The following is a 57671-nucleotide window of genomic DNA, read 5'->3' as shown; positions in this document are numbered from 1 at the left end:
CAGTGGAGCCGCCCGTAGCCAATTTGGTATGATTCCCTTAAATTTTTTGTCTGAAAATCAAAAAGCAGGTTATTTTCAGACAGGAATCTGGTCAGAAATGGCCTATGAGGAGGCTTGCCGCCTAAGCAATGCGTATAGCGTATGTTCTGCTGATAAAAACTATAGTCGGATACCAGAACGATCCGCCTGGGAGATTTTGCCGGATACTCGTTATTTGTATTATACGCCTAATGAAACAGTCAACGGACTTCGATTCTCTCAACCGCCGATTATAAATAATATTCCTTTAATCGCTGACATGACTTCTTGCCTGCTTAGCGAGCCTATTAATATTAATGACTATGCACTGATCTTTGCAGGTGCACAGAAAAATATTGCCAATGCCGGTTTGACGCTGGTTATTGTGCGAGACGATTTAATTAAAGAGATAGGCAATAACGCCATTCCGCGAATGCTTGACTATAGAACATACACCACGACCCGTTCAATGTATGCCACTCCCCCTACATTCAACTGCTATCTGGCACTTAAAATGTTCCAATGGATTAAAAGCCAGGGAGGAGTTGAGGCTTTGTACCAATTGAATTGCACTAAATCCAGATTATTGTACGAGTTTATTGATGCCTCTGATTTTTATGGCTGTAAGATAAGGAAAGAAGATCGGGCTTTGGTTAATGTGTGTTTTACTCTGAAAAAGCCTCAGCTTGAAGAAGAATTTCTTGAAAAAGCCCGCAACCAGGGCTTGCTCGCTTTGGCGGGGCACCGTACAGTGGGTGGCTTAAGAGCCAGCATTTACAATTCCATGCCGCTTGCCGCAGTGGATAAGCTGATTGATTTTATGGCAGCCTTTGCCAAGGAACATGAAAATGAATGCTAGTTATGATTTTGTGAGTGTGCCGGTCAAAACGATTTCCGGTGAAATTTCTGTTCCAGGTGACAAGTCGATTTCTCACCGCGCAATTATTCTTGGTTCAATTGCAAAAGGCACAACCAGTATTCAAAACTTTCTGCAGGGGGAGGATTGCCTGGCTACTTTGCAGGCCTTTCGCAGCATGGGAATCGAGATCGAAGGGCCTTTTAACAAGCAGGTTATTATTCATGGCAAGGGTAAATATGGCCTGAGTGCTCCCAAGCAGGTTATTGACTGTGGAAATTCGGGAACCAGCATGCGTTTATTAGCGGGTTTACTGGCTGCCCAGTCATTTAGCAGCATTCTGACAGGGGATGAAAGTTTGCTACGACGTCCTATGGAGAGAGTAAGCCGGCCTTTAACTCAAATGGGCGCTGATATCAGTACCGAACATGGGAAACCCCCAATTACAATCAACGGTCACCAGCAGCTGAAAGGAATCCATTATGTGATGCCGGAGGCCAGTGCTCAAGTTAAATCCTGTCTGCTTTTAGCCGGCATGTACGCAAAAGACGAAACAACGGTTACCGAGCCCGGATTTACCCGGGATCATACAGAGCGCATGCTGACCACTTTTTCATATCCGATTCAGAAATGTGGCCACCATATTACGATTAATTCCGAGAGTGAATGTATTGGGACTGATATTATCGTGCCAGGCGACATTTCCTCAGCCGCATTTTTCATTGTCGCCGCTACTTTAATTCCTGGTTCTGAAGTGCTCATCCGAAATGTAGGCATTAACCCAACGCGTACTGGAATTATTCAGATTCTTGGCCAAATGGGGGCTTCTATTGAGCAAAGCAATAAACGTCTTTTTGGCGAGGAACTAGTGGCTGATTTATATATCCGTCATGCTCCTCTTGAAGGTATTGATATTCCGGTGGAGTTAGTTCCACTGGCAATTGATGAATTCCCGGTAATTTTTATTGCTGCTGCCTGTGCTTCCGGCCAAACCCGTTTACATGGGGCAAAAGAATTACGTAGTAAAGAAAGTGACCGCATTGGAGCGATGGTTGAAGGACTTAGCAGGCTTGGAATAACGGCTCAGGCATTTGAAGACGGCGTATTTATAAAGGGTGGTAACCTGCAGGGAGGCGAGATAAAAAGTTATGGGGATCATCGAATAGCAATGGCTTTTGCTATTGCGGGTACGGTGGCAAAAGAACAGATTGTAATCAAAGATTGCAATAACGTAGCCACTTCATTCCCTGATTTTATCAGGACTGCGCAAGCCTTACAGTTAAATATCCGAGAGGTACATAATGACGCGTGAGAAAAAAGCTCCTGTAATAACTATTGATGGACCTAGCGGAACAGGTAAAGGAACCATATGTCATATGGTGGCAAAACATTTGAACTGGCATGTGCTGGATAGTGGAGCAATCTACCGAGTCCTGGCTTACGCAGTTCGATTAAGAGGCATCCCTTTTTCAGACGCAGCCGCGATTGTTAATTTAGCCAATCAGCTGAATGTCAAATTTGAAATGGATGCTGAAGAGCAGCAAGTCATTCTTGATGGAGTGAATGTTTACGAGAATATTCGCAGCGAGCAATGTGGACAAGATGCTTCAGTTATTGCTGCAGTGCCGGAAATACGCGCGGCCTTACTTGAGCGGCAGCGTGCATTTGCCACGGTTCCTGGCCTGGTAACCGATGGTCGTGATATGGGAACAGTAGTCTTTCCAGAGGCTATACTTAAAATATTTCTTTTTGCTTCAGCAGAGGAAAGAGCAAAGCGGCGCTACAATCAGTTGAAAGATGGCGGAATTGATGTTAGCCTCGCGCAGGTGATCGATGAGTTGGCTCAGCGTGATGATCGTGATGCAAAACGGGTTCATGCACCACTAAAACCGGCATCGGATGCGATTTTAGTCGACACCACTGGATTAACGATTGTACAAGTCTTTAATAATGTTTTAAAATTGATAAATGGGCATTCGTTCTTCCGCTAGATCGGGACACTATTTCACAACCTGATCGAATAAGAAGGGATTATTTGCATATTTGCAAAAAGCTGCTTATGCTTAGTCCAGTGTTTGTAGATACTTACAAACAGTTTTGTATGGGGGGAAGCGTAATTCGGAATTACACTTTCATTTTTTTACTAAAGAGTTTATTAACATGTCTGAAAGTTTCAAAGAATTATTTGAACAAAGTATCGCTGGTGCGCAATTTTACCCTGGCGCAATTATCACTGCAAAAGTTATCGGTATCGACGACGATTTTGTCACATTAAATGCTGGCTTAAAATCCGAGGGTATTGTCGCTGTTGAAGAGTTCCACGATAAAAATGGTCAGTTGGAAATTAACATCGGTGATACGGTCGAAGTAGCTCTCGATTCAGTGGAAGACGGCTATGGCGAAACTCTGTTATCAAGAGAAAAGGCCAAACGTCAGGAAGCCTGGCGCAAGCTGTCGAAATGTCACGAAAACAATGAAACCGTTACTGGTTTAATTTCGGGCAAAGTCAAGGGTGGTTTCACTGTTGAGATTGGTACAATCCGCGCATTTTTACCAGGATCTTTGGTTGATGTCAGACCTGTTCGCGATCCTTCTTACCTGGAAGGCAAAGAATTAGAATTTAAAGTGATTAAAATGGACCTGAAGCGCAATAATATTGTCGTTTCACGTCGCGCTGTTGTAGAAGAAGAAAGCAGCGCTGATCGTCAGGCCTTGCTTGAGTCACTGCATGATGGTCAAATTCTTAACGGTATCGTTAAAAACCTTACTGACTACGGTGCATTCATTGATTTGGGCGGTATTGATGGTCTTCTGCATATCACTGATATCTCCTGGAAGCGAGTTAAGCATCCAGCCGAGTTACTGACTGTAGGCCAGGATGTCAAAGTTAAAGTATTAAGCTTTGATAGCGAACGTAATCGCGTATCTTTAGGCATGAAACAGTTAGGTAATGATCCCTGGGTTGACCTGGTTGATCGTTATCCTGTCGGCAAAAAACTGCAAGGTAAAGTTACCAACATTACTGACTACGGTTGTTTCGTTGAAATCGAAGAGGGCGTTGAAGGTCTGGTTCACATGTCTGAAATGGATTGGACTAACAAAAACGTTCACCCAAGCAAAGTTGTTTCAATGGGCGATTTAGTTGATGTGATGGTACTGGAGATCGACGAAGAAAGACGTCGTATTTCTCTGGGTATGAAACAATGTGTCGGCAATCCCTGGCATCAATTCTCTCAAAGCCATAGCAAGGGTCAGAAAGTCAGCGGAAAAATCCGTTCTATTACTGACTTCGGAATCTTCATTGGTCTGGATGGCGATATTGATGGATTGGTTCACCTGTCTGACATTTCCTGGACTATTCCTGGTGAAGAAGCCGTTAAACAATTCAAGAAAGGTCAAGAGCTGGAAGCCGTTATTTTAGCCATTGACGCAGAAAGAGAGCGTATTTCTCTGGGCCTGAAGCAACTTGAAAGCGATAACTTCTCAAGCTTTGTTGATGAGTTTACCAAAGGAAGCGTTGTCAAAGGACGCGTTACTGCTGTTGATGCTAAAAATGTGACTCTTGAATTGGCTCCGGAAATCTATGGTACTATTCGCGCGAATGAGTTATCTGAAGATCGTGTAGATGATGCCAGCCATTTCTGCAAAGAAGGTGATGAAATTGAAGCAAAAATTATCAATGTTGATAAGAAAAATCGCAGCATTGCCCTTTCTGTTAAAGCCAAAGATGCTCAGGAACAAGCTGAAGCCATCAAGAAATACTCCAGAAGTGGAGAAGTTGCTTCGACAACTCTTGGTGATCTGCTTAAAGAAAAAATGGCAACCAAAGATTAATTCTTGATGCCAGTAAAAAAGCGTAGTTTAACTACGCTTTTTTTTTATTTATACGATTCTTAATCAGGTTTGATATGTTTCATGCTAAGACTTGATTGTCCTCCTGCGAGGGATGATAATACTTCGTAAATTTATGCATCGTTTGCATAGGAAGGTAAATAAAAATGCGTTTACTTATGTTTTTTGTTTATTTAATTCTTATAATTGTAGGTGTGACATTTGCAGCTCTAAACGCGAGTTCCGTGCCCATCAATTTATACGTAAAGACCTTTACCATGCCAATAGCCGTATTAATGGCAATAATGTTAGCCTTGGGGCTTGTCATTGGTTTTTTCCTTGCACTAGGCAAGTATTGGCGCCTGAAAGTTGAATTTTCAAAAATGCGCAATCAACTCAGGCTCACTGAAAAGGAAATCAAAAATCTGCGAGATATTCCTCTAAAAGATCAACACTAGGTAAGTGTCAGCAGTCTAATAAGTGATTTATGCGTCCGTAAACTATCGAACAAAGTAAGCCCTCCAAATCAGAGTAAATCAAGTCTTGTGGAGGGCAATCTTATGGATAAAGGTGATGGACAGGTTGCTATTTGGGAGCTGGTGCTGTTTTTTCTGGTGCTGTGGGTTCAGCCATCTTCGTTTGTTTTACAACGGGTCTATCGACCTTCCAAAACAGGAATAGCATACACCGCTCTAATTTACTTCGAGGAGATTCACCAGACTCCTTTAGTTCTTTAATACTCTCGTGCGAAATTTGTTCCTTATTAAGGTCTACTCTGAGTTGCTCGAGTTGATCTTGGCCGTTGGCGTTTGCTCTTTCTGGAAGTTTTAGCCAATATCGCGTCACAAAATCAGGTGCTGGAATTGTATTGTTACCTCTGATTATATTAACCTCACTCCCGGTAACGCTAATTGTAACTGAATTATCAACTGAAGAGCGCGGACTATTATTTGTACTCAAGTTTGCCACTGCCTCATCTAACATTCGACGAATAGCATCAAAGTTTGAAATACCGCTTCGACGAGCACGTCGTTTTCCAATTTGCTTAATTATTATCATTTAAACCTCTAAATTGATAATGATGTGCTAGACTAGTTCACATTTAAAAGGTTAATACACAATGAGCTTAATGTGGTATTAGCGAATAAGGCACCAATTCATCCGCTATAGTTGCATTTTAGTCAGGAGGCTATTAAGGGTTGGTGCTACTTTTTCTGACGTGGATTCGGCTGTGGGTTCAGCGGCGGTCGGTTGTTTTACAACTGGTTTTTCCATCTTCCAGAGTGTATACAGCATAAACTGCTCTATTTTGCTTCGAGGAAACTTACCATCTTCCTTTAGTCCTTCAATACTCATAGGCGTAATGTTTGCCTGATTCAACTCATTGCACGCTTGCTCTCGTGGCGAAATGCGATTTTCCGTTGCTCTTTGTATAATTTTTTCCTCAAATCGTTTGATAAGCGAAGGTTCTGGCTTGAGTTGAGTACTATTGTTACTCGGGTTTTCGATATCCATATTTGAAGATTGACTACTTTGAGCGCTAGGAGTGATAGGAGACTCTGGTAGGTGTTCACTATTGTTTGTACTAAAATTAGTCATATCGACAATTGAGCCTTGACTACTCAATTTTTTAATTCGCCTGGGTCGTCGTGGCATTTTAGCTCCTTAACCAAAAAATAGGTATTATATCTCCATGATTGCCAATAAAAAAGGCATAATGAGCGTTTTGTGGTGTTACTGAGCAGAGGGGAGCAATAGAAATAAGGAAGTAACAGCAGTTCGATCGCTAAATTTGCCTTTTAAGAAGGTTTTTTAATTGGGCTGAATTTGATAGTCTATTGCCATTGTTCTGAACAACGTATTTTGAATGCAGCACTTGTCTTTAAATCCCGGACTTAGTGAATTAATGGAGTGTGTTAATGATTAACTTATGGCCATTGTTATTGCCTGCTGCTGCCTGGTCTGGTTGGTGGGTTGCAAGCCGTAATTATTCAGGTAAGAAATCCGAACCAAACAATAAACTATCAAGGGAATATGTCGTTGGATTGAATTATCTGCTTAACGAACAGCCTGATAAAGCAGTTGATGTATTCATTAAGCTATTGGAAATTGATAGTGAAACGGTTGAAACCCATCTGGCTTTGGGCAGTCTTTTCCGCCGTCGAGGCGAAGTTGACAGGGCCATCAGAATTCATCAGAACCTGATTGCGAGACCACAGTTAAGTCTTGCCGATCGAAAACAGGCCTTACTCGCACTTGGCCAGGACTATATGAGCGCTGGCGTGTTTGACCGTGCGGAACGTATTTTTCTCGAAGTCGTGGAGCTGGGAGGCAGCAAGGAAATCTGTAGTTTACAAGGTTTGCTTGCTATTTATCAGCAGGAGAAGGCATGGGAAAATGCCCTGGATACTATCAAGAAGCTTGAAGTATCCACTGGACAAAGCTTGCATGGTCAGGCGGCCCATTATTATTGCGAAATTGCAGCGCAGGCGCTTAAAGATAATGCCATTGAAAAAGCGCAGAATGCCGCCAGGCAGGCACTGGCCATTGATAAAATGTCTGTACGCGCCAGCTTGTTGCAAGCCTCTCTTGATATGAAACATGGGCGATACAAGCAGGCAATTCGATCGTTAAAACGTGTACCGCAGCAGGATCCTGAGTTTATTACTGAAATTATTGAGCCGCTAGTCATCTGCCACAAAGAATTGGGAATTATGGACGAATGCGTGGAATTCCTTCAGCAAACGCTGGAGAATCATCCTCGGGCTTCGACTATTTTCGTTATTGCCGAGTACCTGCGTAATACAAAGGAAATGGATTCTGCAGTGGATTTTGTAGCCGAAAAACTGGGCAGCTATCCCTCAATCAGAGGTATAAATCGATTAATTTTTTGGCATCTTGAAACAGCGCATGGTAAAGTACGCGACAAATTACAAATGTTATACGATATTACAAGCAAATTTCTGGACAATAAGCCCGTGTATCGTTGCGGTCATTGTGGTTTTGGAGGCAAGCATCTTCACTGGCATTGCCCAAGTTGCAAACAGTGGGGTAGAATGAAGCCTGTGCATGGTTTAGAGGGTGATTAAGGCGAGTTTTGGAATTCCGTCAGACCCTGATACGAACAAAAATTACTGAGAACATTATGCAATTTATTGATTTAAAAAAGCAATATCAACTCATTGAAGCGGATATTTTAAAAGGTATACACGCGGTGTTAAATCATGGACAGTACATAATGGGGCCAGAGATAGCCCAGCTTGAAAAAAAATTAGCAGAGTTCGCCGGCGTCAAGCATGTGATAGTGAATGCCAGTGGTACTGACGCCTTGCTTATGGCATTAATGGCTATTGAAATTGAGCCGGGTGACGAAGTGATCACCAGCCCCTTTAGTTTTTTTGCCACTGCAGAAGTGATTACACTCTGTCAGGCCAAGCCTGTTTTTGTTGATATTGACCCTCTGACCTACAATATCGATCCGCAAAAAATCGAAGCAGCGATTACCTCACGTACCAAGGCGATTATGCCTGTCAGTCTGTATGGCCAATGTGCGGATTTAACAGCGATTAATGCAATCGCCAGACGCCATGGTTTAGCGGTAATCGAGGATGCTGCACAAAGTTTTGGTGCGACTCATCATGAACGCTATTCCTGTGCTCTTTCGACCATTGGATGCACCAGCTTTTTCCCATCCAAGCCCTTGGGCGGCTATGGTGATTCAGGTGCCTGTTTCACCGATGATGATATTCTGGCTGAGCGCCTGATTGAAATTCGCAATCATGGACAAAATACTCGTTATAACCATCGTCGTATTGGAATTAATGGCAGAATGGATACGATTCAGGCGGCAATTTTAATTGAAAAAATGAAGCTTTTCCCCAATGAGATTCGACTGAGACAGCAGGTGGCCAGCCGATATATTTCCCTGCTATCCGAGCATGTTAAAACGCCTCAGGTATCCTTGGAAAACACCAGTGTTTATGCCCAATTCACTATTGAAGTCGATAACCGTGATGAGTTTCAACAGGCGATGCAAAAACAAGGCATCCCCACTGCAGTGCATTATCCTATCGCAATGCATCAGCAGCCTGCATTGTCCTTTTTAAATTATAAAACAGGGGATTTCCCTATTTCTGAAAGGGCAAGTGGACGTGTGGTGAGCTTACCTATGCATCCCTATCTGACATCCAAAGAGCAGGAAACAGTCGCTGAGTCAGTGAAGCTTGCATTGGAGCAGGTTTCAGAGGTGATGGCTTAAAATGTCAGCTCAACTAATTGTCGCACTGGATTTTGATAGCAGGCAGGATGCCTTGAATCTGGTAGAGCAGCTCGACCCAGGCCAATGTGCAGTTAAGGTGGGCAGTGAAATGTTTACCTTATTTGGCACCGAATTGGTGAGTACTCTGGTCGATAAGGGATATAAAGTTTTTCTTGATTTAAAGTTTCATGATATTCCCAATACAGTGGCTCAGGCCTGCCGTGCAGCTGCCCAGCTCGGGGTATGGATGATTAATGTTCATGCCAGTGGTGGAAGTCAGATGATGCAAGCGGCTAGAGAGGCTTTGGAAGGGGGCAGGAACAGACCTTTATTAATTGCCGTGACTGTACTAACCAGTATGAATGATGAGCGCTTTTCGACTTTGGGCATTCCGGAGTCGATAAATAGCCATGTTCAGCGTCTCGCCGGCATGGCTAGTGAGTCCGGTGTCGATGGTGTTGTCTGTTCGGCTTTCGAGGTTCCTGAGATAAAGAAACTTTGTGGAAAATCTTTTCTTACGGTAACCCCCGGTGTTCGACTGGATTTGAACTCTCGCGATGATCAAAGCCGGGTAGTCACTCCCCTCGAGGCAAGCAGGCTAGGGAGCGATTTTTTAGTGGTTGGGCGCCCTATAACCAGAGCAGTGAATCCCGCGCGAGTAGTTGAAGCAATTATGCAGGAAATCGGCTAGTCTATCAAAAAATTAACCTTGATACACCTGCTGTATCAAGGTATATCTTCCGTTTTGTGCGAATGTTCAGTAATACTGGTCGTTTAGCTATTCATTTCTGACAAAAAGTATGCTAGTTATAAATTAGATAAGCAGCTTAGCAACTGGGCAGGATCTATAGAACCTGGAATTTACAGATATCAAAGCTCATCTTAAGTAAAGGATTACTCTATGGACAGAGACCAGGTATTGAAGGAATTGATTTCTCAAAACAGTGTCTTTCACCCCAATATCCAATTATTAAAAAAGTTTGTTTTGATTGCATACTATGGATGGCTTCGTATTAATGGGCAATCACCTGATAACAAGTTTTCTCTAGCTGATTACTTGTTCGATGAAGAGAAAATAATAATTGATTACAATGGGTTAAGCGACAAATCACGCAAAAAATTCAATCATTGGTTTTGGAAATCCCATGCGAACAATGCCCATAGAGCTTTTTTAAGCGACGCCGCCACTACCGATTACCGAGGCTATACTGCAGAGGTGGGTTTAAGTTGGTGGGGTAGAATTATCAATTGGATATTTTATCGAAAAAAATCATACCAATGGCCTTTATCCCCTGTGGAACTCACTTTTGATTATCAGCTTAATGGTTTGGAAATTTGCAAGGGGCAATACGGTTTACTAGTTGGATTAAACCAATTTTGCACCACAAAACAAATCAACAAATACCATCAGCCAGGCGATCAGCAGGAAGAGCCCCTATTAAATACCAAGCGTCTCCGATTAACGGATGATATGGTGGAAAGTCTCTCCTCTTTAGATATTGAAAATCAGGAATACGATTCTATTCTAAATTCACCGCATCCTTTTTCAGTCCATGTCCGAGATCCTAAGAAGCGTATGAAAGCCATGTTTGAATACCGAAAGGTGGAGCGCTTTATTACTTCTCCTGCCTGGTATCAGCGATTATGGCAACGACTGGTAAACAGCTATACGGAAAAAAAAGAGTCTGTAAAGCCTGAAAAAAAGCGATCCAAACCCAATACGTTCCATCCTGTATTAAAAAAGGACAAAGCAGAAGTATTCCAGCATCCGGATACAGGAGAAATATTAATCATTGAAAAACGCCCTGAAATTGACACGATGGTCTTTTGCGGGGGAGGGGCGAAAATTTTTGCGCATGTCGGCGCTTATAAAGCGTTCCAGGATAGTGGAATCCAGCCCAGTAAATTCGCGGGTAGTTCTGCCGGTGCCATTATGGCGATTTTGTGTTATCTCGGATATTCATGGTCAGAGATCCTCACTTTCTTTCAGCAGTTCAAGGAAGAAAACATTGTCCATTATAATATTGACAGCTCGGGTATTTCGGATACGGATGCCTTAAAAGCGGCACTGGATTTCATGATTATAAAAAAGGTGGATCAGATTTTATACGATTATGAGCTGACTGCAGGGAAAGAAAAAGCTAAAGTTCTGCGCAATCAGGTTTTTGAACGCGGGGTTATCAGTTTTGAGTCCTTAAAGCGCTTGAAGGAAGGATATCCTTCTTGCTGTCTGGGTGAAGAGCTGATTGTAACGGCAACGAATAAAGAAAAAAGAAAAACAGTTTACTTTTCCTATGAACATTCGCCACACAAAGAAGTCAGTAAAGCGGGGGCGATGTCCTCCAGTTTTCCTATAGTTTTTAAGCCTACATTGTTGCCCGATGGCAATACTTATAATGATGGCGGGATTTTAAGTAATCTGCCGACAGAAGCCTTTAGCGATGATAAAACTACTTTTTTAAAATCAGAGCATGAGAATTGTCTGAAACTGGTTGCTTTTCAATTTGATAATGGGCCTGAGCGAAGGATTTTGAATCGGTTTGTCCATCGTATTTATAGAGAAAATTTTTTATGGAACTGGGTATATGGTTTGCTCACCGGGGTACGGGACCCTGTCAGCGGATGGGAACAGGACCGTTTGAAATTGTTGCATTATAGTGGTCAAACTGTACTGATTCCTATTGGGAATGTGAGTGCGACCCAATTTGATATCTCTGCGGAAGATCAGGATAAATTATTCAAGAAAGGCTATAAGGCTGCTAAACGATATATCGATACCCGCTATCAATTTTCTGAAAACGGCGCTGAAAATGCAGAATATTTACATGTTAAATTTTCCGGTATAGAGGAAGCCATTTACTACAGCTGTTTCAGGGGAAATCGTGATTGGTTTGAAGAGTTGGCAAAACTGGGCTTAAGGCAGTGTATGAGTGATAAGAAAATTGAGCAACTAAGGGAAATGTATTTCACAACTGCTGAAAGAGAAAAAAAAGATCCAGTAAAAACAACAAAAAATTCAGGCGGTCTATTCGATAGCCAACTACCTAAGGTAGTTGAGAAAAAGACAGTGAAAACCAACATGCGAATTTTCCAGTCGATTTATCCTATTTTTCTGGATATTCCTTATGGATGGATAAAGAAAAGCAGTGATTTGAGTTTATATAAAGACGGAAGGCATGCGAATTCAGCTCATTCCCCATTACGCGCCTTGCATAGTTTAAATTTGATTAAGGGAGAAACACATATTTTATTTCGTATTTTTGTTGAATTACTAAAAAATAAAACTGAAAAAAATATAAACGAATTATGCCGCCAGTTTAAAATACTTGAGCAGTCTTTATTACATAAAAATGAATTGAATCAGGTTGCCTTATTTGGGCAATGGGATTTGCTGCCTCATCAGGTAAATCGTATTCTTAAACTTTGTGAAAATAAAGCCTGGGCGGCTTTGGCCATGCTTTGTGAATCTCTGAAAAATGGAGAAGAACCCTTGCAGGAGATCGTTCGAGAGGGTGAGCTTCAGGAAATGGATTCCACTAAAGATTATTGGCAGATTAATTCCCCAAAGGAGCCCACACCAACGGATCATTGGTACGAGCATGCTTGCAGTTATACTATCAGTGCCTAGCTCTGCGTAACCTACAATAGAAAGCCCCTTAATTTAAGCAGCTAAACGAACTTATGGTTTTGTAATCGTCCATTTGAGTATTGTAGTCAGATTGTATTAAAATGGCGCATTGCAATTTGTGGTGTATTTCATGATTACAGTAAAACAGCTTAAAGATTTTCTGACAACCTTCAAAGATACACCAATAGAATTACCTCCAGGGCTTGATGCAGAAACAATTAAAGCGATACAGGATGAATCTCGGTACAGCTTCTCCTTCTTTTGCCGGTTTATTGCTGGCGATGAAAACTCTGTTTTGTCCACAAGTGTTGTTCTGGAAATAAGACGTTATTTAGGCCTTCGCTGGAAAATGCTTAAAACAGAAGCGATTGCTTATACTCGTTTCCCTTTTTTACCCATCAATCAATTTTGCCTAAAGGTAGCAGAAGGAATTGCTGGTCCAGGAGAGGCCGTGTGTCAAATATTAATGCCGGGACTTATTGGTTTAAACAGGGCCTGTTTTTCTCTCAAATCTGAAACTGAAGACAATGGTCATTTTGAGGTTGAAAACTTTATAGTCAATCAAAACTATACCAAGTTAATCCCCATCCAGGAAGTATTTGAAACGGCCTCACTGGACAGTAATCACGTATTACTGGACTTTCAGCCCGAAGAAACGACGCTGTCCTACGAGTTTGGCGGACAGGATTTTCTTAATCTGGCGAATGTGGCAGGGGATGCGAGCAGGGCCTTTATCCAGGCTTTAAAGCAAAATCATATTCAGCGCTATGATAATAATTCATTAGGCTTTGCGATAAAAAAGTTGGCGACTGAACTTAAAAAAGCTTCGGTATCGGATGCCGGTTCAGAAGAAATGGTCAACAATAAGGTCCTGGGCGATGCGGTAGAATCTTTTTACACCCTTTGGAAACAGCTACCAGCTGAGTTAAGTATGCCGCAGGAACAAGGTACTGCACCAGATGAAATATGTTTTGTGAAAGACATTAAACTTGAGACCTATGGGTACGATTTACCATTGGAAAGTTATTTTCTAACGCTTTTTTTCCATATGCAGCTCGCTATAACTGAGGAAGAGGGCAGGCGTGTTCTGGCAGAGGACGTTTTCCCTTGTGCCGATCAGCTTTCTAATATTTTGTCCGAGTTTCTAAACCAATATCCTGCGCTATATCATATTTTAATCCAAAATAACCGAGATGAGCCCGTAGAAAAGTTGCCGTCAATGGCAGATTTACTGCCTGCTGTGCTTGAAGTATTGTGCCAACGCCCCCCTGTATTCGATGGTGAGGGCAATCTTGATTCACAGTTCATGCAGCTGCTCATAGAAAGCAATTGCGGTGTTCCCGCTCGTCCTGAAGGATTAGTATTTATAGCAGAGCGAATAAAAAGTTATAGTTGTTTGATGCGCCTGAAAAATACTCCTGCGCTACTGTCATCAGTCACTCCCCTCATTCATGATCGTCTTGCGGCCTTCCCGTATGAATCCAGTTTACATAGTCTTTTCTCTTTCGTTCCTGAAGCGCAACAACAAGTAATTATCGAAGCGCATGTTAAGAAGCTGATTCAGGAATATAATACCCTGGAAAAATACAATCTGTTAAAGTCGCGTTTAAAGAGCGCGCCATCTAATTTTCTGAAGCAACAATATGCTGAAATTCTAGCGCCAGATGTCCACACGGTAGATGATTTTTGTGCCTTAACAAATAAGGTCGATAGCTCGATACTGGACCTGATCTTTGAAAAACTACAAAATAAATATACCGCATTGCTTGGTTCTTATGAAAATACGCTTAAAGTTTTACCACTTCTTACAGAGACAGGTGGGCAGCGAAAGACGATTATTAATTTCGTCAGCCCCCATTTGTATGAATGGATAACGCCCGATAACTTCTATTCCTTTGCCGCTTGGGTTGAATGTTCGGATTTAATCGCAAACCCGATAAAAGACAATATAGACTCATTTGACACCTGGAAAAATGAATATATCCGCTGGCAGAATTGCTATCCAATACAGGCAATTCTACAAGAGCAGTTGTTCACTCAGTTTTCCACAGGAGTGGATAATAGTACCACACTGCTAGGTGTCGTGAAAGAGACTCTTCGCCGCGAGCGCTTGACTATAATCACGAAATATAAAGCGTTGATTGACTCAAAAGAGCTATTTACACAATTTGCAGAGCTAATTCCAGAAAAAGACAAAGAACGCTATCTGGATTTAATTCCCTGGGAACGCTTTATAGGATCTGTAAGTGAGCTTACAGATCTTAAGACTCTTTTTAGCTGGGAAACAATTCAAAAACTGATTCCTTTCCGGCTTACAGCGGCCCAACTAAATTGTACTGAAGAAGAGTTTTCCGCCTTGTTGCCCCACTACTCTCCGGAAGAGAAGGCGTTGCTTGATAAATTCGATTGTAGCTATGCTATTGATGAACTCAAGGGCTATCTCGAACAGATAGGTTTTGGCAGTTTCTCTCTTTTTGTGTCGTTCGGGAGCCGACTTTCGGAAGAAAAACGGAAAACCGCAATACAGTTGATTGAAACGATGGAGTCTGAGCGGCTGACTTCACTCGAAAAAATTAAAGCGTTGCAAACAGCCTTAAGCGAGCTTGAGCATCGATTCAATTCTTCGAGGGGGCGATTAGAACAGATTATCTCAGGAATTTTAAAAGGAAAGCCGTCTCCCGCTTATTCAAGCAATGCCGCTGCAATGTTCTGGCGTTATGAACACATCCCTGAGCATGAAGAGCGACTCAATCCATTGCGTAACGGTAACTAAATTGCCAATGTACCTTCTTTATTTGTAATGAGATGCTTTTTAGTTTTATCTAATAATTGAGTTGGATTTTTTGTTTTGCTCATAATCCAGATAGCATTAGAAGGAAGGCTTATAACTCCACTTCCTGGTAATCACAGATTATCTTCCTGTCTATGATAATTTGCCTAAAAAAAGTATGTTTTGATATTATATAAACAAATTTTTCAACCATACTCACTATGTCACTTTTTAATCAAATTAATACACTTCTAATGAGTTACCAACCAAGATCCGCCATTGAACTTACTCATATTGATACAATCACAGTGGAGCGAATGCTGTGGGACAAAGCTATTATTATTCAAAGTCTGAAAAACCTGGCGGGAAAATCAGATCTGGAAATAAAAGCCTGCCTGCGAGAGCTGTTGGCTCGGAGAGCCAACTACACCCAGAGAGAGCCATTTAATTATTTTTGCTATCCGGGTTACCCTTTAAATGAATTATGTGTCGAAATTGCCCACTTGATTGCTGAAAAAGATGAAGCAGTTTGCAGTGTATTACTTGGAAGAAGCGAAGATTTGCTGTGTTGGCCCGTTTATTCCCTCAAGGATGAAACAGAGGAAAAAATTAATGGGGAAAGCCGCTTTAATCCAAGGCATTTTTTCTTAAATGCCAATGGTCAATTAATGCCTGTTCGTGAGATTTATGAACGAAGTGTATCGCATCCAGAAAAATTATTCTCCAAAGATCCAGCAGTTCAATTTCCTGGTATAAGTAAGCGGGATGTTAAGGTTTTATACCGCATTGCTGGTAATGAAGGCAATAATTATTTAAAGCAGGCTGAAATCTATTTCTACCAGGATAATTCATTGGCAGCAAAACTTAGGGAGCTAGCCCGCGAGTTGTATGCGTCTTCCTTGTTTGGAAATGGCACAGAAGGCTTAGCCGATCAGAATATGGCTAAAAAAGCTGCAATAAAATTCTATCACTATTGGAAAACCCTGCCGCCCAACCCCGAAATTGATAATCTCAGTATTAAGACGGCTTATTTAGAAGATGCCACATTAAAAGACTCTCTGCTGGCAGTGATGATGCGTTTTGTTGACCCCGAGCAATTTACTGAAGCTGAGCGTCAGCAGTTTAATGCTTTAAATCCATTTGGAGGGCCCAAAATCACGCCTTGTGCATTCGAGATTTCTCAGGCTTTGAATTTGTTTGTAGACCGTTATCCGATATTAAAGACTGTTATTTTAATGGGAGAAGAACAGCAAACAGACAATTTACAATCACTCATGGAGAGCGCTTTAACATCCTTAAGTAGCCGACACTTATATGTAGATAATAAGATTAACTGCCCCAGTGCAATGAAGCGCTTATATTCAAGAGAAATGATCGCCAATCCATTACTGAGCATGGAAGAAAAAAGTAGTATGGCAGCGGAATTAGTAACTGATTTTGAAACATTATTCGATATGGTCTTTCCTTATCGGGAAACAAGGAAACAGGAAGAAACTACTGAAAAACTGTATGAAGAATTCTTGAATTCAGTATCTGTAAAACTGAAATCTGTTCCTGTAGATAAATATAGTTATGAAACAATTGCCCGACTATTGAATAACTATACGGAAAGCGAGCAGATAGAGATTTTGAAATTTCTTGCCCCAAGATGGAAAGAGGTTTGCACAAGCTCCTTGTCGATAAATACATTAGAAAGGCATCTGAGAGGTACAAGTGCTAAGATATTTCGAGTACTTCTTGCTGAAAGCTTACTGGGTTCTTGCAGGACATTGAGCGAAGGGTTAGCGATTTTTCATCAATATGATGGTGCCACATCGTTTCTATCGTCCTTCATTTCACTATTGATAAAAAAGTTCCCCAGCCAGTTTTCAAAAGTTGAGGCTATCAATGAATTAACTGTTCAGGAAAATATTCAATTTTTGAAGCATTTTTTGAATTTGGTAATTAAAAACCCAGCAGACTGGTTTGTGAATGAAGAAGAGTTTTCACAGTTCATTGATAAAATAAATACTGCACTGGGTGAAAATGAATTGTCAGCCCTAGTTTCAAACCATCAATTTAATCAATCGGAATTAGATTTTATTTTGTATTCAATTAGCATTAAAGCAAGTTATTCCTCTACATTCCCATTTTCTCTTAGTGCTCATAATGTTTTAAGAGAGTGGATATTACAGTTTAAGTCACTCACAGGGTTTTTAAAGCAATTTTCTGCCAGGCAAAGTGCTCTCAGAGACTGGCTGGTTCATGATTGTTCAATCGATGATCTTGTAAGCGATAAAAGTGATTTACTAGCGAGTATCGAAATTCTATCAGATCAGGAGAGTATATCGAGATTATTTAGATTCTGGACAATGAAGGAGCTATTACTCAATATTACCGCCACAGAATTGAAAAACCTTGACCTGAGGGTTGACGCAGAAAATCATCTTTTTAACCTCTGGCTTGAGCCTCGAATTCGTGGTGCAAAAACCATTGACGAAGTAGCTGGTTTTCTACAAGAGATGCCCTTGGCAACGCGGCCCGTAAAAACCTGGGTCAGGCATCTTCCTGAGAGCTTGGTAAATCAGCAAGACTCGTTTATTCGCATGGCAACTGAGTTTGAAAGTGCAAAGGAAATGCTCGATTATCATGGGCGCCATATTAATTGCTTTAGCTGGTTAATTCTAAGTCTTGAAATGGTTAAGCCTGCAGAACGGGTTTCATTACTTGGCCATTTATTGGGTAATTTAAAAAAAGGTTATTTAATTGATAATGAGGAAAAGTATGCTCGATTATCGGCCTTAATCCCTGATTTGCCCAGTAAAATTTCAGCTCAATTAGAGGAAACTATTCATGCTGTTTCTAAAATGGATGAGCCCATTGATATCCATTCCATTTTGAAAGAAATACTCGAGCAAATAAAGGACTTTGAACTTCGCGACAAAGCTATATTCACACCTAAGTTCTTCAGTTTTATAAGCCGGAATAGATCAATGCATAGTTCTAAGAATGTGACTTTAATATCGGAAATTACCCAGCTGTCAATGAATCCTTCAACGTCACAGCAAAGCGTTATCAGCTATTTTGAAGCCCTCCTGCAAAAGCCTGGCATGATGAAATATCATGATTGGGTATTAAGATCTGTACTTCCCCGGCTCAATCCTGTTAAGTATTTGATTTCCGAATTGATGTATCTTGCGGACAAAAACAGTAATTCAGGATTTCACAAAAGAGGTTTTAATCAGATGTTTAGGGACCAGTCTGATAGGTCTTTTTTTGCCCACGAGCTTAGAGGGTTTCAAAATAAAGCATCCTGCAAACTTTCTGGCATAATTAGCGACTTGCAAACACTTTTGGAAGCAAGTAAACGTCGATTTAATTGCTTTGCAATGTTGCAAGAGGCCGAAAGTATTTTACAACGTTATAAATCGCATGAATTTCCTAGTCTGACTAATCTGGCTAATGCAGAAAGCTACCGACCATCTATTACGAAAGTAATTTGACCAGTTCCGAATAGATGTCGAAATTTACTCATTAATCTGGCACAATTCACATGAATCACCGCATTAATTGATCGATGAATAAAGAATTACAGCAATATTATTTACAGCAGATGGGTATTGAGCTTTGGCAGGAGCGTTCAGAAGAGAAGGTAAAAGCGCCGGACTCTAATGATTTGAATGCTCTTTGTCAGGAAGTGGCTTCCTGCCAGCAATGTGCATTGCATAAAACCAGAAAACAAACCGTTTTTGCACGGGGTAATTCAAAAGCCCGATTAATGGTAATCGGAGAAGCACCTGGCTATCATGAGGATCAGCAGGGAAAGCCTTTTGTGGGCCGAGCGGGGGGATTACTCGACCAAATGCTTAGAAGCATAGGCTTTTCAGAGGACGATGTTTATATTGCCAATGTATTGAAATGTCGCCCGCCTGATAATCGTGACCCGAATGGTGATGAGATTGTCCGCTGCAGCCAGTATTTGACAAGGCAGATTGCGATAATTAAACCAGTTGCCTTACTGGCCGTGGGGCGCTTTGCAGGACAGTTTTTATTAAAAGAGGCTCTCTCAATGGCGCAAATGCGCTCAAGCGTGCATCATTATGAAGGCACTCCTTGTATCGTCAGCTATCATCCTGCCTACTTATTAAGAAAACCCATGGATAAAAAGAAGGCCTATAAGGATCTTTTGCAATTGAAAACACTTCTGAACTGATTATCACATACTAGATGTAATGATATGGACCCATTCTCCTATCAAACGGCTTCGTAATGAGCCAAGATTAAGTTGATATCCACGAGATATCTTAATCAACAAGGAGACGGGTCCATGAAAGAGATTACCCTATTAGGAATAGATTTGGCAAAGAATGTTTTTCAATTGAAAGGATTAGATAAACATCATAAGGAGGTTTTTAAGAAGAGATTGAGTCGAAGCAAACTGGAGTCATTTGTGCGAGGCTTGCCAAGTTGTACGATCATGATGGAATCGTGTGGAGGCTCAAATCACTGGGGCAGAGTGTTTGGCACGATGGGTCACGAAGTAAAATTAATAAGCCCGCAACATGTCACGCCCTATGTAGGGAATCATAAGAATGATGACAAGGATACCGATGGGATATTGGAGTGCGGAACAAGACCCCGCACCAAGTTTGTCACTGTAAAAACGCTAGAGCAACAAGATATGCAAAGCATATTACGTATTCGAGAACGATTAGTAGGTAATCGAGTAAGTTTGAGTAATCAGATAAGAGGCTTACTACTGGAGTACGGCATAGTAATACCCCAGGGTTTTTCTCATTTGAAGAAACATATTAGCCAACTTCTTGATGCAAATAGCAACGAGCTGAGTGAAGAATTAAAAGAAGGGATTAGCGATTGTTATGAAGAGTTTAAAGAGTTGAGTAAACGCATAGCCTATTATGATAGGAAAATAGAGACTATCAGCAATAAGCATGAGTATTGTCGCTTACTTCGCACGATACCTGGAGTTGGTCCGATAAGCGCCCTGGCACTTTATGCGGCAGTTGGTAATGGAAGCCAATTTAAAAATGGGCGGATGATGGCTGCGCATATAGGATTAGTCCCCAAGCAATCGTCCAGTGGGGAAAAACATCGGCTTTTAGGTATTATCAAAAAAGGCCATGCTGATTTAAAGAAACTACTTATTCATGGAGCCAGAGCGGTTGTTTATCATGCAGGTAAAAAAACAGATTGGCGAAGCGAATGGATCACTGCTCTATCTTCCAAGAAGCATACGAATGTGGTGACTACTGCTGTAGCGAATAGAACAGCTCGAATTGCATGGGCGGTATTGCAATCATGTAAACCGTATCAGGCAAAAAATGATGAATTAGTAGAAGGTAGCGCGTGTTACCCACAGCCTTATCATGCTCTCCGCAAGAATGAGGGGCTCCTAGCATGATAAAACTATGGATAACACGCGCGCTGATTAGAAATAGAAAGAGTACGTAGTACCAAGCAAGGCGATTAATCGACTATGTAAACAGGTAAGAACCGGCTTTCTCAAAACCTGACCAACCTGCCGACTATAAAAAGTCGTTTTGTAGATAGGAGAGAAAGCGCTGATTTTCATAGAGGCCAGAGTCAATAGACTCATTAACAGGTCGAATATATAGATGCAATCTTACTTCTATTTATTTGTTGATTATAATTTTGCTTGTAAAAACGAATGGGTCCATATATAGGTTGGGTGCTTGGTCTTATGGCAATATTTGTTAGACGTTTTAAGTTTTCCAACTAATTTTATTTACCGCACCAATTCTATGCTCGATTGCTAAGCAAAATAAGAATCTTGTTGTTTGTAACACTTCGTTATTTTTTTCTAATATTTGCCTCATCATAAACTTCATTGTTATTCCGTTTGCCAACTGCAATAACAGTTATAATCAATTTATTATCATTAACTTGATACACTAATCTATAACCTGATTGCCGTAATTTTATTTTATAACAATCTTTTAATGTCCCACTCAGCATAGCTGAAATAACGTGCGGATTTTCTAGACGTCGTTTTAATATTTTCTTAAATTGATCTCGAAGCCCTTTTGCTAATTTCTTCCATTCTTTCAGTGCAATAGGGTGAAAATGAAGCTCATAACTCATCAATGTCAACCTTAATTGACTCAAAGGGGGAAGATAAACGTTGCTCAACTACTTTGTATAATTCACTTTCATCGATCAGAGCCATTAATCGCTCAAATGTTTCTACCGGGATTAGATAAGCTGCTGCTGTATTATGATTCAAGATAGCTATAGGTTTGCCATGAGAATCATTAATAAGTTTGGTGGGATTCTTTTTTAATTCACTAATACTTGCTACCTGTGTTGCGAATAATGTTTGCATGGCATGACCTTAATTAAAACCTTTAATATGACCAAATTATAGGTCATAAAATAAATGTTGTCAAAAATGATTTAAAAACCCTTATCGTGAGATTTACGTATTTGGGTACGACATTGCTATACACTGTATGCCTAACCTGGATCACGCACTTACAAACTAACCTGATTATTCCTTTAGCCCTACCTACACAAGTTAACTGAAAGTTACCATTGATTCTCTTATCGGAGTTATAATCGAATTATTATCTGCATGGCCCATGTAAAAAGGCTGCTAAAGTGAATATCCATTCAAAACCTTCAAGGAAGTCAAGTCGTCCACTTTATAGCGGGTTTACGCTCATTGAAAGCCTGATTTGCCTGGCACTCATCCTGATTTCATTCTCTATAATCTCCCCCTTACTAAAAAATAATGATCAGCAGATCCGCTTAAATGTCTGTCAAAATCAGCTGATTCAGGCGCTTCATTTTGCCAGAAATCAGGCCTTTCTTTCAGGAAAACCGATGATATTACAGGCTGATCCCGCCAGTGATGACTGGACAAGAGGAATGGTTTTGCTTACTGATACCCCTGATCATCGATATGAAACCAGCTTATTACAACACCAATGGAGCTGGAATTGCCGGAATGTCCTGATTAAATGGCAGGGGTTTCTTTCAGACAAGTTTCTGGTTTTTGCAGCCAATCCTACTCAGGCGGCATCGAGCGGGCGATTCAGGCTCTTTGCCGGGGACAGCTATTCCGATGTGATCATTAATCGGTTGGGACGAATTAGAAGCTTGTCACGGCCTTAGTCGTATATCTCAGCTGTATGATATAATTATCAGAGGGAAATTCACTAACAATCAGCATGAAAAGGATAGTTGAAAAAGGATTTACACTGACCGAATTGATAGTCACTCTTTGCATTGCAGCCATTTTCATCACAGTGGCGGTGCCTGGGTATTATGCTTTAATCCAAAATAATAAGGTAGTTGCCATGGTGAATCGATTGTCAGCCAGTTTGAATTTTGCTCGAATGGAAGCTATTAAGCGCGGAGTGCGAGTATCGGTGTGCTCTGCAGGAAATGCCGCTTTAACCACCTGCGGTTCTGCAAGCCAATGGGCACAAGGATGGATTGTATTTGTGGATGCCAATAACAACAATCTCATCGATAGCAATAATGATTTGGTTAAAGTCAGCGAGGCATTGCCCTCAGGAACAAGGGTTAACGCCGATGCCAATATAGTCAGTTACAATAGTATGGGCTTTGCATCCAGCGGAGCCATGAATTTAAGCGTTACCGCAACGGGCTGTAAGGGTAACAACACCCGCTCTTTGAATATATCCGCCAGCGGACGTCTCAGCATCAGCCGAATTGCCTGTCAGTAACTTGTGTTTCTTATGATATACTAGCCCCAAATTTTGAATGAGACGATTCTCCATGCAAACGCTATTACCGCCAGCCGAGTGGGCTACATGGCTGACTCATAAAGCGGCATTGACTGAAAAATTAAGACAAGAGACGGGCGATGCGCGTCTGGAATTAATTCAGCAGGGCATGACAAAATGCAATTGGTGGGATCGATTTTTCCTGGGCATCTCGGAAGAAAGTGTAATTCATCGGGATGTAATGATGTTTTCAGGGAATCAATGCTGCTGGTTTGCACGTTCTGTAATACCAGAGTCCACTTTTGAGCAGAATAACTCTTTCTTTAATCGATTACAAAAGGAATCACTGGGTCAGATCGTTTTTAACAGTCCAAATGTCGAGCGAGTATCATTAAGTCATTATTCTATCGATAACCATTTTCAGGAATTTTATTGGATTAAAGAAGAGCTAATACGAAACGCTTCTCAATTGTGGGTACGTTATTCACGATTTATTATCAACGGTCATTTTCCATTTTATCTGATAGAAATTTTACTGCCTGATTTGTCGAGGATTAAAAAATGAATTGGCATGCCTACTATCGATTAGGGCGTTTTGATAAACCCATTGGAATTATCTTATTGTGGAGTCCTTCTGCCTGGGGATTATGGTTTGCCAATAAGGGCCATCCTTCACTGATTTTATTTCTGCAGTTTTTAGCCGGCACTATTTTAATGCGGGCAGCGGGTTGCGTCATCAATGATATTGCTGATCGAAAAATCGATTGTCATGTTCGGCGCACACAACATCGGCCTTTGACCTCAGGGGAGATCCCGCTTAAAAACGCCTTGGTCTATCTGTTCTTTCTGCTGTTTTCTGCCCTGATGATCCTGATTCAACTACCGCTAGCCTGCACTTATTATGCCTTGTTCGCACTATTAATCACCATTGCGTATCCTTTTTGCAAACGCTTTATTCAGGCCCCGCAGGTGGTGTTGGGGTTGGCTTTTTCCATGGGTATTCCAATGGCCTATGCTGCCTCTGATATTCCTTTGGATTCCATCGCAATAAGCTTGCTGCTCATCAATTTTCTATGGACAGTCGCTTATGATACAGAATATGCAATGGCTGATCGTGAAGATGATTTAAAAATTGGAGTTAAATCGAGTGCTATCCTGTTTGCAGATAATGACCGATTAATCATTGGCTTATTGCAGGGAGTCGTTCACGCCTTTTGGCTCTATTTACTGCTCAGTGTCCAGTTGTTTAATGGTGTGCTGGCATTGTGCTGGATAGCTGCAGGGGCCAATTTGTTTTATCAGCAATATTTAATCAGTAACCGAGAGCCTGCTGCCTGTTTCAGAGCCTTCATTAGCAATGCCTGGTACGGTCTTATTTTATGGCTCGGAATGGTTATGAGTTTTTGAACTCAGACTTTTACCAACTCATCCAGCAAACTGCTTGCTCCAATTCTAAACCAGGAAGGAGCAATTTCTTTTTTGAGTAATAGCGTTGCCATTTCAGCATAGAGAAATGCATCCTCTGTTTTGCGAACACCGCCCGAGGCTTTAAACCCGACTGAAGTACCTGATTCCTGAATAGCTTTGAGAAGTGTGTAGGCGGATAAAGGTGTTGCGCCGATGGCAATTTTGCCAGTCGAAGTTTTCAGGAAATTACAGCCGAGATCAATAAGTTCGCGAGCCAGGATATACAATGAGTCTGGCTCTGTAAACTGACCGGTTTCCACAATCACTTTGAATAAAACATTTCGATGCTGACATAAGGATAGAGCTTGCCGACAGCGTTCAAGTGCTTGCTGTTTGTATCCTTTCAGATACAGCGAATAGGGAAAAACATAATCTATTTCATCAACTGGATAAGCCGATAGAGTGTCTTCCAGCTGTGAGATCACCAATGCCGCTGGCAAATCGCCACTGGGAAAGTTAAGCACGGTCGCTCTCTTACATGAATCCAGGGGTTCCAGGAAAGCTAAATGTTGTGGATAAATGCAAAGAGCAGCCACTTTATACTGATTCGCTTTGAATTGCAGCTCTCGAATCTGTTGTTCAGAGGCCTTCTCATCCAGCAGTGTTAAATCAATGCAGGATACAATAGACTGGCGGGACTGCTCTGTTTTAATATCCTGCTTTTCCAGAGAAAAGTTTACGAATCCGGTTTCTATATTCATGCCAGACTAGCAATAAATTCTTTAACCAGACTATTTAAACGCTTGGCTGCCTGATTAGCCATTTCCACTACCGAATCATGACTATGACTGCAGCTTGCAAGCCCTGTGGCATGGTTGGTAATTGTGGCAATAACTGCTACTTTCATCCCGCAATGATTAGCGACCAGTACTTCAGGCACCGTTGACATGCCTACCGCATCCGCACCTAAAATACGAAATGCGCGAATTTCAGCAGCTGTTTCGTAATTAGGGCCAATCACTGAAATGTAGACGCCTTGATGAAGCTTTATTTGAGTCTGCTCTGCAATTTGCAGAAACTTCTGACGCATTGCCAGATCATAGGCGTTATCCAGCGGAAAGAAGCGTGGGCCGAATTCTTCTTCATTAGGACCTACCAAGGGGTTGCCTGGCTGAAAGTTGATGTGATCTGTAATCAGCATTAATTCACCGGGACCTACCTCTTCACGTAAAGAGCCAGAAGCGTTTGTGGCAAGAAAATACTCACACCCCAATAACTTCAGAGTACGGATATAATTTTTGACAATCTCATGGTTCTGACCTTCATAGCTGTGCGCTCGGCCTTGCAGACATGCGATATTAACACCTGCCAGTCTCCCCAATACCAGATTACCGCTATGTCCCTTGACCGTGGTGCAGGGAAATCCGGGCAGGCTGTCGTAGCTGATAGTCACCGCATCTTCAATCTGTTCTGCAAAACTTCCCAGCCCTGAGCCCAATACAATACCAATCAGGGGCTTGAAATCAGGTAGTATTTTGCGAATTTCTGAAACGGCCAGCGAAGGGGTGCTTTTAGTGATTTCGTTCATTTTACTATCGATTTAAAACTAAAAAGAGGAAGGAATATACTGGGTAATTGCAGTAATGACAAGTGGCGTTGTTGCATAAATAGAATCACACAACTAAGCTTGTGTTTTTGCGAGTGTGGCGAAGCAACCAAGATCGAAACTTGAATAATGTTTGGAGGTGGATTGCTTCGCTAATGCTCGCAAAGACGGTCTTTGTGCCCTGTCTTCTCTTGCTATACACAAACTGTCTTAGAGAGGAAAATCGGATTTATCTTGAACAGGTGGCGCAGGTTGATTGCTTAAGATGGGTAGAATGATTCTGACCTGCAAACCGCCCTGGGGACGATTATACGCTTTAATCTGGCCCTGATGGAGCTTCACTGCTTTTTGTGCAATCGACAGACCCAGACCATATCCACCTGTTTTCTTTTCTCTTGATGTGTCAACCCTATAAAATGGATTGAAAATATTCTCAAGTTGGTCCTGCGGAACTCCTGGCCCGCGATCACAGATGTCTATAAGCAAATTGTCCTCTACCATGTCTAAATGGACAGTAACGAGTTCATTAGGAGGCGAATAACGTAAGCCATTGCGAATAATATTTTCAATAGCTCTGTGAATCAGACGTTCGTCGATAAAGAGAACGCAATCGACACTGCTTTGTAAGCTTACCAGTGGTTTTGAGTTAGCAAATTCATAATTTGCGTCTGCAATAATCCGGGTGAGTAATTCTTTAATATTGCAGGGTGTACGCTGCAGTTCATCGGCGGATTTATCAAGGCGTGCAAACTGCAGGATCTCACTAATCAAGGTATTTAAGCGGAGACATTCCACTTCCATACGGCAAAATTCTGTATCTGCAGCGCTTTGAGCTTTCTTGCGTCCCAGTTCTATCGCTATCTGCAATCTGGCGAGAGGTGAACGTAATTCATGGGAGATATCCTGCAGCAGGCGTTCTTTTGAGCTGATGATCGCTTCCAGCTTCTCAGCCATACGATCAAATTCGCCACTAAGCTCGGCAATTTCATCGCGGCTGTGTCCTTTGAAGCTGCCTACTCGAGTATTTAATTTACCAGTGGCAATGGATCTGGCGGCCATTCTTAATGAACGAAGAGGCTGAGTCAGGTAAATTGAGAGCAAGTAGCATATAAGACCGCTGATAAAAATGGCGATGGTCAGACGAATGGTTAGTCCAGCCCAGGGAATTTGTACAAAATGAGCCAGGGGTTTTTCACTGACCGCCACCAGACGATAGGCTTTGCCAGATGTTGACAGGATCTCATGGCTGACAATAATTAAATTTCCGTATTTTATCAGGCCGTCATCAAGTTCTTCTTTAACCAGATGATTAGTAATTTCTTTAACGACATGAGGCGGCGATTGATTACCAATAATTTCACCGGTGCTGCAAATTAGGAATAACTCCATATGCCTGGCAATTCCAATCTGTGCAAGCCAGGTTTTTAAGGCCGTATGTTTACCAGACTCGAAGGTGGCCACGGCAGCATTTGCATAGCTGTCCATAAATACATGCTCGCGTGCTGGTATTGATGATTTTTGAGCAATTTCACTGGTTACCCAGGCGGTAGTTATAATAATCAGAATGGTAGCCAGCCAAAAGGAAAGAAAGATTTTCCAGTACAGACTACGCATTAAACATATACCCAAAGCCGCGGACCGTTTTAATGAAGGGTTCGCCTTCCTGATTATCTCCTAGCTTTGTTCGCAGATTGCTGATATGCACATCGATACTGCGGTCATAGGCGGTGTATTTTCGCCCCAGAGCATATTCGGTTAACTCTTCCTTGGAAAACGCCTGGCCCGGAGATTTAATCAGCATTTCTAATATATTGAATTCTGCATTGGTCAATTCCATCACCTCGCCATGATGGGTGGCGATCCGTTTGGAACAGTCGACCACGATGTCATGATGCTCAATAACAGGGCGATGAACTGGAATTTTCTGAGTCCGTCTTAATATAGCTCTTAATCTCGCGACTAATTCGCGAGGATTGCAAGGCTTTGGCAGGTAATCATCGGCTCCAATTTCAAGGCCAACAATTCGATCAATATCATCCCCGCGAGCTGTAAGCATCAGAACAGGAGTTTCCAAATGCTCTCGAATGGCTTTCAAAACTTCAAAGCCATTGAGCTTGGGCAACATCACATCGAGAATAATGGCATCAAAAGATTGGTTAAGCGCCTTTTTAACCGCGCTGTCCCCATCATGAACACAGACTACATTAAAACCCTCTGGCTCGAGATATTGCTCTAAAAGATCGGTTAATTCTGTGTCATCATCAACAATTAGAATATTACTGTTCATGCTATGTTATCCCGGAAGTCATTGATCTGAGTCCAATCACTAGGCAAAGGATTGATCCAGATGTTTATCGCGTGGTCGTTTGTCCAGACAGGATAAAAGCTTAATCCGTCGGGCATCTGCATTAATTACTTTAAACTCAAACTGATCAAGGGTAATTATCTCGCCGCGCTTGGGCAAATATCCAAAACCCGCCATCACGATACCGCCGATCGTATCATATATCTCATCGCTGAAATGACAGTTCAACTGCTCATTGAATTCATCAATTGGCATATGTGCTTTAATAATGTATTGTGAATCGCCGTGCGCTTTTAAATAGGCTTCTTCATCGATATCAAATTCGTCTTCAATATCGCCAATAATCTGTTCAATTACATCTTCAATAGTCACAAAGCCGCTGACAGCACCATACTCGTCTACCACCAGGGCCATATGATTACGGTTATTTCGAAACTCACTCAGCAACACATCAAGACGTTTGCTTTCGGGTACAAACGTGGCAAGGCGGATAATATCGCTTAAATCAAACTCGTCTTCAGTCTGCCCATTAAATCTCAGTAGATCCTTGGCATGTAAAATGCCGATAATATCATCCTCATTATCATCCATTACCGGAAAACGTGAATGGCCTGAGCTGGTGACTGTTTCAACTATTTTATTAAAATCATCATGAAGTGATATGAAGGTGATTTGCTTTTTGGGGAGCATAATGTCTCTGACACGCATCTGACTGAATTGTATAACGCCTTCAATCATCCCCAGGGTTTCAGAGTCAATAAGAGAGCGAATTTGTGCATCCCTTAAAAGGCTGATTAATTCGTCTTTGTTTTGCGGCTCAACCTGTAGAAACTGCTTCAGTCGCACAAACCACGAACCGCCTTCGTCCTCTTTATTCAAGATGATCATCCTCTTCGTTGTAGGGATTAGGAAAGCCGAATTGTTCAAGCAATTGGATTTCCTGTTGCTGCATTTGCTGCTCATCCCGGGCTTCGATGTGATCATAACCCAGCAGATGAAGTACGCCATGAATGATAATGTGAGCCCAATGGGATTCAAGCGATTTTTCCTGCTCGCGGCTTTCTTCGTCCAATACCTGAGGACAAACAATGACATCGCCCAGAAAGGGGAAATCGAGTTCTATATGTTCAGGAATAGCGCTTGGAAAGGCAAGCACATTAGTTGGTTTGTTTTTTTTGCGGTAACTGTGATTTAATTCCTGAATTTCCTCGGCATCTACAAATCGTAAAGTGATTTCTGCAGAGGGTTTATGAGTGAGTAACGGAGATTTTGCCCAATTGATTACTGTTTCTTCTGTAAAGGGGAGGGGGGTCTCGCAAGCTACTTGTACGTCAACGTGGTAAGTCATTGTTTGTCATCCTCAGATTGCTGCTGCTCGTAGCAATCCACAATTTTTGATACCAGAGGATGTCTGACGACTTCCCGGCTTGAAAAAGTATGAATGGCAATGTCGTCCAGCTTTTCAAATAATTTTACGGCATGAATTAAACCGGAGTCTATATTTTTAGGCAAGTCAATCTGCGTCATATCGCCAGTAATTACAGTTTTAGAACCAAATCCCATTCTGGTCAGGAACATTTTCATCTGCATAATCGTTGTGTTTTGCGCCTCATCAAGAATAATAAATGCCTCATTGAGCGTTCTGCCACGCATAAACGCCAGTGGCAGAATTTCAATAACGTCACTTTGAATGAGTTTCTGCGCTTCTTTAAAGCCAATCATCTCATATAAGGCATCGTAAACAGGACGAAGATAAGGTAATACTTTCTCGACTAAATCACCGGGTAAAAACCCCAGTTTTTCTCCTGCTTCAACTGCAGGTCTTACAAAAACAAGACGCTGAACTTCGCCTTTTTCAAAACATTCAATCGCTTTGGAAACTGCCAGATAAGTTTTACCTGTACCGGCAGGTCCTACAGCAAATATTATATCATGTGAATCAATACTTGAAAGATATTCTGCCTGTCTGGGGTTTCGAGCCAGGATTGTTTTTCTGCTTAATCTGACTGGGTGATGCATGGGTTTTTTAGATTCCTTAATTAACAACAGGGATTGAACATCATCCCGACTTATTGGCGCATCAGCCATTTCATATAAATCGACAATAATGCTGCCAGCCTGGCTGATGGAGTCTCGGGAATGGCCTGACAATGAAAAACCGCTCTGGCTCGATTTAATCGAGACAGAAAATTTTTCTTCAATGAGGGAGACGTTTTCGTGGAAAATACCACATAGATTCGCCAGCCTTTCAACGGTTAGTTCAGGCAAACGAATATGTTTGTTATGTAGTGTACTGCTCAATGCAATATGGGGAATTAAATAACGTACTTTAAGGATAGTCCAAGTGAAGGGGATTTCGCAAGTTGTCTCGACAATCTGATAATGAGTTGCTAAAGCGAGTTTTACTTAAAGTGTGATTGTTTGCCCATGTTGTGCAAATATTGAATTTGCCGGGGGTGTGGAAAAACAGATAAGCTGATATAATCATCGGTTATACAGTTAGAAGAATTTGCATTCTTCAAATCCAAAGCGATACCCAAATGATTGATTTACACTGCCACAGCACATTTTCTGATGGTCTGCATTCCCCTGAAGAAATACTGAATAAAGCGCTCCAGGCAAAGCTTGAGATAATGGCATTGACTGATCATGATACGATAGAAGGCAGTATTCGACTTATCGAATTGGCGCAGCAACAGGCAATTCGTATTATTCCTGGGATAGAAATCAGTACGCGATGGAAAAAATACGATATTCATATTCTGGGTTATCAACTGGATTTGCAGAGCGAACACTTAAGTACACTCATTAAGAGCCAGGAAGGCAATCGTCATCAACGCGCACTGGAAATAGCGGAAAAGCTGACTCAGCTTGGAATTGAAGACGTTATCACCAAAGTAAGTTCGATAGCCGGCCATCGTCGAATTGGACGTCCACATTTTGCGCAGTTATTGATTGATGAGGGCAGGGTAGTAGAAAAACAGGCGGCATTTAGCCGTTTTCTTGGTCAGGGAAAAATTGCCTATGTACCAACTCCCTGGGTTTCAATTGAAGAGGCGGTGCAAACGATTACCAAGGCTGGCGGTCAGGCGGTTCTGGCTCATCCTGCAAAATATAAATTAACCCGTACCAAACTGCATGAGTTAATCACCGTATTTAAGGATGCAGGCGGGGAGGGTATGGAAGTGGTTTCGGGTGAAGGGATGGCGAATGAAACTCAGGAACTCGCGGGGCTTTGTCTTCGTTACCAGTTACTTGCCTCAAGCGGCTCTGATTTTCATGGCGAGGGAATGTCCAGAATATCTCTCGGTCGACAGGCCAGACTCCCTGAGTGTTGCAAGCCGATTTGGCAGAAATGGTAGCCGATTCTCAGGGGTGCTAAAACAACCCTCACCCTACGCCCTCTCCCAACTTGGGAGAGGGAACTTTCTTTTAAATGAACCTTTCCTGAAGTACTCTCTCCCTTGAGGGGAGAGAGTTAGAGAGAGAGGGGATTTTCTCTTGCTATCTTAAAAATCCAGTTTCAAATTCCATATCTTCACTTTCGAGTTCTTCCTTCAACCAGTCATCTATTGTTCCATCCATAGCACTGAAAGACTCGAATGAATTTGAGAGAGCATCAGTTTTCTCCAGAGAATAAGTACTCTGTGGTTTTTCAAGCTCAGGTTCCGAGCGGTGTTGCCGTTTACAGTCTTTGTTGCGAGCATCGGCGTTTTTCCGCTTTAACCCAAAAAAGGCCTGTGGATTACGGCCAGGTGAATCGATTTGCTCCTTATCCTCGCTGAGTGTTGGAAAACATTGAACTGTCTTCTGGTATTCAGCGGGGAGTAAGCAATGGCTCAACCTGTTTTTCTCGCTGGCCGATAGGCTGAGCGTTTGTAGAAAAGGTTTGGCAGCCTCAAGAAACAAATCGATATTCAGAAATAAACTTCTCTGCATGAAGTAAATGAAATCATCGATAGTATGAAGCCAATTCGACAGAGGAAAATGAGGATTGTTGCAAAAATCTGAAAATTTGTCCGGCGCATCATTAAAGGTTTCCAGCATAAGGCAGAAAATAGTGCGGGATTGCTCAGGAACTTTCTTTGCTATTACAGGATAAATCAGACAAGCCTGTTCAAAAGTCAATGATTCAAGGAAATTAAGATAATCACCTATGCTCGTTAAGCGAGGAATGATTAGGTCATGCGTTTTTGAGATCAATAGCTGATAGGGTACGGGTGGGAGATATTTACCCACCTCAATCAGGGCACTCAGTGAGATACCACTCTGGGAGGCCTCTGCAAATGCGTCAATCAGAGTATGAGAGACGGCTTCGGATATCAATTCAGGATGTTTTTTGCAAACTTCATGATAAATTAAAAAGCCCTGTATGCAATCTAGCGATTGAATAAATTGAAGGTATTCATTTACTCCAGACAGAAATGGCGATAGTTTATTGAAACAGCTTACAAATAAAGCGCCGCACTGAGTTGAACCCAGGAGTTTGCTGAGTTCAGAAAAGTCTTTGAGTGAATTGATCTGATCGGGCAAAAAATCAAAAATAGTATCCACAGTTACCGCCCGCTCACTGGGAGTCATTTGGCGAAGTTCATGCAATGTTTCTGTAATTGAATACTGGTGTGCTTTAAACTTTATTTTAGAGCGAATCTGTTCAAATTGACTATTGTTCAGAGACCGACCAATTAAAATCAGGTCTCTTGCTGAGTTCATATGTTCAGGTATAAATCTTTTTAGGAGAGCGAATGCTTCCTGAATTTGTGCATCCTCTAAACAAGAAAAGAGTTGACTGATAGTGTCCGCATCTTTGCCTTTCCAACGGCTTAAATTGTTTTTAAATAAATCAAACAGCTCCCTATTTTCTTCTTTGGGACGGGCTAAATTGCTTAATAACTGAGTGAAGGCTCCAAACGAATTAATATATTTTTGCAGAGAGTGTTTCAGACTTGAAAATATAAACTGGCTTTGTTCGAATTCAAGAAATCGGAAGGGGCCATCTATAAAATCACCTTGTTTAGTAAATAGCTGCGAGAGCTGAAGATTGTCAAAGACAAACTGATTAATAATTCGACGTTGAATAGGATTCAGATAAAATAACAGATTTGTCCAATCCGGCGCCTTGCGAATTAAAATAGCCAATTTGGGTTGAATATATTTGTCAAATACTATATCGCGCTGCGCTGCACTCAGTCCTTTCAGCACTTGTGAGATGACATAAGTGGAGTTGTATAATAATCCTCCGATGCGAAATTCAATACGTTCAAAAAGATAAGTAATATGGCCTCTGGTGGTATTTAAAAAATGAAGATCTGATTCACTGAGAAGCAATTCATATTCAGCGTTTGTTTCCGGAAGAGGGCGGCTCACGTCAACCCCCCGGACTTTTTGCATGACTTGCTGTTGCTCTTGGTTGAGAGGGCCGATGGCATCCCATAAACACTGAAAGGAATAAACATTTGTGATATTAGTTAATGGAACAATCAAAGAAAGATATTTTTGAGGAATCTGATTGGGATATTTACTTGAAAGTGTAGAGCGTATCTCTCGTGAACTCCCTTTTTTTTCCAGCTTATCAATCTGTATTTCTGAAAGCAGCTCATCAAATTGATACGAGATCAGGATTTTGAATAGCTGCAATAAATGAGTTGATGATTTAATCCACGTTAGGAGCATCGGCTTGTATGTGGCGAACAAATGCTCTCGCTCCTGCAGGTTTAAGCTATTGAAAAGTGCGATAAATTGATTGAGCGTTTTTACCTTATCGGATTGATTCATCAGACCATTAGGAAAAATGAGATCACGATGCTCATTTCTCAGTCTGTTAAACACCTGAGTGCTGCTATTAATTGTTCTCATCAGACCAGGAAGTCTAGGTCGCATTTGATTAAAAAATAGTTCATTTTTCTCAATGCTGTTCGTATGAAGCAGCGAATAAACTTTACAAAAAGAGGCTGCCGTTTTAATCGAATTCGGAAGTTCATTAATTATGGTATCAAGCAGAAGTTGTTTTTTGGGCTGTCTAAGCGGCACAAGAAGATCACCGGAAAAAATACTCGGTTTATCGGTACATAAACGAAGGAGATAGTTCTTAATTCTTTCGTATATCAACTTGCATTGGTCAATCTCAAAGGCATCTGAAAGATGGAGTAACAAGGGAATTAATTGTTCCGGATTTTTTTGTGCCCCATTAAGTAATGACTGGCTTAGACCGTCCAGAAGCGCATACAGTTTATCGGTTGATGCCGTCAGGGCGAAGAGAATTAACTGGTCGCTATTCCTTCTGTGAAGTAAAGACGATACCAGCCTGTCATCAGTACACAGGGAGGTAATTTCATCGGCACTTAGCGTTTCCAGAATTTCCAGGTCCTGAGAATGTTCAAATGAGAGCCTAAGATTCAATTCATTAAGGACGCTGGAATTCAACATTAATTTGTCATGACCATGCAATGGTTCACCCTTATCCAGTTTTTCCTTAAATGATTCTTTAACTGATCGAAAATCTTTGAGTGCTTTTTCCATTAACACTTGTTGGCGGTTATCACTCGTTTTGATTCGAGATAATGCTTCAGAATGCCTGATTAACAAATTATCAAGTTTGGTTCCCAAAATAGAAAGGCAGGTGTTGGGATCTTCCTGATTATTTTTTTTAAACGCGTATCGTTTGAGCTTGCCTAGTTTATGAGCGAGGGGTTCGGGAATGGCGTGAGGAAGAGGGTTATTGTGTGTGGAGGTTGCGATAATACCTAATTGCACAAGTAATTGATAAATGATTTTCCTTGCCTCTTCCAGTTGCTCCGGACCGGGGTTATTCATTGCAACAATGGTTTTCAAAGGAGCAAAATAATCCTGAAACACATGTTTATCATCCGGAGATAATTGCTCAACGATTTGCAGCGTCTTCACAATGAGCGATCTCTTAAAGGGCCTGACCAGAGGACCACTGAAATCACGAAGTGTTTGAATGAACAGCCTGACTTCATTGGGTTCTTCACTATGATCTTCAATTTCATTATACCAACTGATGAAGTCCAGCATGCTATTATCAAAATACGCACCCGCCTCCAATTCAGTTCCCTGGCCTCCCTGCCTGCTGTTTTCTTTCATCTTCTTGCGCAGGAGTCTTAGCTGACCTAATAACCCCTCATTATTTTCAGCAAGCACATCAAAACGTTGCTTTGCTTCATAGATGATCTGTGTATCAAAAGAATAATGGTATAAACGGGAAGTTTCCTTTTCCTTTAGTTCAACTGATGCTGGATCAGTATTATCATCGAAATAGGGGTTATAAATTACCGGTAAGCCCACCGTTTCATCCAGTTTAAGCAAGGTGCTTAAGGGAATGAGATGAGTGCCTGCATCATTCAAAATATGTGTGGACAGAATTTTCAGGAGATCCATTTCCCATTGGCCAGTTGTGCGATTAAACACTGGAATCAAATCAGGATAGTCTTCATGCTGAGAGATTACACACTGCAATTCAGGAATTAACAATAAAAGTGGATTTACAGGTTCTTCGGCTCTTGAGCTGGCAGAAGCTATCAGCTTCGCCGCTTCGCACCAGATAGCGGTCAATGGATGTAATGGTAAGGCTGTATATGAAAGCAAACTGTTTCTTATCAACATCCAATTATTCCGAAGGGCTTGCTCCAATGCTTCTGATGGATTTTGCGAATCAATTAATTCACGAAGTAGCTTTGCACAACGTATAGTATATGCCTGGATGGATTTTTCATGCATATTCTGCAAAGGACCCATTGAATCAAATTCTGCAATCACATTGGCAAGTGTTTCCAGGCTGTTGTCTAAAAATAATCGAATATCGTTGCTCATTGGGGCTCTTATTTGTATAAATGGCGGTGTATATTTATCCACTTTACTGACCTTCCATAACTTAGGTGAAAGACCAGAGTGAACTCAAAATTTATCTTACAAATCCAGTCTCAAAATCCATAGATTCACTTTCGGATTCTTCCATCAACCAGTCGTGACAAGCTTCATTCCATCCAGTGAATAATGATTCAATCGAACGTGCCAAAGAAGGCTCCTCTTCATCCGGGAGAGTGTAGGTATGGCCACAATCAATCATTTCCCGGCGTAGTCGTTTGCTGTCTCTGCACTCATTGTCAGCTTTGCGTTTCGTTGACCCGAAAAAAGCATGGGAGTTAGTACCTGGAGAGTCGATTCTGGGTTGACCTTCTTGTTCCGGGGCTGGAAAACATTGGATTGTTGCCGCGCATTCGGCGGGTGATACACGTTGTCTTAGCCTGTCTATTTCACTGGCTGATGGATTAAATGTTTGCAGGATGGGTGTAGCTGCTTTGAGAAGCAATTCGGTATTAAGAAATAAATTTTTCTCCATGAAGAAGATGAAATCATCCAGGTTGCGAATCCAATAGGACAGAGGAAAATGGGGGTTATTGCAAATTTTCAGAAACTTGTTCGGATCACCACTTAAACTTTCAAGCAGCAAACAGAAAATGGTTCTGGATAAATGTAAATTATCAGAGAGTTTCCTGGCTATTTCATAATAGATTACAGAGGCCTGTTCAAATTCTAATGATTGAAGCAGGTTAAAATAATCACTTGCCGTTGTTAAACCCGGGGTAATTTTGTGAATAGTTTTAGAGAACAATAGCTGGTATTCAGAAATGGGTAAGTACTTGCCAATATTGATGAAATCATTTTGTGAGAGGCTGCTCAGCGGATCCGAATTAAAGGCATCAATCAGAGAACCGAAAATACCAGTTCTCAGAAGTTCCGGACATTTTTTTCCAGCCTCTCTATAAATCATACAGGCTTGTGTGAATCGCAATGATTTAAGGAATTCAATGCTCTCGTTGACCTCAGAAAGAGTGACTAAGTTATCAACGCATAATAAGAATAAATTCCGGCACTGACTGTTACTTAAGAATCTGCTGAGCCTGGAAAATTGATCGGGACACTGAACTTGCTGAGGAAGGAAATCAAAAATTGTTTCTATGGTTGCTGCCCATTCGTCTGGCTTCATTAAGCTAAGTTCACGTATCGTCTGTTCAAACGAATGTCCGTTTATTTCAAATTTAATCCTGGAGCTTATTTGCTGAAGCTGTGCTTTTGTTAGAAAACAGCCAATTGAAACAAGATCTTTCGCTGATTTAATAAGCTTAGGAATAAATCCTTTCAACAGGTCGAATGCCTCCTCGAGTTCGGAAGGCCCCAGACATGAAAAAAGAGTGCCGAGAGTGAATACACTCTTGCCCTGCCAGCGGCAGAATCTGTATTTAAACAAATCAAAGATTTCCTTGTTTTCTTTGTTGGGTCGACCTGTTTTTATCAAAAATTCAGCGAATGATTTAAATGATTTAATGCTTTCAAGTAAGACCTTTTTTTGAGTTGAGAAAATAATGCGACACTGTTCTTCGTCAAGATACTGGAAGGGAGCCCTGTTAAAAGAGTTCATATCAGAGAATAGTTTGAGATTCTCAAGATTATCCAATACAAAACGATTGATTATTTTCCTTTGCTGAGGAGATAGATAAATCAATAAATTCTTCCAATCAGTCGTTGTTTTCAGCAAATCTCTTAAGTGGGGTATTATATACTTGTCAAAAACACTATCGCGTTGCTGGATACTGAGGCCTTGAAGTACATTGGCAACTGCATAAGTACCAATGCGTGAAAACCCCTCCAGACGAAATTCGACGCTTTCAAAAAGAGTATTAATATGCTGTTCTGAGCTGAGTAGAAACTGGCGATCTTCGGCATCAAGTGATTCCAGATCGCAGCCAGTCACCGATGAAAAGCTGTCCACTGTATGCACACTGGCTCTTTCGAAGACCCGCTGCCGCTCCTGATGAATGAGTTGGATAGCATGACTTAGACTATGAAAAGAACCGATGTTGGAAAAATCAGTTAATGTGACAAGCAAAGGAAGATACCGTCTGGGTATATAGAGACTCCCCCCATACTTGCTTTCAAGTGCAGAGCGAACCTCAGTGGGGCTTGTTTTTTCGAGTTTATCCAGTTGAATTTCCGAGAGCAGTTCATCAAATTGTGCCGGTATTAAAATCCTGAGTAACTGTAATAATTGGGCTGATGATTGAACCCATGCCGCTAGCTGGCTTTTATAAGTTTGAAACAAATCTGTCTGTTCATAGTGATGTAAATTAGAGTAAAGCGATTTAAACTCATTAAACGTTTTTACCGGAACAGACTGATCGGCTAAGCCATTTGGGAATATTATCATCCGATGCTCGGGCGACAATTTCTTGTATACCAGTGTGCGATTATTCACTGTGTTCATCAAGGATGGCAGCTTTCCTCGCATTTGATTGAAAAAAACCGTCTTTTTTTCGGTGTTATGTGTTGAGATTACTCTATAGACTTTGCAAAAAGAGTCTGCTGTTGTAATCCGTTTTGAAAGCTCGTCGATAATTGAACCCAAGAGAAGATTATTTTTTTGCTGATCAAGCTCAGCAATCAGGTCCCAGGAGAACTGGGATGGCCTGTTTATGCATAATCGAACCAGATAATCTTTCGTGGTTTCGTAAACAGCCCGGGATTGCTCTATATCCAGAGCTTCTGAAAGATGGCGCAACAATGGAATCAGCCTATCCAGTGCTTTATGGAATGGAAGCAGCGACATGCTTAACCCCTTCAGCAGCGCATGCAATTTGTCAGTTGAAGTGGTCAGGGAGAACAGAATTAACTGATCCCTAACGTGTGGATCTAGTAAAGAAGCAGCGAGCCTTCCATCGTTACAAATGCTGGTAATTTCATCGGGGTTAAGGCTTTGCAGAATATCTAAATCTTCAGGTTCCTGAAAAGAATAGGCGATTTGTAATTTATCAAGAACCTGGGGATTTAAAGGGAGTTTATCATGACCATTTAAAGGTTCAGAATTATCGAGTTTTTTCTGAAATGATTCCTTCGCTGATTTAAGGATTTTTAAGGCTTCTTCTGCCAGTGATTGCTGTCTGTTTGTGCTGGTTTTTATTTTAGCCAAAGCCTCATGATGTTTGACTAATAGTTGATCCAGTTTTGTCCCTAAAATAGAAAGACAGGTATTGGGATTTTCGCGATTATCTTTCTTGAAAGCATAGCGTTTCAGGCTGGATACCTTATCGGCAAGGGTTTCCGGAAGCATTCTTTGCAAGGGAGATAGATTGGTTGAAGAGGCAATAATACCCAATTGTACCAGTAAGTTGTAAATAATTTGGCGAGCCTCTTCCAATTGCTGTTCATCAGGCCTATCCATGGCAACAAGGGTTTTGAGAGGTGCAAAATAGTTCTGAAAGAATTCATTGTCCTCTGGAGGCAGCTGTTCGACAATTTCGAGAGTTTCAACAATAAGATCTTTGTTGAATGGATTTACAACAGGTCCGCTGAAACTGCGGAGTCTTTGAATATACTGGTGGATTTCCTCCGGTTCATTGGAATGATCATCGATCGCATTATACCAGGTGATAAAATCCATAAGATTTTTATCAAAAAACTGACCTGCCGCCAATTCGCTTCCCCTTCCATGAACACTGTTTTCTTTCATTTTTTTGCGAAGCAAAGTCAGCTGTCCTAATAAATCATCATTATTTTCTGCCAAGGCGTCAAACTGCTGCTTTGACTCATAAATGGTCTGGGTATTCAATGAGTAATGAAAGAGACGGTAGATTTCTTTTTCATTCAACTGAACCACAGATGGGTCTGTCTCATCATCAATGTAGGGATTATAAATAGTCGGCAGACCTACCACTGCCTCATCTTGCTTGAGTAGGCAGCGCAGGGGAATCAAATGGGTGCCCGCGTCATTCAGTATGTGAGTGGATATAATTTTCAGCAGGTCCATTTCCCATTTCCCTGTCCCCTGATTGGAAACTGGCAGCAAATCAGGGTAGTCCTCATGCACCGAGACGACGCATTGTAGATCAGGAATCAAAAATAAAAGGGGATTGACAGGTTCCTGAGAGTTGGGTTTGGATAAGGCAACCCATTTGGCAGCATCGCACCAGAACGCTGTCACCGGGTGAAACGGTAAGGCTGTATATGAAAGAAGGCTTTTTTTTATTAATTCCCAATTGTTTTTAAGGGCTTGTTCCAGTGCTTCTGAAATGTTTTTTGATTTGGATAATTCAGCAAATACCTGATGGCAATGGAGGGTATAGGCTCGAATTGCTTTTTCATGCATCGTCTGCAAAGGGTCTGCTAATTCAATTTCCTTTGCCATATCTGAAAGTGATGCCAGAGTTTTGTCTATAAATTCGCGGATCTCGTTATCCATTGTGTCTCTAATAAGGTCTATATGGTCTGGCATTGTACTAAGAGTTGGGTTTGTAATCCAGCTTTTCTTCACTGTTACTGACTAATTTGGAAACAAATGGAATAAAACATTTATCTTTAATTTATGGTATAATCCGTCATTATAAAAAGCACATTGAATGGATAGGATTAAAATTCATTGTAAATAACTATCGCATTCGAGGAATAAAATTATGAGTTTTAAAGAGCTGGGATTGATTGAGCCCTTGGTTTTGTCAACCAGCGAATTGGGATACCTGAAGCCTTCCCCTATTCAGACACAGGCGATTCCTGCTGTTTTGGGAGGAAGAGATGTTTTGGCTTCCGCACAGACAGGCACAGGAAAAACAGCAGGTTTTGTTCTGCCTCTTTTACAAAAGATCCATGATAAGCCCCGGGCCAGATCCAATCGGGCTCTCATTCTGATATTAACTCCTACCAGAGAGCTGGCAGCGCAGGTTCACGAAAGTATTTTGGAATACGGACGTCATTTGTCATTGCGTTCCGCTGTTGTTTTTGGCGGGGTAAAAATTAATCCTCAGATGATGAAATTACGCGGCGGTGTTGAATTATTAGTTGCAACTCCAGGACGGTTGCTGGATTTACATCAGCAGCGAGCGATTTCTTTTGAGCAGATTAATACTTTGGTTCTCGACGAAGCGGATCGAATGCTGGATATGGGGTTTATCCATGACATTAAACGGATTATCGCCTTGTTACCAAAAAATCGGCAGAATCTTTTGTTTTCAGCCACTTTTTCCGATCAGATTCGATCACTTGTGAAAAATATACTTAATAATCCGGTTGAAATTGATGTGGCTCCACGCAATACGACTGTGGCGACAATCAAACAAACCGTTCATCCGGTTGACAAAGGACGCAAAGCGGCATTGCTCGGTCATCTGATTCATAAAAATAAATGGGGGCAGACCATAGTATTCTCGCGTACCAAACATGGTGCTAACAAGCTGGTCAAACAATTGGCTGAACAGCAGATCTATGCCGCGGCAATTCATGGCAATAAATCACAGTCACAGCGCACCAAGGTTCTGGCTGAGTTCAAAGCGGGTACACTGCATATCCTGGTCGCCACTGATATTGCAGCGCGAGGAATTGATATTGATCAACTGCCCTGTGTGGTCAATTTTGATTTACCGCAAGTAGCTGAAGATTATGTCCATCGCATTGGCCGAACCGGTCGTGCGGGTGCTGACGGCTTGGCGGTGTCTCTGGTAAGCGCCGATGAAGTGGGTCAGTTAAATGCCATCGAAAAATTAATCAAACGCAAATTAAACCGGGTTGAAATTGAAGATTTTGAACCTAATCACAATTTACCTGTTTCAGTTCCTAACAAGACTCCTCCCGGAAAAGCTGTGGCATTCAAGAGGAGAAAACCCCTTGGTGCTGAGAAGCAGCAGGCGAAGCGAAATCGCAGACCTGCTTAATAAAGTATTCTGTGCTGACAAGCTATACAGGAGTTGTCCTGTTCAAAGGATTGATCAGAGTTTTTGAAAGCTGCACAGAAACAAAATTAAGTGATACAATCAGTCCCCTAAACTGTATCTGGCATCAATGGACATTTAACAGGGGACCTTTTAATGAGTCAGTTTTTTGCGATTCACCCGGACAATCCACAGGCAAGATTGCTAAGAAAAGCAGCGTCCATTATTGAAGAGGGTGGCTTGATTGTCTATCCAACTGATTCAGGCTACGCTTTAGGATGCCGTTTGGGCAACAAAGCGGCGCTTGAACGCATCAGACGCCTGCGCCAACTTGATAAAAATCACAATATGACACTGGTTTGCCGCGATCTTTCGCAGTTAGGTACATATGCCAGAGTAACCAATCCTATTTTTCGCCTGTTAAAAGCATTTACCCCTGGTTCTTATACTTTTATTTTGAATGCCACCCATGAGGTGCCCAGGCTTATGCTGCATCCCAAGCGCAAAACATTGGGCTTACGCGTGCCAGACAATAATATCACATTGTCTTTACTGGAATGTCTTGAAGCGCCTCTTATGAGTACGACTTTAATTTTACCGGGTGCTGAAGTTCCCTTGAGTCAACCTGAAGCTATCAGAGATTTGCTGGGCAACCAGATTGATTTGATTATTGATGGAGGCGATTGCGGTCACGAGCCCACGACTGTTGTCGATTTAACTGGTGATTACCCTGTAATAATTCGGGAAGGTAAGGGTGATCCGGAACCGTTTCGCTGATTTTTATAAACCTGAGGTTTTAGATGTCTTTATTTAGTGCTAACAAACGTGTCGTTTCAGGTATGCGTGCCAGTGGCCGTTTACATTTAGGTCATTATCATGGTGTTCTAAAAAATTGGTTGAAGCTTCAACACCAGTATGATTGCTATTTTTTTGTGGCGGACTGGCATGGTTTAACCACTTCCTATGAAGAGCCAGGATTTATTGAAAATATTTTATGGGATATGGTGGTGGACTGGCTGGCTTGCGGCATTAATCCCAGCTTATCCAAGGTGTTCATCCAGTCCTGGGTTCCGGAGCACGCCGAATTGCATTTGCTATTATCAATGATAACGCCGCTTGGCTGGCTGGAAAGAGTCCCTACTTATAAAGATCAACAAGAGAAACTTCGGGAGAAAGATTTATCCACTTATGGATTTCTTGGTTATCCCCTTTTACAAAGCGCTGATGTTTTACTGTATAAAGCTGATTGGGTTCCTGTGGGTGAAGATCAGGTGGCGCATATTGAATTAACCCGTGAAATTGCACGCCGGTTCAATTTTATTTATGGCAAAGAGCCAAACTTTGAAGTGCAGGCGGCTGAAGCAATCAAGAAAATGGGTAAAAAGAATGGTGCCCTTTACAGCGAGTTGCGTAAAAAATTTCAGCAAGAGGGTTGCCATGAATCGCTGAACACCGCTAAAGCATTGATTGCTAATCAACACAATCTTTCGATTGGGGATAAAGAGCGTTTAATGGGTTATCTGGATGGTTCAGGAAAAATTATTCTTCCAGAGCCGCAACCGCTGTTGACGGAAACACCGAAAATGCCAGGCACAGACGGACAAAAAATGTCGAAATCCTATGGCAATACAATTAGCCTGAGAGAAGATTTGACGCAGGTTGAAAAGAAAATTTTTACTATGCCGACCGATCCTGCCCGAGTTAAACGCACAGATCCGGGCGAGCCTGAGAAATGTCCAGTCTGGCAATTGCATAAAATTTACTCCTCTGAGGATGTAAAAGACTGGGTGCAAACTGGCTGCCGCTCCGCTGGAATTGGCTGTATTGATTGCAAACGCCCTGTGGTGGATGCGATTAAACAGGAATTGATTCCTATTCAGGAAGCGATTAAAAATTATGAGGGCGATTTAAGTTCGGTTAAACGTCTGGTTGCGGAGGGTAGTGAAGCCGCTCGAGATGAAGCAAATAAAACTCTGAAAGATGTACGTGAAGTCATAGGTCTTGATTATTAATGCACACTGCTGAAACAGAGCCGGAACAAACAATACTCGCAACAATCGGAGGCAAGCCATTCACTGATTTGCCTCCTGATCTGTTCATCCCGCCTGATGCACTGGAAGTATTGCTTGACTCATTCACCGGACCTTTGGATCTCCTTCTGTATCTGATTAGAAAGCAGAATTTGGATATTCTGGACATTCCTATGGCATTGATTACCCGTCAATATATGCAATACATCCAATTGATGACGGATAGAATGGAATTGGCTGCCGATTATCTGGTGATGGCTGCCATGCTTGCTGAAATTAAATCAAGGATGCTTTTGCCGCAAACTGGTTCTGAAGAAGAAATTGAAGAAGATCCGCGGACGTCATTGGTTAGAAAATTACAACTTTATGAACAATTTAAACAGGCCGCACTACAATTAGATGAATTACCCCGGGAAGAACGGGATTTTTTCAGCGTGAATCTGCAGGTTGATGGTGCGGAAAAACTAAGGTTACATCCGGATGTTTCGCTGCAATCCCTAATAGAAGCAATGGCTGAGCTGATTATCCGTCAGGGTCATCAGGTGCATCATCAGATTATGCGTGAACCGCTATCGGTTCGGGAGCGAATGGCCATTGTTCTTGAACGCCTGCAGCAGGGCGAAAACATGTCCTTTGTCGCACTGTTAAACAAGGAAGAAGGACGAATGGGAATTGCCGTTACATTATTGGCTGTTCTCGAGTTAGCCCGGCAGTCAATTGTCATTATTATTCAAACGGCCGCGTTTGAGCCTATTCATATTCGTGAGTTTGATAATGGATGAAATTAACTTAAGAGGAATCCTGGAAGCTTTATTAATGAGTTCAGAAAGTCCATTGACTATTGAACAATTGCAATCGGTATTTGATGAGTGTCCTCCGGAAAAAGAAATAATCAAGCAGGAGCTTGCGAATCTCGCCCGGCAGTATAATAACACTGGTATTGAGTTAAAGCAGTTAGCCAGTGGTTTTTGTATACAGACACGAGCTAAATACAGTTACTGGGTTAATCGGCTTAATGCCGAAAAACCGGTAAAATATTCGCGAGCCTTGCTGGAAACACTCGCCATTATTGCCTATCGCCAGCCGGTTACACGCGCTGATATCGAAGAGATCCGCGGGGTTGCAGTAAGTACCGCAATCATCAAAACCCTGTTAGAGCGCAACTGGATACGGGCAGCGGGTTATCGGGATGTTCCCGGAAGGCCAGCCGTGTATATTACGACCAAATTTTTTTTGGATTATTTTAATTTATCATCAATCCATCAGCTGCCGCCGCTTCCTCGTTTTGAGGATATGCCTTCAGGCAAAACCGAGCAGTCTGTCGATGCAAAAGAAGAGTGTGTTGAATTATGAAAGAACGTTTACAAAAGATATTAAGCCAGGCAGGCTTAGGCTCGCGCAGGGAAATGGAGAAGTGGATTGAGCAGGGTTTAGTTTCAGTGAATGGACAAGTGGCCAAAATAGGAGAATCGGCTGGTCCGGAAGATAAAATTGCGGTAAAAGGCAAACTTATAGTAAACCCTCTTAAGCATAAGGTTAAAACTCGGGTGCTTATCTATCATAAGCCAGTCGGTGAAATTTCCAGCCGCCGCGATCCCAAACATAGCAAGACCGTTTTTGATCAGTTGCCTCATTTAAAAGAAGGCCGCTGGGTTCAGGTCGGTCGTTTGGATATTAATACCTCGGGTTTGCTTATATTTACGAATAATGGCGAATTGGCAAATCATCTGATGCACCCCAAACAACAACTTGAGAGAGAGTATGCTGTTCGTGTACATGGTCAGGTCAGTGATGAAATTGTGAGCAACCTTTTAAAGGGTGTTACTCTGGATGATGGTTTCGCCAAATTCAAAAAAGTGGAATACCGGGGCGGTGAGGGGGCGAATGCCTGGTATCATGTCACGCTGACTGAAGGACGAAATCGTGAAGTCAGACGCCTTTGGCAATCGCAAGGTGTTGAAGTGAGCCGCTTAATTCGCATCCGTTATGGTCGAATTACCATGCCAAGATCGCTGGCCAGAGGCGATTGTCAGGAGTTGTCCGATAAGGAAGTGCATTCCTTTTTATCATCAGTAGGCATGAACGACGCATAACATGATGATGTGTAAATTCCCTAATTATTTTAGAAGATAGATGTAACATGACAAGAAAACGCAAAACTCTACCTGTTTCAAGCACTGCTATTATCGAGAAATTCAGTCATGATGGACGTGGAATCGCTCGTATCAATGGTAAAACAACATTTATTGATGGTGCATTACCTGAGGAAACCGTTTCATTTGAGTACCTGCGGACTAAAAAGGATTATGACGAGGGAAGACTCGTTGAGGTGATTAAAGCTTCAGTTCATCGGGCAAACCCGCGCTGTCAGCATTATCAGCTTTGCGGCGGCTGCTCCTTACAGCATTTGGATGAAGAGACGCAAATTCAGGAGAAGCAAACCCTGCTGTTGGATATGTTCCAGCGAATTGGCCATTGCGAGCCAGACGAGCTCCTTGAGCCGCTAAGTGCTGGCAGTTGGAATTACAGAAATAAAGCCCGTTTGAGTGTTCGTTATGTGCATAAAAAGCAAGCCGTTCTGGTTGGTTTTCGAGAAAAAAATAATCCTCGCTATATCACAGAAATCAGCCATTGCCCGGTCTTGCATAAAAAAGTGGATGATAACATTCAGGCTTTGCGCCAATTGATGGGTTCTTTAGAGTCGCCTGAAAAGATAGCACAGATTGAGGTGGCGGCAGGCGATGAAGAAGTGGCTTTAATTTTACGAAATCTGGATGCATTATCCAGTCAGGAAGAACAGCAATTGAAGGCATTTGCCGATGCCAGCGGCTTTATCTTATATCTTCAGCCCGGTAACAGTGAAACTGTAAAACGTTTCTACCCGGAATCAGATGATGAGTTTCTGCACTATGAATTACCTGAGGAGGGCATTCGCTATCAATTTCACCCCACTGATTTCACTCAGATCAATGCGAGATTAAATCGACTTATGATTTCAAAAGCTTTAGAATTATTGGAATTAAATCAAGAGGATACAGTTCTTGATCTGTTTTGCGGACTGGGGAATTTCTCATTACCCATTGCCAAACGATGCCGCATGGTGATTGGTTTTGAAGGAAGTGAAACGATGGTTGAGCGCGCAGCGATGAATGCCAGGATTAATCAGCTGGATAATCTGCAATTTTATGCCGACAATCTTGATGAGCCAGATGTTCTGGCTAAATTTAATCTTCCAGGCATCAGTAAAATGTTAATTGATCCTCCGCGTTCAGGAGCACTGGAAATTATGCGGCAAATCGATAAACTTAAACCAGAGCGTATTATTTATGTTTCCTGTAATCCAGCCACTCTGGCTCGTGATAGCGATATTCTGGTTAATCAGAAGGGGTATCGTTTCATCGCTGCAGGGGTTATGGATATGTTTCCTCACACGTCTCATGTAGAATCGATTGCGGTGTTTCAGAAGGAAAAGTAGTCATGGTAAAGGTTAAAGAAGATACTCCCTGGTTAAGCGATAATGGTATTGATCTGGAGCAATGGCTGCACCAGTTAGGGAGCAAGGGGTATTTTCAGGATTTGGATTTAATCCGCAATGCCTGCACCTTGAGCCAGCTCGCAGGCTTTGATCATGCTACTGAAACCGGGATTTCCTGTCTGCAGCAGGGTTTACAAATGGCTGATCTGCTGGCTGATCTTGAAGTGGATCAGGAGACACTTAGCGCTGCTATTATTTTTGAAAATGTTCATTATGCGGAGCTCTCACTGGATGATGTCGAAGAGCAGCTGGGGCCATCGATAGCCAAGCTGGTTAAAGGCATTGAAAAAATGAGTGCTATTCATAATCTGCAGGCGCTTAACAAATATCCGCAAAATAAACATCAGATTGATAATGTGCGCAAGATGCTGCTGGCTATGGTGGATGATGCACGGGTAGTGCTGATTAAGCTGGCTGAGCGTTTATGTGTATTGCGTACCTGCTCACAATTACCGGAAGCTATTCGCCGCCAGATTGCCACTGAGGTCATGGAGATTTATGCGCCTCTGGCGAATCGTCTTGGAATCGGTGCCATCAAATGGGAAATGGAGGATCTCGCTTTTCGCTATCTCCATCCAGCTGAATACAAGTCAATCGCCAAAGGCTTAAAGGCCAAACGTCTGGACCGCGATCGCTATGTTAATCTGATTGTCCAGGAGTTGAATAAACGGATTAAAGCTACCGGCGCTACCCATTTTGCTGTTTACGGACGCTCTAAACATATTCACAGTATTTACAAAAAAATGCAGCGCAAGAATGTGCCGCTGGAGGAAATTTATGATGCTACGGCAGTTCGCGTCCTCCTGGAAACGAAAGAGCAATGCTATGATGTGTTAAGTATGGTGCATGCCTTATGGAAGCAAATTCCCGCTGAGTTTGACGATTACATTGTCAATCCCAAACCTAATGGATATCAATCGCTGCATACAGCAGTAGAAGGCCCAGAGGATCGCGTATTCGAAGTTCAAATCAGAACTTTCCACATGCATGATCTGGCTGAAATGGGAGTAGCTGCCCATTGGAAATACAAAGAAGGCGGATTTCAGCAAAAAGAAAGCCATGAACGCAAAATTGAATGGCTCCGGGATGTTTTGGCCTGGCATAAGGAAATGGCTGCTTCCAGCGGTGTTTCTGAAGCAATGGAAACCGAGTTTCTTGAAGACCGTGTCTATGTATTTACTCCGGATGGCGATGTGCTCGATCTGCCCAGTGGTGTGACTCCTCTTGATTTTGCCTATCACGTTCATAGTCAGCTGGGTCACAGATGCCGCGGTGCGAAAGTGAATGGTTCTATTGTTAACCTGACTTATCAGCTGAAAACGGGCGATCGGGTCGAAGTGTTGACTGGCAAAGAATCACGGCCGTCACGCGACTGGATCAATCCTCATTTAAACTATCTGAGAACTTCTCGGGCAAGGGCAAAGGTGCTGCATTGGTTTAAAATGCAGGATTATGACAAAAACAAGGCGGAAGGCCATGAGATTCTCGATAAGGAATTAAAAAACCTTGGCATCAAAATGGATCGCCTTGGCGACGTCGTCTCTTCATTTAACTTCAAGCGTCTGGACGATATGCTGGCAGCATTAGGCCGCGGCGATATAAAGCTGGGACAAATATTACATCGTATCACGCCATCTGTTGAATCAGAGCCAGACATTCATACGATTGTTAAATCCCAAGCCATTCCTGAGGTTAAAGGAAGTGATTTACGTATCGAGGGAGTCGGTAATTTATTGACTAATATGGCGAGATGCTGTCAGCCATTACCCGGTGATGATGTCGTTGGTTATATTACCGTTGGACGCGGGGTGTCTGTTCACCGCAAAGATTGCGCTAATATTCTGCATGCCAGTGACAGACAAAAGCAGCGTTTTCTGGAAGTTTCCTGGGGCTCGGCCACTCGCGATCACTATGTGGTTGACGTCATTATCAAAGCGTTCGACCGCTCAGGGCTTTTACGGGATGTCACATCGTTGTTATCCAATGAAAAAGCGCATGTCTATGCCTTGCAAACGCAAAGCGACAAGCAGGAAAACATGGCGACTATTAAATTAACTGTTGAAATTGACGGCTTGAACAGCCTTTCGAGGTTGCTGAACAAACTGGAGCAAATACCTAATGTTTTAGAAGCTCGCAGGCAGGTTTAAACCGGTTTATTCTGAGGAGAGCAAAGTAATAAAATCCCATCTCCCAAGTTGGGAGAGGGCTAGGGTCACTGCCATTAAGTTAGGGAAATTCTGCAATTGCATGTAGGTTGTGCCCTTGGCACAACATTGAGTCTGGAGTGGTTAAACCCTTTTGTTGGGCCAAGGGCCCAAGCTACAATGATTCCTTAACTTAATGGCAGTGAGGACTAGGGTAAGGGTTGACTTAACTACTTAGGACCTACAAGAGGAGACTGTTCCGGCGTTGGATTACTGGTTACAATCCTTGAAATCCAGCTTGAGAGGAAAGCAGGGCTCCAGCTTCCTTGTCTCTCAGAAGCAGCTCTTCGTGATTCTCTTGCTGCTTGCAATCTTTCTTCAAGAACTGCGGCGTCTGCTTCCGCCTTCTTAACAAGGTTCAATTCTGCGATTGTGACTGTACGTTTGACTCCCTGCGTATATTCCACATGCGCTGCATAAGTTTGTGTGAATTGTCTTTTAATAGTTTCCATATCAAGCTCTATTGGAAATCTGACAACATTCCAATAATTGTATTCACCGGGTACATTGGCGGTTAACGAGAGCATTTCATCATTTACGATTTTTGATAATGGGATAATCTCGATGTCGTATCCTAAATGTTGGCGGCGTTCTTCATGAACTTTAGTTACATCGTCTCCCGTAATGAATAAATACTGATGGACGCTCTGATGCTCGAATTTAAGGCATTTTATATTAAGGATATGGGTATCCATAAACGATTTAACAGTGTACTTAGCGGTGAAATTTTCCAGTGCTTTTTCATTATCAAACAACAAACCGGATGTTGCATCATCGCTATCAGCTAAGAATATAAGCCGCTGGCAATCTCTATTTATTAAGGGATCCACAGCGGGTAATTCACTTACATTGAATAGTTCATTTTTAGTAGTAAGATAAAGCTTGAATTCTGGAATTAAGCCAATTCTGGCAGGAGACGAGGGAGTTTCTGATATGCTGTTGTATTGGAAGGGTAAAAGGATTGTTTCACTTGGCGCTTGAAGTGAGGCTATAAAGCTTCCATATACTTTATTATGTTTTGACTCATTAAGCGTATCTTCCTCTGCAAAAGATAAAGGAGTGATTGTTGACAGCCACTTGGTTGGCACAAGAATTACTTTAATCATATTTAATTTCTATCCGGTGAACAATGCGGGCATTATATCACCGTAAAGTACAAAATTCAAACAAATTAAAGAAGATAAATTGTCGGCGGACTTATGTCTGCCGACATGAGGCTGGCTTATCAGCTGAAGTACGATATGTTTCTTACTTCTTCTTGACTATCTTTAGATTCTTCCTTCTTGGTTACTGGCTGCGGTACTGTAGCGCCGTACATCCCATGTCGATTAGTTCCGGGGCTGGATGGCTGTTCTTCCTTGAGAGAACTTAATTCTAATTCCAGTTCGTCTTTTTGAGCGATCAACTCTTGCAGTTTTTTATTCAGAGGGCCTTCAGTTTCAATGGTTGCCAATATTTCCTTATCAAGCTTCGCGGGATCAACCATTCGGATTTCTTTGGTCTGTCTCAAGCGTTTGAATAAATCCAGACCTTTACCAATTAAGAAAAGAAGTCTGGCTTTAAATCCGGAATATTCTGGCGAATAATTCTCATCTCTTGGTTGTTTTTGCTCTTTATCCACCATAACCATTAATGAGATACTTTCAGGACCTGCTTTTTTTAAGTGCTTTCTGACTTCAAGATAGGTGTGTGCGGTTTCACAGACGTCGTCCAGAAAAATAACATCTCGTCCACCCAAAGGAACTTTGGATTCAGCAATGATATTGACCTTACCGCCTGTTGTCTTATTACCATAGCTGGAAACCTGCATGGTAGCTGGCGTGTATATATATCCGAGCTCATTCAGTGCATCTTCTACATCGCGGGCAAAGGGTATTCCTCCATCGAGAAGAGTAATGAGTACCGGATTAGTGCCCTGTGGGTGGTTTTTTACAATCTCGGCTGCCAATTCTTTGGCACGAACCTTAATTTGTTCAGCGGTGAATGCTACAGGACTTTCTTCCCAGACTTTGTCCGCATAGTCTTGGGTAATCTTATGAACTCGTTTCAGTTCGGCAGTTACTGCTTTGATTTCGATGTCAGTCTGCTTTATTTTTTGCATCAATGCTTGTCTTGTCACAACACACCTCATGTTAAATGTAATAGCTAAATACAGCGTGCAGGATTTTTATTCATTAAGTAAGAAATAGCAATAATTTTTAATATCAGGCGCGTAAAATAATACCCAAAGCAACTCGTCTTTGCTCACTTAATAAGACATTATAGGTTCTACAGGCGGCGCCAATTGACATGGATTCCAAACCGATTCGCTTTTGCGCTAATTGCTGCAGAATAAAAGCGGGTGGAAATTTACCTGGTTGTGTATGGCCGATAATAATAATTTCCGGTTGAATGTGTAAAAAATTTTCAATCGACTGAGCGCTCATTTCCGCAATGCTTACGAGTGGCCAATCAGTTACTCCCTGGGATGAAACGATAAGATTGTGCTGATAAATTTCGCCGTCAATTTTGACTTCTGAATCACTGTATGCCTGCACGGCAAATTTATCTGCGGATTCCAAATGTAGGTGCATGGTTTTTAGTCACACAATAATTTATAATATGGAGCATTATATCATAGAGGTGAATCATGAGTCAGTTTCCACGTATAAAACGTTTACCCCCTTATGTCTTTAATACAATGACCCAATTAAAGTCAGAAGCGCGGGCGCGTGGAGAGGACGTCATTGATTTTGGCATGGGAAATCCCGATCAGCCTACGCCGCAGCATATCGTGGACAAGCTTGTTGAAACAGCTCAACGTCCCGATACGCATCGTTACTCGATGTCAAAGGGTATCCCTCGCTTGAGACGGGCGATGGCCGGTTGGTATAAGCGCAATTACAATGTCGAGCTCGATAGCGAAAAGCAGGTACTGACCACCATTGGATCCAAAGAAGGCCTTGCTCATCTGGCCCTGGCTATCAGCGGCCCGGGAGATACGGTGATTGTACCTGACCCTGCCTATCCCATTCATACCTATGGTTTTATCATTGCGGGAGCTAATGTCAAGCAAATTCCGCTGGTGGATGAAAATCAGTTCTTGCAGGATATTGAAATAGCCATTGAGCAAACCTGGCCACGGCCAAAAGCGCTGGTGATTAACTTTCCTGCCAATCCCAGTACACACTGTGTGGAATATGACTTTTTTGTAAAAATAGTTGAGTTGGCAAAGCGTCATCACATCTGGATTATTCATGATTTGGCCTATGCTGATATCGTCTTTGACGGGTATAAGGCTCCCTCCATTTTACAGGTTCCCGGTGCTATCGATATTGCCATTGAAACCTATTCAATGTCCAAATCCTATAACATGCCGGGCTGGCGGGTTGGTTTTGCCTGTGGAAACGAGGAACTGGTCGCCGCTTTAACCCGCATAAAATCCTATCTCGATTACGGCACTTTTACCCCAATTCAGGTGGCAGCAATTGCAGCACTTGAGGGACCAGATGATTGCGTCCATGAAATTAGATCCTTGTACGAAAAGCGCCGCGATGTACTTTGTGAGGGCTTGTGCGAACTGGGCTGGTTTGTGGAAAAGCCAAAAGCCACCATGTTTGTCTGGGCCAAAATTCCTCCTTTTTATCGGCATATGGGGTCGCTTGAGTTTTCCAAATACCTTTTACAGGAAGCGCATGTCGCGGTATCCCCTGGTATTGGTTTTGGTCCGCAGGGTGATCAGTATGTCCGTTTTGGGCTGATTGAAAACAGACAGCGTACCCGTCAGGCACTTCGTAATTTAAAAGCCTTATTTAAAAAGGATGGTTACGCTGAGGCAGTATAAATGGATATTATCATCAATGGTGTATCTGATGATTGCCCCTCTGGAGCCAGTCTCTTACCAACTCAGGGTAATTACTGGCTGAACATTCTTCATGTTCTTGATAGTCATAATGAAAATCCTGCGCTCGGAGATTTTTTGCGGCGTCTTCATCAACTGGATGGCCAATGGATTGTCGCCTCTCCCATTCACTGGGAAGCGACTCATAATGATGCAATGATTGTGGCAATGGGCCAGGAGCTCGGTTTAAGCGACGACAAGGCACGAAATTTATACCTTCAGGTTAAACAATTTTTAGAAGAGGATGGTTGTTCAGTTTATTACCATGACGCTCACTTATGGCTGTTGAATCCAAGTGATAAGCCCAAATTACAAAGCCAATTTCTTCCTCGCATTTTACATCACTCTTTATTGCCTATCTTAAAAAATATGGGTGAATCTCTATATTGGCAACGTCTGTTTACCGAAATGCAAATGCTGTTTTCTGCAAGCTCCATAATTAATCAGAATAATGAGGCTAATGTAAACGGGCTATGGTTTTATGGTGAAGGGGAATTCCATTTTCCTGGTAAAAAAAGAATTTTCAGCAATGATGTACAATTAGTCTCCGCATTTCCGCAAACGATTATGAGTCTTGATCTCCAGTGTAAACTGGATAAAAACACTGTCATTTGTTTGCAGAATCAACAAGCGCTCGATGCTCTCCTCGATAAAGCAAAAAAGAAAGGTTTGGCAGTTCGCTGTTACTGGAATAATATGGCCTGCCAGATAACCAAACAAAATGTATTGATACGATTGTGGAGATCCCTGATTCATGCAAATAAAAAGAAGAACGATTGCTGAAGTTTCCTTGACTCTGAGCTCATTATCCCCGCTGTTACAACGTATTTATGCGGCCAGAGGTATCGAGCATGAGAGTCAACTGGACAAACGTTTGCAATCCCTGCTTCCTTATAATGAGTTGATTGATATTGGCAAAGCCAGTCAACGTCTCGAGCAGGCCTTACGACAGAAACAAAGAATACTGGTTATTGGTGATTTTGATGCCGATGGCGCTACCTCAACCGCAGTAGCTATTTCGGCGTTGAGGAGCATGGGGGCAGCCCATGTGGATTATCTGGTTCCTAATCGCTTTGAATTTGGCTATGGACTGACTCCTGCAATTGTTGAGGTGGCCAGACAACGGACTCCTGATTTATTAATTACTGTCGATAACGGCATTGCCAGCATTGAGGGCGTGGATGCTGCCAACCAGGCGGGAATAGATGTACTAATTACTGATCACCATTTACCCGGAGATCAATTGCCCAAAGCCTGTGCTATCGTGAATCCTAATCAGCAGGGCGATGGATTCGCCAGTAAATCAATGGCAGGAGTTGGGGTTATTTTTTACGTCATGCTTGCCTTGCGCAGGCACCTGGTGAATTCCAACTGGTTCGCCGAACAAGGTATTGAAGCACCGAATATGGCCCAGTTTCTGGATTTGGTGGCCTTGGGAACCGTTGCGGATGTCGTGACTCTGGATCAAAACAATCGCATCATGATTAATCAGGGAATTGCCCGGATTCGGCAAGGGCATTGCCGGCCTGGCATTTTGGCCTTACTGGAAGTTGCAGGCAAGAATGCTGAAACGATTCGCGAATCGGATATGGGATTTTCTGTTGCTCCGCGTTTGAATGCTGCCGGGCGTCTTGATGATATGTCTTTAGGCATTGAATGCCTGTTGTGTGAGGATATGAACCGGGCAAGGCTTTATGCCCGTCAATTGGATGAGTTAAACCAGGAGCGCCGTCAAATTGAGGCGGAGATGAAAGAGCAGGCTTTAGCGGTCGTAAACCAGATGGCCAAAAAAATGGAAAATAGCGCTCATCTTCCTCCGGCTTTATGCTTAATGGATGAAAATTGGCATCAGGGTGTGATAGGAATCCTGGCGGGTCGCCTGAAAGACCGCTTTCACCGGCCGGTTATCGCTTTCGCGGTAGTCAGTGACAATGAAATGAAAGGATCTGCACGCTCGGTTTCAGGCCTTAATATTCGAGATGTTCTTGCAGAAATCGATACCCATTACCCAGGTCTTATCAATCGCTTTGGCGGTCATGCGATGGCTGCGGGATTAAGTTTGCATCCTGGTGCATTTTCAGACTTTCAGAAAGTGTTTGTTGAAGAAGTCGCAAAACATCGCCATGAACTGGATTTAGAAGGGGTATTATTAAGCGATGGCTCGCTTACATCATCCGAACTATCCATAGAAACTGCTTTAATGCTGCAACAGGCAGGTCCCTGGGGGCAGCAATTCCCGGAACCTTGCTTTGATGACGTATTTGAAATCATTGAACAGCGCTTGGTAGGTAAAAATCATCTCAAGCTGAGCCTTATTCGTGAAAGCGGGGGCGATACAATTGATGCGATAGCATTTAATGTGGATCTCAATCAATGGCCGAACCATCGTCTGCGCAAATTGCATATGGCATATAAACTGGACATTAATATGTTCCAGAGGCGAGCACGGCTACAGTTAATAGCTGAAATGTTAGTCCCTTTGACGTAAATGCGCACTTACAATTAATTTGTACAAAATAAAAGCTACTGTATACTATGTCTAATTTTTTGAAGTTTATTTTCCATTATGTCTAGTGATGCGATTTTTTCCCCATTGGCTATTGCCCCAATGATAGACTGGACGAATACTCATTTTCGCGTATTCATGCGTCTGATAGCCCCTAAGGCTTTGCTTTATACGGAAATGCAGACAGCAGGAGCGATACGCAACAAGCCGGAGCGGGCATTAGGCTATGATGCCTCTGAACACCCTCTGGCTTTACAATTAGGGGGCTCAGAGCCTGAGGTACTTGCGGAATGTGCAAAGATTGCAGAGGAAAGGGGCTTTGCGGAAGTGAATCTGAATTTAGGCTGCCCCAGTGATCGAGTCCTGGCTGGGCGCTTTGGCGCCTGTATGATGCAAGAGCCGGCGCTAGTTGGCGAATGTATCGCTGCGATGAAGGAGGCTGTCCGAATTCCGGTTACAGCCAAGACGCGGATAGGTATAGACCATCAGGACAGTTATGATTTTTTTGCCCGCTTTGCTGAGCAAATTATTAATGCAGGTGCTGACAAGTTAATTGTCCATGCGCGAAAAGCCTGGCTGCATGGTTTAAACCCCAAGCAAAACCGCAGTATTCCCGCCATAAACTATGACTATGTTTATCGATTGAAAAAAGAGTTTCCAGCGACCCCAATAGTTGTAAATGGAAATATATCAAACCTTGAGGCCATTAAAACACATCTTGAACAAGTAGATGGCGTTATGCTTGGCCGGCTAGCCTGCGATAATCCCTATGCGCTGGCTGGTTTACATCGTTACGTCTATCCTGATGTTCCCGTTCTAAAGCGTTTAAATATCTTTAAGAAATATATTCATTATGCGAAAATTCAATTAGCCCAATCAGTCCCGCTTTCGGTCCTGTTAAAGCCTGTTTTTAATTTTTATCATGGACAGTCAGGGAATAAAGAATGGAAAGCATTATTGCAGTCTATATTGCAAACTAAAAATGCCAATCAGTTGGACTTTGCGATAGAATGGCTGGAAAATCGGGAGTCATTACTTAACTCAGTCATTCCCGCTTGTGAGTAAGACCAGCCCTGTTTATGACCAAATCTGCATCGCTTTGAAGTTTAGAGAATTTTCAGGAGTAATTATGTTCACAAAAACCGCGTTAGCCTTGCTTATTAGTCTGGTTTCCCTTACTGCCAATGCCTATTTTTGTCTATCGGGCTATCATTACAGTGAAAATTATAGCTTTCAGGCAAGCTGCGATTACTATCGTCTGCAGGATTTAATGAGAGGGAAAACTTACAATACAAGTTGTTATAAAGGATTAATTTTTTATTACTATTGCCAACTGGATGAGAAGCCTGTCAGCGCTAAGTGAGCTGCTTTCCCCATTCATAAACTTTTTGCTCATCAACAATATTGCGTGTT

General features: G+C 42.2%; 48 protein-coding genes (2 of these 48 cut by a window edge). 31 read left to right on the top strand and 17 right to left on the bottom strand.

Annotated features, from left to right (window positions below):
- The 5 genes from serC to DYH61_RS08155 all read left to right on the top strand — a co-directional run.
- A protein-coding gene (gene serC, locus DYH61_RS08175; RefSeq protein WP_058507495.1) for a 3-phosphoserine/phosphohydroxythreonine transaminase crosses the window boundary here: on the top strand, positions 1-877 show its 3' portion. The gene continues 215 nt to the left of window position 1, outside the view; only the last 877 of its 1092 coding nucleotides appear in the window; its start codon lies beyond the left edge, outside the window; the stop codon is at positions 875-877.
- Positions 867-2186 (top strand): 3-phosphoshikimate 1-carboxyvinyltransferase, encoded by a 1320-nt coding sequence (gene aroA, locus DYH61_RS08170; protein WP_058507496.1) that lies wholly within the window; start codon positions 867-869, stop codon positions 2184-2186. Before serC ends, aroA begins: the two co-directional genes overlap by 11 nt.
- Complete coding sequence (gene cmk, locus DYH61_RS08165) at positions 2176-2865, top strand: (d)CMP kinase (RefSeq protein ID WP_058507497.1); 690 nt, start codon at positions 2176-2178, stop codon at positions 2863-2865. The genes aroA and cmk overlap by 11 nt, the downstream gene beginning before the upstream one ends.
- A gap of 169 nt (positions 2866-3034) precedes the next feature.
- A complete protein-coding gene (rpsA, locus tag DYH61_RS08160) occupies positions 3035-4708 on the top strand; it encodes a 30S ribosomal protein S1 (RefSeq protein ID WP_058507498.1) in 1674 nt (557 codons plus the stop codon).
- Between the two features lie 176 nt (positions 4709-4884).
- On the top strand, positions 4885-5163 hold the full coding sequence (locus DYH61_RS08155) for a LapA family protein (protein ID WP_234999823.1): 279 nt from the start codon (positions 4885-4887) through the stop codon (positions 5161-5163).
- A gap of 127 nt (positions 5164-5290) precedes the next feature.
- Here DYH61_RS08155 and DYH61_RS08150 read toward each other — a convergent pair whose 3' ends face one another.
- Both DYH61_RS08150 and DYH61_RS08145 read right to left on the bottom strand, forming a co-directional pair.
- Positions 5291-5764 carry a hypothetical protein gene (locus tag DYH61_RS08150; RefSeq protein WP_058507500.1) on the bottom strand — a complete coding sequence of 158 codons (474 nt, stop codon included), beginning with the start codon at positions 5762-5764 and terminating at the stop codon, positions 5291-5293.
- A 105-nt stretch (positions 5765-5869) separates the two neighbouring features.
- Positions 5870-6361 (bottom strand): hypothetical protein, encoded by a 492-nt coding sequence (locus DYH61_RS08145; RefSeq protein WP_058507501.1) that lies wholly within the window; start codon positions 6359-6361, stop codon positions 5870-5872.
- Between the two features lie 263 nt (positions 6362-6624).
- Here DYH61_RS08145 and lapB point away from each other — a divergent pair, with 263 nt between their 5' ends.
- The 8 genes from lapB (at position 6625) to DYH61_RS08105 (ending at position 20762) form a co-directional block, all read left to right on the top strand.
- On the top strand, positions 6625-7794 hold the full coding sequence (gene lapB / locus DYH61_RS08140) for a lipopolysaccharide assembly protein LapB (RefSeq protein WP_058507502.1): 1170 nt from the start codon (positions 6625-6627) through the stop codon (positions 7792-7794).
- A 56-nt stretch (positions 7795-7850) separates the two neighbouring features.
- Positions 7851-8963, top strand: coding sequence for a DegT/DnrJ/EryC1/StrS family aminotransferase (locus tag DYH61_RS08135; protein WP_058507900.1), 1113 nt, complete (start codon positions 7851-7853; stop codon positions 8961-8963).
- 1 nt (position 8964) lies between these two features.
- Positions 8965-9654, top strand: coding sequence for an orotidine-5'-phosphate decarboxylase (pyrF, locus tag DYH61_RS08130; RefSeq protein WP_058507503.1), 690 nt, complete (start codon positions 8965-8967; stop codon positions 9652-9654).
- Between the two features lie 210 nt (positions 9655-9864).
- Positions 9865-12591, top strand: a complete 2727-nt coding sequence (gene vpdC, locus DYH61_RS08125; protein WP_058507504.1) for a Dot/Icm T4SS effector VpdC — start codon at positions 9865-9867, stop codon at positions 12589-12591.
- Positions 12592-12721: 130 nt separating this feature from the next.
- Positions 12722-15364, top strand: coding sequence for a hypothetical protein (locus tag DYH61_RS08120; RefSeq protein ID WP_058507505.1), 2643 nt, complete (start codon positions 12722-12724; stop codon positions 15362-15364).
- Positions 15365-15678: 314 nt separating this feature from the next.
- Entirely contained in the window at positions 15679-18843 is a 3165-nt protein-coding gene (locus DYH61_RS08115; RefSeq protein ID WP_058507506.1) for a hypothetical protein, read from the top strand.
- Between the two features lie 74 nt (positions 18844-18917).
- Positions 18918-19553 (top strand): uracil-DNA glycosylase, encoded by a 636-nt coding sequence (locus DYH61_RS08110; RefSeq protein ID WP_058507507.1) that lies wholly within the window; start codon positions 18918-18920, stop codon positions 19551-19553.
- Positions 19554-19667: 114 nt separating this feature from the next.
- Positions 19668-20762 carry an IS110 family RNA-guided transposase gene (locus tag DYH61_RS08105; protein WP_115343307.1) on the top strand — a complete coding sequence of 365 codons (1095 nt, stop codon included), beginning with the start codon at positions 19668-19670 and terminating at the stop codon, positions 20760-20762.
- 410 nt (positions 20763-21172) lie between these two features.
- Here DYH61_RS08105 and DYH61_RS08100 read toward each other — a convergent pair whose 3' ends face one another.
- Together DYH61_RS08100 and DYH61_RS08095 are read right to left on the bottom strand one after the other, a co-directional pair.
- A complete protein-coding gene (locus DYH61_RS08100) occupies positions 21173-21463 on the bottom strand; it encodes a type II toxin-antitoxin system RelE family toxin (RefSeq protein WP_058508389.1) in 291 nt (96 codons plus the stop codon).
- Positions 21453-21704, bottom strand: coding sequence for a type II toxin-antitoxin system Phd/YefM family antitoxin (locus DYH61_RS08095; RefSeq protein ID WP_058508388.1), 252 nt, complete (start codon positions 21702-21704; stop codon positions 21453-21455). Before DYH61_RS08095 ends, DYH61_RS08100 begins: the two co-directional genes overlap by 11 nt.
- 275 nt (positions 21705-21979) lie before the next feature.
- On the opposite strand from DYH61_RS08095, the gene DYH61_RS08090 reads away from it, so the two are divergent.
- Genes DYH61_RS08090 through ubiA form a run of 4 tightly spaced genes read left to right on the top strand, consistent with a single transcriptional unit; the run spans position 21980 to position 24480 of the window.
- Positions 21980-22495: a GspH/FimT family pseudopilin gene (locus tag DYH61_RS08090; RefSeq protein ID WP_058508387.1), complete on the top strand. Its 516-nt coding sequence runs from the start codon at positions 21980-21982 to the stop codon at positions 22493-22495.
- 56 nt (positions 22496-22551) lie between these two features.
- Complete coding sequence (locus DYH61_RS08085; RefSeq protein WP_058508386.1) at positions 22552-23073, top strand: GspH/FimT family pseudopilin; 522 nt, start codon at positions 22552-22554, stop codon at positions 23071-23073.
- Between the two features lie 52 nt (positions 23074-23125).
- The gene (locus DYH61_RS08080) at positions 23126-23638 is read left to right on the top strand and encodes a chorismate--pyruvate lyase family protein (RefSeq protein WP_058508385.1); all 513 of its coding nucleotides are present in this window, start codon (positions 23126-23128) and stop codon (positions 23636-23638) included.
- Positions 23635-24480: a 4-hydroxybenzoate octaprenyltransferase gene (gene ubiA / locus DYH61_RS08075; protein ID WP_058508384.1), complete on the top strand. Its 846-nt coding sequence runs from the start codon at positions 23635-23637 to the stop codon at positions 24478-24480. Before DYH61_RS08080 ends, ubiA begins: the two co-directional genes overlap by 4 nt.
- A 2-nt stretch (positions 24481-24482) precedes the next feature.
- Here ubiA and DYH61_RS08070 read toward each other — a convergent pair whose 3' ends face one another.
- From DYH61_RS08070 to DYH61_RS08040, 7 genes are all read right to left on the bottom strand, one after another.
- Complete coding sequence (locus DYH61_RS08070; protein ID WP_058508383.1) at positions 24483-25241, bottom strand: hypothetical protein; 759 nt, start codon at positions 25239-25241, stop codon at positions 24483-24485.
- Complete coding sequence (locus DYH61_RS08065; RefSeq protein ID WP_058508382.1) at positions 25238-26068, bottom strand: purine-nucleoside phosphorylase; 831 nt, start codon at positions 26066-26068, stop codon at positions 25238-25240. The genes DYH61_RS08070 and DYH61_RS08065 overlap by 4 nt, the downstream gene beginning before the upstream one ends.
- A gap of 228 nt (positions 26069-26296) precedes the next feature.
- Positions 26297-27700, bottom strand: a complete 1404-nt coding sequence (gene cpxA, locus DYH61_RS08060) for a two-component system sensor histidine kinase CpxA (protein WP_058508381.1) — start codon at positions 27698-27700, stop codon at positions 26297-26299.
- A complete protein-coding gene (gene cpxR / locus DYH61_RS08055; RefSeq protein WP_058508380.1) occupies positions 27693-28373 on the bottom strand; it encodes a two-component system response regulator CpxR in 681 nt (226 codons plus the stop codon). The genes cpxA and cpxR overlap by 8 nt, the downstream gene beginning before the upstream one ends.
- Positions 28374-28412: 39 nt before the next feature.
- Positions 28413-29270 (bottom strand): HlyC/CorC family transporter, encoded by an 858-nt coding sequence (locus DYH61_RS08050; RefSeq protein WP_058508379.1) that lies wholly within the window; start codon positions 29268-29270, stop codon positions 28413-28415.
- Positions 29263-29739: an rRNA maturation RNase YbeY gene (gene ybeY / locus DYH61_RS08045; protein WP_058508378.1), complete on the bottom strand. Its 477-nt coding sequence runs from the start codon at positions 29737-29739 to the stop codon at positions 29263-29265. The genes DYH61_RS08050 and ybeY overlap by 8 nt, the downstream gene beginning before the upstream one ends.
- Positions 29736-30692 (bottom strand): PhoH family protein, encoded by a 957-nt coding sequence (locus tag DYH61_RS08040; RefSeq protein ID WP_058508377.1) that lies wholly within the window; start codon positions 30690-30692, stop codon positions 29736-29738. Before DYH61_RS08040 ends, ybeY begins: the two co-directional genes overlap by 4 nt.
- A gap of 239 nt (positions 30693-30931) precedes the next feature.
- On the opposite strand from DYH61_RS08040, the gene DYH61_RS08035 reads away from it, so the two are divergent.
- Entirely contained in the window at positions 30932-31753 is an 822-nt protein-coding gene (locus DYH61_RS08035; RefSeq protein ID WP_058508376.1) for a PHP domain-containing protein, read from the top strand.
- A gap of 142 nt (positions 31754-31895) precedes the next feature.
- Here the strand turns inward: DYH61_RS08035 and DYH61_RS08030 are convergent, their stop codons facing one another.
- Together DYH61_RS08030 and DYH61_RS08025 are read right to left on the bottom strand one after the other, a co-directional pair.
- On the bottom strand, positions 31896-36221 hold the full coding sequence (locus DYH61_RS08030; protein ID WP_058508375.1) for a hypothetical protein: 4326 nt from the start codon (positions 36219-36221) through the stop codon (positions 31896-31898).
- A gap of 91 nt (positions 36222-36312) precedes the next feature.
- On the bottom strand, positions 36313-40644 hold the full coding sequence (locus DYH61_RS08025; protein ID WP_058508374.1) for a hypothetical protein: 4332 nt from the start codon (positions 40642-40644) through the stop codon (positions 36313-36315).
- 211 nt (positions 40645-40855) lie between these two features.
- On the opposite strand from DYH61_RS08025, the gene DYH61_RS08020 reads away from it, so the two are divergent.
- From DYH61_RS08020 to relA, 8 genes are all read left to right on the top strand, one after another.
- Positions 40856-42106 carry a DEAD/DEAH box helicase gene (locus tag DYH61_RS08020; protein WP_058508373.1) on the top strand — a complete coding sequence of 417 codons (1251 nt, stop codon included), beginning with the start codon at positions 40856-40858 and terminating at the stop codon, positions 42104-42106.
- A gap of 153 nt (positions 42107-42259) precedes the next feature.
- Positions 42260-42880, top strand: a complete 621-nt coding sequence (locus tag DYH61_RS08015; RefSeq protein ID WP_058508372.1) for an L-threonylcarbamoyladenylate synthase — start codon at positions 42260-42262, stop codon at positions 42878-42880.
- A gap of 23 nt (positions 42881-42903) precedes the next feature.
- A complete protein-coding gene (locus DYH61_RS08010; protein ID WP_058508371.1) occupies positions 42904-44115 on the top strand; it encodes a tryptophan--tRNA ligase in 1212 nt (403 codons plus the stop codon).
- Entirely contained in the window at positions 44115-44915 is an 801-nt protein-coding gene (locus DYH61_RS08005; RefSeq protein WP_058508370.1) for a segregation and condensation protein A, read from the top strand. Before DYH61_RS08010 ends, DYH61_RS08005 begins: the two co-directional genes overlap by 1 nt.
- Complete coding sequence (scpB, locus tag DYH61_RS08000) at positions 44908-45486, top strand: SMC-Scp complex subunit ScpB (RefSeq protein WP_058508369.1); 579 nt, start codon at positions 44908-44910, stop codon at positions 45484-45486. The genes DYH61_RS08005 and scpB overlap by 8 nt, the downstream gene beginning before the upstream one ends.
- Complete coding sequence (rluB, locus tag DYH61_RS07995; RefSeq protein WP_103989323.1) at positions 45480-46226, top strand: 23S rRNA pseudouridine(2605) synthase RluB; 747 nt, start codon at positions 45480-45482, stop codon at positions 46224-46226. Before scpB ends, rluB begins: the two co-directional genes overlap by 7 nt.
- 47 nt (positions 46227-46273) lie before the next feature.
- Positions 46274-47608, top strand: a complete 1335-nt coding sequence (gene rlmD / locus DYH61_RS07990) for a 23S rRNA (uracil(1939)-C(5))-methyltransferase RlmD (RefSeq protein ID WP_058508367.1) — start codon at positions 46274-46276, stop codon at positions 47606-47608.
- 2 nt (positions 47609-47610) lie between these two features.
- Positions 47611-49815 carry a GTP diphosphokinase gene (gene relA, locus DYH61_RS07985; RefSeq protein WP_058508366.1) on the top strand — a complete coding sequence of 735 codons (2205 nt, stop codon included), beginning with the start codon at positions 47611-47613 and terminating at the stop codon, positions 49813-49815.
- A 227-nt stretch (positions 49816-50042) separates the two neighbouring features.
- Here the strand turns inward: relA and DYH61_RS07980 are convergent, their stop codons facing one another.
- From DYH61_RS07980 to DYH61_RS07970, 3 genes are all read right to left on the bottom strand, one after another.
- Entirely contained in the window at positions 50043-50978 is a 936-nt protein-coding gene (locus DYH61_RS07980; RefSeq protein ID WP_058508365.1) for a hypothetical protein, read from the bottom strand.
- A gap of 119 nt (positions 50979-51097) precedes the next feature.
- Entirely contained in the window at positions 51098-51991 is an 894-nt protein-coding gene (locus DYH61_RS07975; RefSeq protein WP_160037285.1) for a phosphoribosyltransferase, read from the bottom strand.
- A gap of 85 nt (positions 51992-52076) precedes the next feature.
- Complete coding sequence (locus DYH61_RS07970; RefSeq protein ID WP_058508363.1) at positions 52077-52445, bottom strand: Mth938-like domain-containing protein; 369 nt, start codon at positions 52443-52445, stop codon at positions 52077-52079.
- A 56-nt stretch (positions 52446-52501) separates the two neighbouring features.
- Here DYH61_RS07970 and alaC point away from each other — a divergent pair, with 56 nt between their 5' ends.
- The 5 genes from alaC to DYH61_RS07945 all read left to right on the top strand — a co-directional run bounded on the left by alaC (position 52502) and on the right by DYH61_RS07945 (position 57621).
- Positions 52502-53695 carry an alanine transaminase gene (gene alaC / locus DYH61_RS07965; protein WP_058508362.1) on the top strand — a complete coding sequence of 398 codons (1194 nt, stop codon included), beginning with the start codon at positions 52502-52504 and terminating at the stop codon, positions 53693-53695.
- Positions 53696-54535, top strand: a complete 840-nt coding sequence (locus tag DYH61_RS07960; RefSeq protein WP_058508361.1) for a hypothetical protein — start codon at positions 53696-53698, stop codon at positions 54533-54535.
- Positions 54507-56240 (top strand): single-stranded-DNA-specific exonuclease RecJ, encoded by a 1734-nt coding sequence (recJ, locus tag DYH61_RS07955; protein ID WP_058508360.1) that lies wholly within the window; start codon positions 54507-54509, stop codon positions 56238-56240. The genes DYH61_RS07960 and recJ overlap by 29 nt, the downstream gene beginning before the upstream one ends.
- 78 nt (positions 56241-56318) lie before the next feature.
- Positions 56319-57323: a tRNA dihydrouridine(20/20a) synthase DusA gene (gene dusA / locus DYH61_RS07950; protein ID WP_083499257.1), complete on the top strand. Its 1005-nt coding sequence runs from the start codon at positions 56319-56321 to the stop codon at positions 57321-57323.
- Positions 57324-57387: 64 nt separating this feature from the next.
- Positions 57388-57621 carry a hypothetical protein gene (locus DYH61_RS07945; RefSeq protein ID WP_058508358.1) on the top strand — a complete coding sequence of 78 codons (234 nt, stop codon included), beginning with the start codon at positions 57388-57390 and terminating at the stop codon, positions 57619-57621.
- Here DYH61_RS07945 and DYH61_RS07940 read toward each other — a convergent pair.
- Positions 57614-57671, bottom strand: the end of a protein-coding gene (locus DYH61_RS07940; protein WP_058508357.1) for an adenylate/guanylate cyclase domain-containing protein. 944 nt of this gene lie beyond the right edge of the window; the window shows 58 of its 1002 coding nt (coding positions 945-1002); the start codon falls outside the window, past its right edge; its stop codon occupies positions 57614-57616. The two genes, DYH61_RS07945 and DYH61_RS07940, sit on opposite strands and share 8 nt — an antisense overlap.

This window comes from Legionella quinlivanii, assembly GCF_900461555.1.
Taxonomy (GTDB): Bacteria; Pseudomonadota; Gammaproteobacteria; order Legionellales; family Legionellaceae; genus Legionella_C; species Legionella_C quinlivanii.
This window is presented reverse-complemented; position numbering and strand designations above follow the sequence as displayed.

Bases quoted from the DNA above. Each gene is read 5' to 3' on its own strand.
- DYH61_RS08145 (WP_058507501.1), bottom strand. From the start codon at position 6,361: ATGCCACGACGACCCAGGCGAATTAAAAAATTGAGTAGTCAAGGCTCA.
- DYH61_RS07945 (WP_058508358.1), top strand. From the start codon at position 57,388: ATGTTCACAAAAACCGCGTTAGCCTTGCTTATTAGTCTGGTTTCCCTT.
- relA (WP_058508366.1), top strand. From the start codon at position 47,611: ATGGTAAAGGTTAAAGAAGATACTCCCTGGTTAAGCGATAATGGTATT.
- rlmD (WP_058508367.1), top strand. From the start codon at position 46,274: ATGACAAGAAAACGCAAAACTCTACCTGTTTCAAGCACTGCTATTATC.
- DYH61_RS08150 (WP_058507500.1), bottom strand. From the start codon at position 5,764: ATGATAATAATTAAGCAAATTGGAAAACGACGTGCTCGTCGAAGCGGT.
- rpsA (WP_058507498.1), top strand. From the start codon at position 3,035: ATGTCTGAAAGTTTCAAAGAATTATTTGAACAAAGTATCGCTGGTGCG.
- DYH61_RS07960 (WP_058508361.1), top strand. From the start codon at position 53,696: ATGGATATTATCATCAATGGTGTATCTGATGATTGCCCCTCTGGAGCC.
- DYH61_RS07980 (WP_058508365.1), bottom strand. From the start codon at position 50,978: ATGATTAAAGTAATTCTTGTGCCAACCAAGTGGCTGTCAACAATCACT.
- ubiA (WP_058508384.1), top strand. From the start codon at position 23,635: ATGAATTGGCATGCCTACTATCGATTAGGGCGTTTTGATAAACCCATT.
- alaC (WP_058508362.1), top strand. From the start codon at position 52,502: ATGAGTCAGTTTCCACGTATAAAACGTTTACCCCCTTATGTCTTTAAT.
- DYH61_RS08105 (WP_115343307.1), top strand. From the start codon at position 19,668: ATGAAAGAGATTACCCTATTAGGAATAGATTTGGCAAAGAATGTTTTT.
- scpB (WP_058508369.1), top strand. From the start codon at position 44,908: ATGGATGAAATTAACTTAAGAGGAATCCTGGAAGCTTTATTAATGAGT.
- DYH61_RS07970 (WP_058508363.1), bottom strand. From the start codon at position 52,445: ATGCACCTACATTTGGAATCCGCAGATAAATTTGCCGTGCAGGCATAC.
- DYH61_RS08115 (WP_058507506.1), top strand. From the start codon at position 15,679: ATGCTGTGGGACAAAGCTATTATTATTCAAAGTCTGAAAAACCTGGCG.
- lapB (WP_058507502.1), top strand. From the start codon at position 6,625: ATGATTAACTTATGGCCATTGTTATTGCCTGCTGCTGCCTGGTCTGGT.
- DYH61_RS08120 (WP_058507505.1), top strand. From the start codon at position 12,722: ATGATTACAGTAAAACAGCTTAAAGATTTTCTGACAACCTTCAAAGAT.
- DYH61_RS08100 (WP_058508389.1), bottom strand. From the start codon at position 21,463: ATGAGTTATGAGCTTCATTTTCACCCTATTGCACTGAAAGAATGGAAG.
- vpdC (WP_058507504.1), top strand. From the start codon at position 9,865: ATGGACAGAGACCAGGTATTGAAGGAATTGATTTCTCAAAACAGTGTC.
- DYH61_RS08030 (WP_058508375.1), bottom strand. From the start codon at position 36,221: ATGAGCAACGATATTCGATTATTTTTAGACAACAGCCTGGAAACACTT.
- DYH61_RS08080 (WP_058508385.1), top strand. From the start codon at position 23,126: ATGCAAACGCTATTACCGCCAGCCGAGTGGGCTACATGGCTGACTCAT.
- DYH61_RS08135 (WP_058507900.1), top strand. From the start codon at position 7,851: ATGCAATTTATTGATTTAAAAAAGCAATATCAACTCATTGAAGCGGAT.
- cmk (WP_058507497.1), top strand. From the start codon at position 2,176: ATGACGCGTGAGAAAAAAGCTCCTGTAATAACTATTGATGGACCTAGC.
- DYH61_RS08095 (WP_058508388.1), bottom strand. From the start codon at position 21,704: ATGCAAACATTATTCGCAACACAGGTAGCAAGTATTAGTGAATTAAAA.
- DYH61_RS08005 (WP_058508370.1), top strand. From the start codon at position 44,115: ATGCACACTGCTGAAACAGAGCCGGAACAAACAATACTCGCAACAATC.
- DYH61_RS08085 (WP_058508386.1), top strand. From the start codon at position 22,552: ATGAAAAGGATAGTTGAAAAAGGATTTACACTGACCGAATTGATAGTC.
- ybeY (WP_058508378.1), bottom strand. From the start codon at position 29,739: ATGACTTACCACGTTGACGTACAAGTAGCTTGCGAGACCCCCCTCCCC.
- DYH61_RS08110 (WP_058507507.1), top strand. From the start codon at position 18,918: ATGAATAAAGAATTACAGCAATATTATTTACAGCAGATGGGTATTGAG.
- aroA (WP_058507496.1), top strand. From the start codon at position 867: ATGAATGCTAGTTATGATTTTGTGAGTGTGCCGGTCAAAACGATTTCC.
- recJ (WP_058508360.1), top strand. From the start codon at position 54,507: ATGCAAATAAAAAGAAGAACGATTGCTGAAGTTTCCTTGACTCTGAGC.
- pyrF (WP_058507503.1), top strand. From the start codon at position 8,965: ATGTCAGCTCAACTAATTGTCGCACTGGATTTTGATAGCAGGCAGGAT.
- DYH61_RS08025 (WP_058508374.1), bottom strand. From the start codon at position 40,644: ATGGATAACGAGATCCGCGAATTTATAGACAAAACTCTGGCATCACTT.
- dusA (WP_083499257.1), top strand. From the start codon at position 56,319: ATGTCTAGTGATGCGATTTTTTCCCCATTGGCTATTGCCCCAATGATA.
- cpxA (WP_058508381.1), bottom strand. From the start codon at position 27,700: ATGCGTAGTCTGTACTGGAAAATCTTTCTTTCCTTTTGGCTGGCTACC.
- DYH61_RS08035 (WP_058508376.1), top strand. From the start codon at position 30,932: ATGATTGATTTACACTGCCACAGCACATTTTCTGATGGTCTGCATTCC.
- DYH61_RS08015 (WP_058508372.1), top strand. From the start codon at position 42,260: ATGAGTCAGTTTTTTGCGATTCACCCGGACAATCCACAGGCAAGATTG.
- DYH61_RS08155 (WP_234999823.1), top strand. From the start codon at position 4,885: ATGTTTTTTGTTTATTTAATTCTTATAATTGTAGGTGTGACATTTGCA.
- DYH61_RS08065 (WP_058508382.1), bottom strand. From the start codon at position 26,068: ATGAACGAAATCACTAAAAGCACCCCTTCGCTGGCCGTTTCAGAAATT.
- DYH61_RS08070 (WP_058508383.1), bottom strand. From the start codon at position 25,241: ATGAATATAGAAACCGGATTCGTAAACTTTTCTCTGGAAAAGCAGGAT.
- DYH61_RS08010 (WP_058508371.1), top strand. From the start codon at position 42,904: ATGTCTTTATTTAGTGCTAACAAACGTGTCGTTTCAGGTATGCGTGCC.
- cpxR (WP_058508380.1), bottom strand. From the start codon at position 28,373: ATGAACAGTAATATTCTAATTGTTGATGATGACACAGAATTAACCGAT.
- DYH61_RS08020 (WP_058508373.1), top strand. From the start codon at position 40,856: ATGAGTTTTAAAGAGCTGGGATTGATTGAGCCCTTGGTTTTGTCAACC.